Below are 57,094 nucleotides of genomic sequence, written 5' to 3'. Positions count from 1 at the left end.
CTGCTAATTGTTTATCCCTATTTTTCTTAACTTCTTCAATTTCATTTAACAAATATTGATTAATATTCGGTTCTTTTCGTTTGTCTATTTGTCGCTTTTTTGTCGGTTCATTTGTCTTGTTTTTGTTTGTCTGTTTGTCTACTTTACCCCTTATAAATTCTTGTTCTATCGCAGACAAAACCGTTACACCTTTGTCGTTTGTTTGTCGGTTTTTGTTTGTCAATGATTTTATATGATATTGAATAGCTTGTTTGGAAACACCTAACTCATCCGCCAACTCTTTAATCGTTTTTAATTCTTCACTCATAACAAGTCCTCAATATGAACTTTATAAGTGGTTTTTACCATGTAAACTCCGTATCCCATTTTAATTAAACCATCAATAATAAAAATGGTTTCTATTTGGTTTGAATACAAAAATATTCCTAGTAAAGTGTTAACTGTCAATAAAATTACGAAAATTACTTGTGCTTGCCAATTTTTATTTTCATTAGCGGGAATAAAAAATAAAAAGTGCAGACCTACAGAAAATAGTACCAATATCCATAAAATATTTAAGTTTCCAAGTAATTTTAAACCTATAAAAATGCTTAACCAACATGTTATTCCTAGAAACAAAAATGCTCTACTTACCCACTTCTTATTTTCAGTAGACCTGTTGCCTTTTCTTATTTTTTTCATTAAAAAAAATTGAACAATAATTGCTATAATATATATAGAGCCAAACAGCATCGGCTTTTTGTAGTTACCTCCTAACAAAGTAAACATTGCCATACCAATTACAAAAATAAATCCTCCTGAAATTGTTTGATTAGTCATTTTATCTTTCAATTTAAATTTCTCCTTATAAATTTTGACGTTTAACCGTTGGTAGGTAGTATTCAATGGCTTTCTTCAAATATTTCGCTACATTACGTTTAGAATAGGCTTCTTGTTTGCTGGCAACATAAGACAAGTGGTCTTTGACACCATTTAGCCCTCTTAATTCTTTCAGTTCGTCATAAAGCGGATAAACATTCTTCTGTAAGCCTACCATTGTGGCTGTATCCATAATATCATTCATGCCAATTAAGAAATTTTCAGATAAAAGTCTTGTATATTTACTTTCCATTGCCTGTTTTAGTAAGTCAGCTTCATTTCTTGATTTTTGCTTTTTATCGGCTTGATAGTCTTTATCTCCCAACTTGTAACTATTATCGTCAGCACAACGTTTCTTCTCGATATGAAAGACTATGCTATCAATCGAACGCCCTTTTTTTATTTTGTCATAGGACACGTTAAAAGTCGTATGGGTGTTAATCTCTTTCAAAGGTTTATCTAAAACAAACTTAGTGAAATTATTCATATCTTTATATTCATTTACAGTATCGGTAATTGTCCGCAACTCTTTTACTGTGATTGAGGGGTTGCGGTAGGCTTCCACTTGCTCCGCTCTCCGTCCACCTTTAACGCTATAATGCTCGTATTGGTTGTATTGCATAGATAACCAACGGTAAAGAATAATTGAATACTTGCTATTGAGTTCAGCTATATCTGATAAAGCGTGTTGCGTAAAATTCTTTTTAAGATTGATTAAGTAAGGCATAATTTCACGATGAAATTCAATTTTTACTTCATCATGATAATCTGTCCATTCCACGTAAGGGATAGGCACAATGCTTTTAAATTTAAAACCCTTGCCTTGTTCTTCTTTGATTTGAAAAAAGGCTTGTTTTTGCATTTTCTCAACCGCTTCTTTAAACCGACGATGCTTGTCATTATCGGATACTTTAAAGAAAGCGAAAAGGTCTCTCTTTGAGAGATAAACGGTGTTGTCCTTCGGTGGTTCTTCGGTATTGATACAAGAAACCGCTAACTCAAACATTTTGAGAGGTGTTTTATCCATTTTAGCAATAGACGTAATTAAGCTATTATGCTCCACTACTTTTCTTTTTGACAGTTCATTCAAGGTCAACACCTGCTTTTGATTTTTGTTCTTTTCTGGTATAATCATAATATAAATACGCTCCTTTGCGTGTTTGAGAGTGGCATAGAGAAAGTCATTTAGTCGTGAAATTTCTCTATGCTTTTTATTATATCACAATAGCGGTAATAAAAAAATAATTTTCTACCGCTATACACAGTTTTTTCTACCGCTATAAATCTGTAAATTCTTGAAAACATTGACTTTTAAACCACACAAAAGAACAAAAGATTAAAATATATGAGATAAATATAAATAGGCTTCGCCTTATTTTTCACTTCGCTTAAAAAATCTTAAAATCAAAGTAAAAAGAAAAGGTCAAAACCGCTCCGCAAGGACGGATTGTGGTAGTCTGTAAAACTTTACTAGACGTCAATCCTTTAGCTAGTGGATACAATCTGTCTTGTTTGTTAAGCGAACAGTCGGCACTGTTCGGTCAGGGTTGCACCCTAACAACCTAAAGGCGGATTGAAATAGTCCGAGAATCTCATATTTTAGCTTCTAAGCGATTTTAGAGTGAAATTGGTAGAAATAGTCGCAAACAAAAGAAAAAGCTCTCAAACAGCCTTATTTCGTCATCTGCTTGAAAGCTCGTTGTTGGGTACTAATACTGATTCCTGTTTTTCGTTCAATCATCTTGTAAGTTAAGCCTTGCTGTTTTAATTCGTACGCCAGTTGCAACTGCTCTTTTGTATATTTCTTTGGGCGTCCTTCTCGAAACTTGGGGTCGTGAGCTTTCGCAAAACGTTTTCCCTCTTGGGTGCGTTCCAGTATTAGTTCTCGTTCAAATTGCGCAAAGGCAGAAAAAATCGTAAAAATCAATTGTCCTGTGGCGGTATTATCAATTAATCCAATATTTAGGATATGTATACTGACGTTTTGTTGAAACAGCTCTTGAATGATTTCAAGGGCTTCTTTGGTATTTCGTGCGAAACGGTCAAGTTTAGTCACAATTAAGGTGTCGCCTGCTTCTAATTGTGACAGTAAGTCTTGAAATTCAGGACGTTGTTTGGTTGTCCCTGTCAGTTTCTCTTGAATAATTTTTTCTGCGCCTGCGTCCTTTAGTTGTTCGATTTGATTTTCTAATTTCTGGTCAAGGGTGCTTACTCTTGCGTAGCCATATTTCATTATGCGTCACCTGATTTTAAGATAGATTCTAATTTGTCGTATTCTATAGGTCTTTTAGACAAATCAATAAAATAGTCAAGTTGCCATTGTTGTGTTTTTTCAGCCGTTTTATTTAAATACTTTTCCCATAAAGGATAAACTCGTGTTGCCATTTTCCCTTTTGTTTGAAGCGTTCTTAAAATATTTTGTTTTAGTAATACATCCTTTGGGAACAGAAACAACCCCTTGTGTTCGTTATCAAGCACATGAACGATTAAAAAATCGGGACTTTCTTTAAAATCAAATGCTTGATTTTGGTTATGCTTATTTTTTTCCCAGAAAACAACAAAGTATCCCTTTTTTGTTGGTGTTTTTTTAGCAAGCCTATTCCGAAAAGTATATTGGCTAGTGCTAAAAACAAAACTCTCATATTCGCTATTTTGAGGTTCTTCGTGATAATTATCAAGTGTCCCCTCTAGGACAGGAATAATCGTGTTTTGCAATAGTTCTATTGATTTTTTCAAAATAAGTTCCTCACAATACAATTTTTTTCCATTTACGTATTTTGGTTCGGAAATTTGTAAATGGTGCTACGCTATTAATATGAATCCACTTATACAAAGGCCATTTTGCTTTTGTAGTTGCCCATTTTCGTTGTTCAGGTTCAAACAACTCTTTATCGCTCAATGTTTCTATCCAAGCGCATAAGTCAATCACTTTTTTATTCAACTGTTGAATTTGTTCATCTAGGGTTTCTTCTCCATAAGTATCATAAAACGATTGATAAAGCCCACCTAAGTTATTCCATTTATAGCCTTCTGCTGGCGTTTGAACTTCAATTCCTGCCTTCTCTTTCTCTTCCCAGCCTAACAATAAGGATAACCACCCTAACTGATAAGATAAGTTTTCAGAGGGCGTTTTATCGACTTCGTCAGTTCGCCTATTCCTCAAGTCTTCAGGAATGTTCTCAAATTCAGCGATATATTTTTGGTAGCGTTGTTTGATTTCTGTAATTAATTCTTCCTTGTTGGTGTAAACCCTCATTTTAACTCTCCTTTTTTAATTTAATATTTCTAACTAATTTAAACATTGGGACAAGCATGCTTAAAAGAATACTGTAAATAACTAAGTATTCAATAAAACGAAAGAGAGCAACGCCCCACATGTTTAATTGTTTTACAACATGACCAGATGGATTAACAATATTAAAATATTAGTTAACTCCAGTAGTACCATTGATTGATGTCATGATGTTCGTAACTTTAAGTGTACCTAGATGTTGATAGACAAGGCGAATCGGCTCGTTATATAGCGGGTTTCCTTGTATATCAATACAAGCTCCCATGAATGCAATGACTACTACAAGGAGTATTCCTCCATGCTTCCAATCAACGTATTTTTTTGAGAACCAAGTAATAATAATAAAAATTATTAGTAGGACACTTGCCCAAACCCATTGATTAGAAACCCCAGTAAAAAATAAAAAGTAGAGTCCAAAACCTAAAGCTCCAAAAATTGAAATTCCTAAAAGGCAGAGGAATAGTATTTGTAAGTTTTTGATTAATGTGTGCAATAGTAAGTAAACCCCCTAAAAATTCATCTTATTTATCACTACCAGTTATGACCTTTTACTATTCTTGATTTTATCATATCGCCTTTTGCTAGTCAAAACTGTTAAGTTATGACTAGTTTCTATTTTTGAATAAGCAAATAATAATTAAACTAAATATAAGTGTACTTTACTTTTTAATAAGTTTAGTGTATCCTTGTTTTAAGGAGGTCAGTTTATGAAAAAAGACTTTGGCGATTCCATTAACAATAAAGTATATGAATTTCGTGTATTAGCTCGATTATCTCAACAGGAATTAGCAGATAAAATAGGAGTGTCTAAACAAACAATATTTGTTATGGAAAAAGGGAAGTATATTCCTACTCTTTTGTTAGCATTTAGGATAGCAACTTTTTTCAAAGTAGATATAGCAGATATTTTTTCTTATGATTTAGGAGGAGCAGAAAATGAAAATTAAAAGTTTAAGTGATAGCTGAATTGTCAAATTAATTGCAACATTTCTTCTTGAAAGACTTCCCAACAATTTTTCCAGTTCAATGTTTTTTTAGGACGCATATTTATCTTGCGTAATGCTTCCTGTTTCTCCGTAGGGGGTACCTTTGAAAAATCAGTTCCCTTAGGGAAGAATTCTCTAAATAAACCATTCCCATTTTCGTTAGATCCGCGTTGCCATGGGGAGTATGGATCACAAAAATACATAGGTACGTCTAAATCTTTCTCAATTTCTTTCCAGCAAGAAAACTCTTTCCCACGGTCGACCGTAAAGCTTAAAAATGCCTTGTGACTCCCTAGGTCTTGCACAAAAGCTTTAATCGCTTGTGCCATTGACTTCGCGGTACGATCCCTCATTGAGATCGCCCAATAAAAGCGTGTTTTCCGTTCAATAAACGTTGCTTCGCAGGCTTTGCTTTCCCCTCTGCTAGAAACAACTGTGTCCAACTCCCAATGTCCAAATTCTTCTCGAGTTGACACAGAAGCTGGGCGTTCATCAATGGTATGCCCTACAGTCATTTTGCCTCGTGCCTCTTCTTGTTTTTCTTGTCTTCTGCCTTTATGTCTCAGACACTGTTTAGACACATTAAGAATACCGGCATAGAGCCAATTGTAAATGGTTTTGAATGAAACTATTTGACGATCATTCGCAATTTGTTCAGGGGACCAGCTGTCTTCAAGATCACATTCAATCTGATAAGCGAATTCAGAAGTCCATTTGGACTTCGCACCACAGGCACTGCGCTTCATTTCCGCATCTAATTGCGCATTGTCGGCATTATAGATCAAATCTTCGGGTACTCGTTTCAACTCACGATCAATCGTTGTTCGGCTAACACCAATTCTGTCCGCTATTTCTTGAATACTCTTGGCATCATAAATCATCGTCTCTATACATTTTCGATTATCTCGTGTAAGCTTTTTGTGTGAACCCATCAAAATCACTCCTAGTAGTTTGTTATCCTAAACTCATTTTACTAGAAATTTTTGATGGGTTCTTTGTTGCGATTAATATTACAATTCAGCAACTTATTAAAGTTTCTCTTACTCAGAGAAGGCTGCTCTTCTAAAACAAACTCGTCTAATGTTCGATGATAAGGGAATGTCGCTTGCTTCATTCGGCGAATCATTGCTTTCTCTTCTCGTCGCCGTATTTCATACGTTAACAGTGTCATTAAAAATTCTGTCGGTGTTTGGTCGTCTTCTGTTGCTTGTTCAATGAATTCTGGTAAAACTTTCGCTGTTTCTGAGCAATGAATACGCGAAAGTAACTTTGAAAGTTCAGCTACTTTTTTTGACATCACAGTTCTCCTTCTAATAGTTCTGTGTAATCGGATAGCTTGCGAACCTCGGGTTTAATGTGAAGTAGCTTTTCTTTTGTTTGCCTGGAAATAACCGGTAAATCATTTATAGATATTTCTTCAGATATGGGAACCTGGTGTGCCTGTTTCGTCAATCGGATAAGAATCTCTCTAAATTCTGTTGCTGGCCTCATTGTCGCAAAGAGGGCAAAAATCCCTTTAAGGACTAATTTGTTCTCTTTTCTTGTTATTTTATCCCTATAAGAATTTTTTGCTTTATTTTTAGGTACCATAAACGATCGTTTATGGTACCTTTGATGAATTAGTAAATTTGAACCATAAGTATTCTAAAACAAGAACCATAACTCATTTCCATAATCTAACGACCGATATTATTTGCACTCAACGTTTATGGTACTATTAAAGAAAAATATTGGAGGTATTATGAATGATTTTTGGCTATGCGCGTGTAAGTACAAATGATCAGAATTTAAATATGCAAATTGATGCTCTAAGGAACGTACAGACAGATAAAATTTTTAAAGAAAAAATTACTGGAACAAGGAAAGAACGTCCTGAATTAGCAGAACTTTTAAAAGTAATCCGGCCTGGAGATACTATCATTATTTATAAATTAGATAGGATTTCACGCTCAACAAAACATCTGATTGAGCTAACAGAACTTTTTGAAAAGAAAGAGGTCAATTTTATATCTATTCAAGACAATATAGATACCTCTACTAGTGTTGGAAAATTCTTTTTCAGAACAATGGCCAATTTAGCAGAGCTTGAGAGAGATATAATTGTTGAAAGGACTAAGGCTGGACTAGCAGCTGCTAGAGCCAGAGGAAGACATGGCGGCCGTCCTTACAAGGATCCATCGAAAGTTGAAACTGCTCTAAAAATGTATTCTTCAAAAGAATATACTATTAAACAGATAACTGAAGCAACAGGGCTAAGTAAAACAACCCTTTATCGCTATGTTGATAAAGGAGAACAATAATTTATGGTGACAAAAGCTCAAGGATTACTCACAAATGCTCAAAGAAATGACTTACTTTCAATAAAAAAATTAGGGAATGAAGAATTTAAATCCTATTTTAGTTTCTCTGCAGAAGATATCGAGTTGATCAATAAACATAGAGGGGAAGCTAATCGTATGGGATTTGGTGTTCAATTGTGTCTCGCTCGATACCCTGGAATAGCATTGTCTGATAGTCTGGATATCCCTGAGGATTTTCTTAAGTATGTGGGGGCACAACTTGGGATATCGATAATTGAGTTTGAGAATTATGGAAAAGGTAAAAATACTCTACTCAATCATTTGACTGAAATTTGTACATATTACAATTATCAGGAATGTACTTGGTCAAATTTATCCTATCTTAAAAAGATATTAGAAGACATTGTTAAAGAAAATTTTGACGAAATATACCTTATACAATCAGCCGTCCAAGAATTTCGAAAGCAAAGAATTTTGTTGCCTGATATTATTGAAATTGAGCGTATTGTTATTTCGGTTAGAACAGCTAATGAACTAGAATTATACCGACAAATCTCAGATATATTGTCTGATACACAAAAAGAGAAGCTAGAACAATTATTAGTTATAAGTTTAGAAAGTAAACGTTCTAAACTAGCTTGGTTGAAGACACTGAGCGGAAAATCCACCAAAGAGGCTGCTTTAGATGTTTGTTATCGTATACAAACGATAGCAGCTATAAACCTTAATCAAGAGGCATTATCCTTTGTTCATGAAAATAGACTAGGGCAACTCGCACGTGTTGCAGAACGTTATAAAACATATGATTATATCCGTTTTGACGAAAATAAGCGATATGCTCTGTTAACTACATTCCTTATAAAATATCAACAAGTGTTAATAGACCATTTGATTAATATACACACGCGTATTCTGATGACAGCTGAATTGTAATATTAATCGCAACAAAGAACCCATCAAAAATTTCTAGTAAAATGAGTTTAGGATAACAAACTACTAGGAGTGATTTTGATGGGTTCACACAAAAAGCTTACACGAGATAATCGAAAATGTATAGAGACGATGATTTATGATGCCAAGAGTATTCAAGAAATAGCGGACAGAATTGGTGTTAGCCGAACAACGATTGATCGTGAGTTGAAACGAGTACCCGAAGATTTGATCTATAATGCCGACAATGCGCAATTAGATGCGGAAATGAAGCGCAGTGCCTGTGGTGCGAAGTCCAAATGGACTTCTGAATTCGCTTATCAGATTGAATGTGATCTTGAAGACAGCTGGTCCCCTGAACAAATTGCGAATGATCGTCAAATAGTTTCATTCAAAACCATTTACAATTGGCTCTATGCCGGTATTCTTAATGTGTCTAAACAGTGTCTGAGACATAAAGGCAGAAGACAAGAAAAACAAGAAGAGGCACGAGGCAAAATGACTGTAGGGCATACCATTGATGAACGCCCAGCTTCTGTGTCAACTCGAGAAGAATTTGGACATTGGGAGTTGGACACAGTTGTTTCTAGCAGAGGGGAAAGCAAAGCCTGCGAAGCAACGTTTATTGAACGGAAAACACGCTTTTATTGGGCGATCTCAATGAGGGATCGTACCGCGAAGTCAATGGCACAAGCGATTAAAGCTTTTGTGCAAGACCTAGGGAGTCACAAGGCATTTTTAAGCTTTACGGTCGACCGTGGGAAAGAGTTTTCTTGCTGGAAAGAAATTGAGAAAGATTTAGACGTACCTATGTATTTTTGTGATCCATACTCCCCATGGCAACGCGGATCTAACGAAAATGGGAATGGTTTATTTAGAGAATTCTTCCCTAAGGGAACTGATTTTTCAAAGGTACCCCCTACGGAGAAACAGGAAGCATTACGCAAGATAAATATGCGTCCTAAAAAAACATTGAACTGGAAAAATTGTTGGGAAGTCTTTCAAGAAGAAATGTTGCAATTAATTTGACAATTCAGCAGTTAAAAGAACTGACTTTGGTGGAACAAATGTATAATGTCGTTCTCTTAGGTCCCACAGGGACAGGAAAGACCTCCTTGTCCGTAGGACTAGGAATTTCAGCCGTTCAAGCAGGCTATAAAGTTGTTTTCGTTCCTATGGGGGAAATGGTTCACTTACTAAAAACTGCAGAATTTACAACTCGTTCTGCGAATCGAATCAAACGGATGAAACAAGTCGATCTATTAAGTCTAGATGATCTCATGTTCATGGCAATGGATAAAAATGAAGCAAATCTATTCTTTCATTTCATTAATGAAGTCTATGAAAATACATCAATTATTTTGACATCAAACAAATCCCCAAATGACTGGGGACAGTTGATTGGGGATGAAATTATCACCGGAGCCATTCTGGATCGCATTATTCAACGATCTGAAATTATCCAACTGTCGGGAGACAGTTATCGATTAAAACATCGAGAAGGCATTTTCGAGTCAAAAAAGAAACCGGAGAATGTGGCTCAAAATTAATGAGCAAAAATGGCTCAATTTAACTTGACGGTGACATCATATCAATTTTATTGGCAAGTATACGTTTAAGTATGAAGACAAATTATCCAACGGTAAATTACGTCCATTAAATGTAGAAGAATTTTAGTAATGTTCGGATTTTGCATGCTACCGCACTATTTCGTTTCTATGTTCCATGTCCCCCAACGTGTACAGTTTTTGCTAACACTAAAATCACTTCCCCATAAACTATTTTTAAACCAATCCATCAGAATATCTTAACCCTACCCTAGCGATCACCAACAGTAAAGCTTAATCAAAAAGTCCATGCACGTTCATAATAACTAAAAAGACGAAGGCTAGTCCTTGGGCTAAGGCCCAGCTAAAAACTGGTAGACTCTGGGAGCTTAGGACAGCCCAAATAGTTGCTAAGGCAACAAGCGCTAAGGCGCAGAATCAAACGGTCAAAAAGCATAGGAGACGTATCATAGATATAATGTATAGGCACTTTGCGGGTTTAACTTTTAGCCTGATTCCAAACTGATTAATTCGATTTCTGTGTATGCTTTTTTAGCTGGTAATAACTGATAAAATACCTTTTGAACTAACGTACCTGGCACGAGGAACTCCTCTCTAATCGCCTCAAAATAAGCTTCACGCACTTCTTTCTTTGTTAAAATGATCGTTCTCATAAGAGCCTTGACCGAAGCGATCATAATTCCGCCGCCGCGGCCACGAGTCACTCGATAGAATACCTGGTTCTTTTCCTTCAGCGTTTTAAGCGCTGCGTCGAAAGATCGTTCTGGTACTCCGATTTCTTCGCGGATCTCTTTCTTTGTGGAGTAAACAAACGGTTTATACGTATGACTTTGGCTCGACAAATAGGCAAGGATATCTTGTTGCCACTCTTTTGAATGAGATCTCACGCGTTCTTTACGTTCCTTCTTGAACTTGTACCACCCTTTGGGTTGTGAAAATAATTGATCGTCAGTCAAATTTGAATCAATCCAGGTATGGCAAATCTCGCGAATATACTCTTTCGATGCTGCTTCATACTTCGACGAGTAAGCACTCTTGATAATCCGCTTGATTTCAGACTCTTTGAGTGGATTTTTTAAACGATCATTCAGCATGATCATGTTGTATTCGCACGTTTCAATTGGTGATTTAGAAGCATAGTACGCCAAAGAAAGGGTAAAAATAGCGTTGTTTCGACCTAGTACACCCTTTGAGCCGATTAATTTTTCAGAGTTCATCAATAGATCAACCCACTTTTCATCTAGCTGGCGGATTTCGTTCTTTTGATGGGGAAAAGGAATGACTTCCGCTTTGTTGTCTTCAGCTTGAGTCATTGACCAATTCAACCACTCCTGAAACGAATAAGAGTACGACTCTTCGAAAAAGAGAACATTGTCATTTCGCGGAATTCTAGCGATTCCAAAATGATTACACCCTACATCGATGCCTGGAAGGTCTTTCGCTAATTCTTTGCGGATATTTTCAGAGATACGTTTTGCAACATTGATCACTTTGAAATTACTCTTTTTAGTTACGTACGCAGCGTCACGTAAAACGAAATAAACCTGGTATCCTTTTGGAGTATCTAAAATCATCGTTGGCAGCAATCCCATGCGATCATACGCCGCAAGAACGATTTCACCGTGATTAAATTTTTCGCCTGCAATATCAATATCGACAACAAAAGTGTTGATTTGACACAGATTATTCTCATTGTGTCCTTTAACAAATTGACGGTCGCTGTTGGTGTATGTGCCATAACTGAAGACGTTTGGCGTCCAGTGAGTGAATTGATCTTCGTTCTCAGTCAAGGCCTCTTCAGAGGTAATCACGACACCTCGGCCCTGGATCATGAGATCCTTCGATCGATAACTGAAAATCGCGCCTTTATTACCTTCGACCGTTCCGGCCGGTTTGAGTTTGCTGTTTTTATATTTATATTTGCGTAAACCGTTCTTCAAAACCGCTGCATAAACACTAGTTAAATTCATTTGGCATACCTCCAGACATAAAAAATAGAGAACACTAAATAATAGTGTTCTCCAAAGTTAAGTAAAAAAGGCAATAAAGTGCATTAGAGCACACCTAAACAAGCCTTCAACTATTGATTTTTTTCGAAAAAAGAGCTACAATGACTTTACGATTTTAAATAGCAAAGTGACTACCAATCACTTTCTTTTTTTGAAAAAAATAGAAGAACACAATAAGACGATTTTTTAAAGTGAACGCCAATTCACTTTATGACTCGTCTTCTTTTATTTTTCAAAAGAAATTGTACCCCATAATTACCACTGAGAATACCCCTAAAAAAATTTCCGTATACTAATATACTAATATACAAATATACAGATATACAAATATAAGTTAAATCATGTAGTAGGATATACATGTATACAAATAGTAATGTAGTACAATATACAAAATGCAATTCATCCAACCTATACATGCTTCATACCCTAATAAATCAATCTTCTATATTCTTTTATTACCGTATACAGATATACGAATAGTATAGTATACAAATAGTAGTTTAGTTTAATATACAAGAATACAAATATGCAAATAGTAGAGTATGCAAATATACAAATAGTAATCCAGTACAAATATTTGTTGTAGCAAAATATCATTTATGGTATAGTATTTTTGTAGTAAGAAATGATAGACATTAAAATTAGAAAGGTTGGATCAGTTTGGTTAAGAAAATAGTTTTTGGAAATTTTAAAGGCGGCGTTGGTAAGACGACAAACTCAGTAATGTTTTCATATGAATTAGCAAAAGAAGGTTACAAAGTCCTACTTTGTGACTTAGATCCTCAAGCAAACTCTACTCAATTATTAAATAGGACTTACAGACGACAACATGGAGAACCCTTGAACATCGATAAAACAATGATGGTCGCTATTCAAGAAAACGACTTAGAACCCTCAGTAGTAAAAATTATGGACAACTTGTTTTTATTACCCTCAAACAAAGACTTTGTCGATTACCCAGATTTTCTTGAATTAACTTTTCCACCTGATGAATCAGACTATAAGGAAAGTAGAATCGCTCATTTTTCAAATCTACTAAGCGAAATTGAAGAACAATATGACCTCATAATTATTGATTGTCCACCAACTATATCTATTTATACAAACTCAGCTATATATAGTTCTGACTTAATTGTTGTTGTCTTGCAAACTCAGCAACGTTCTCTAGATGGGGCATTAGCCTTTTGGGAATATGCTCAGACATTTTATAACAAATATGAAAATGTAGATTTTGGAATCGCTGGTATTCTTCCAGTATTAATGAAAAATGATTCTGGCGTAGATAATCAAATTATTAAGGATTCGATCGAAATTTTCGGAACAAAGAACGTCTTTACAAATATTGTTAAGCATAGAGATCGCCTAAAACGATATGATAGAGAAGGAATTGCTGATCCGGATATTACGGACACTTGGGATTATCATGATAAACGTATACATGAACTTTACAGTGCAATAGCCAATGAGTTTATTGAGAGAATCGAGGTCGAAGACTAATATGGAATTTGAAAGAGATCCTAATAGAAAGAAAAAAACTAAAGAAATCAAAGAAACACCACTTTCTGAACCCAAGTCAACTTTTAACTTAGATGAGTTTTCTAAACAAAAGAAGACCACTGTCCAGAACGAAATCAAAGACGAGTCTTCTCAATCAAAAACAGTTGGCCGGCCAAGAAAAAATAAAGTGTATAGTACAATACGACTTCAAAAGTATAATGTTAATAGAATTAACGCTTTACAAAACACACTAGAATTTGAAACACAAGACGATTTAGTTGCCTCTCTTTTAGATCGACTTGAAAATCAAATCGAACCAGAACAAAGAACCATGTTCGAAATGTATATGAAGACCTATGAATCACGTGATAGGAAGAAAAAGCAAAAATAGCTAAATTTGTATATCTTACTACTTGTATTCAAATAGTAAGATATACAAATAGTACGGTATACAAAAATTTATAATGACGATCATACTATTGTTGCATACTTCTCCAAAATATTTTATACTCTTGCTACACTTCGTACTGAAGTACATCAGAAAAATGCCAGCTCCTAATGAAAGTAGGTGGCTGGCATTTTTCTATATTTATCCTTTTAGCAAAGTAAGTTTAACTGTTTGGTAAATCAATCAGTTCTGTAATCTCCACACCTAATACAGCTGGTTCTGTTGCAAAGATTTATTAGAGGACAGACTTCCCCAATTTTCAGCGGATCGTCTAAACAGTTTGGAACAATTCATCAAATTTATCCCACAAAAAATGGTCGGAGCGATTTTCGCCGCTTCGACTTTGTTTGTCTAATGCATGCAGTACTTCAATCCCTTGAAGAGTGGCTTTCCCAGTTCGCATGGTTTGAAAACCGCAAGATTTCGGCACTCTTTTTTTGATTAACCGATGATCTTGTTCCAAAATATTATTGAGAACCTTAACGGTTCGGTGCTCTAAATCCTTTGGCAGAATCCCTTCTTCTTGCAACGCTCGAAGCGCCTTAAAGGTAGCCGCATACTTATCCGTAACGAGTGCCCGAGGCTGTCCGTGATCTCGAACTAACCGTTTGAAAAAGGCTTTGGCTGCTTGTGTATCCCGATGTTTTCGTAACCATAGACCCAAGGATTGACCTGTCGAATCAATGGCACGATACAAATAATGGTTCTTACCGCTGAATTGTCAAATTAATTGCAACATTTCTTCTTGAAAGACTTCCCAACAATTTTTCCAGTTCAATGTTTTTTTAGGACGCATATTTATCTTGCGTAATGCTTCCTGTTTCTCCGTAGGGGGTACCTTTGAAAAATCAGTTCCCTTAGGGAAGAATTCTCTAAATAAACCATTCCCATTTTCGTTAGATCCGCGTTGCCATGGGGAGTATGGATCACAAAAATACATAGGTACGTCTAAATCTTTCTCAATTTCTTTCCAGCAAGAAAACTCTTTCCCACGGTCGACCGTAAAGCTTAAAAATGCCTTGTGACTCCCTAGGTCTTGCACAAAAGCTTTAATCGCTTGTGCCAGTGACTTCGCGGTACGATCCCTCATTGAGATCGCCCAATAAAAGCGTGTTTTCCGTTCAATAAACGTTGCTTCGCAGGCTTTACTTTCCCCTCTGCTAGAAACAACTGTGTCCAACTCCCAATGTCCAAATTCTTCTCGAGTTGACACAGAAGCTGGGCGTTCATCAATGGTATGCCCTACAGTCATTTTGCCTCGTGCCTCTTCTTGTTTTTCTTGTCTTCTGCCTTTATGTCTCAGACACTGTTTAGACACATTAAGAATACCGGCATAGAGCCAATTGTAAATGGTTTTGAATGAAACTATTTGACGATCATTCGCAATTTGTTCAGGGGACCAGCTGTCTTCAAGATCACATTCAATCTGATAAGCGAATTCAGAAGTCCATTTGGACTTCGCACCACAGGCATTGCGCTTCATTTCCGCATCTAATTGCGCATTGTCGGCATTATAGATCAAATCTTCGGGTACTCGTTTCAACTCACGATCAATCGTTGTTCGGCTAACACCAATTCTGTCCGCTATTTCTTGAATACTCTTGGCATCATAAATCATCGTCTCTATACATTTTCGATTATCTCGTGTAAGCTTTTTGTGTGAACCCATCAAAATCACTCCTAGTAGTTTGTTATCCTAAACTCATTTTACTAGAAATTTTTGATGGGTTCTTTGTTGCGATTAATATTACAATTCAGCAAAATAAAGAAAGCGAATGATTTGTAGAATTATACTACATTCATTCGCTTTTCTACCGCACTATTTCGTTTCTATGTTCCATGTACCCCTAATTATGCCTGTTTTTAACAATGTATTCGTCAAGGATTTTTCTTTTTTAGAAGCTACCCCCATGTCTATTTTAGTTTCTTTTTATCTATTAAACATAGTATATTCATTAAATATAATATAAGGTTAACTATTGCATGCGTTGTTATTTAATCGGTTTGTTTACATAACCGCTATTAAAAAAAGTGCTCCGTTTCCCAACCCCTCCAACGTCCGACTTTGTGATTCTCAATTGGTCTACCTCGTTTCCAACTCAAAAAGGGCGGCAGACAGCGATTCTAAGCCCTCGTTTCTTTGTGAAGTTGGGCTGTTGGTTGAATAGAGGTTTTGTTATTTTTCTGGGAAATTTATTATCTTGCCATTTAATCCATGACACTTTTTGTATTTTTTGCCACTCCCACAAGGGCAGGGATCATTTCGGCCAATTTTAGTGACTGTTATCGGTGAGCGGTTCATTTTTTTCTTTTCCTCTTCAAATTTCTGCGTAGCTCCTGATTGTTGATTCAGCATTGCGACAAAGGCATCTAATTCGTCTTGATTGCTTAGATCCACGCCAAACTCTTCGGCGGACATGGCTAGTTGTTTGGCAGGGCCCCACATAGCAGGATCGGACATATTTTCAAACAAAGATTGTTCGGCTTTCTGGAGTCCTCTTATCAGAGTATATTCGTTCTTGATGAGTCTCTCTGATGCTAGATAGTAAAAAAATTGCGTCAAAACCGGAACAACGCTTTTAAAAAAGGCTTCGTCTGAGCTTATTTTCTTTGGAAAATAGTAAGAAACTACGTCTATCGTATCTGCTTGTGTCCATTTTCCTGGAAGTCTATCATAATAACCAAACATAAAATCCGTATATCGCTCAATAATCCATTCAGCTTCTGTTCTGTATTTTTTTGGTAGTTCTTTGTAGAAACTACTTTTTTTGAATCCTGTTCCCCATTCTTCGGCTTTCTTCATAACCGCTTCAAATTGTTCGTCAAAATCCATGTTTCTTTCCTCCTACATTTATTTTTTCGATTACTTCCAAAATTTATACCATTTCCTAGAAGATTCTTTTTTCTCCTCTACCGTACGTAGCACGTCTTGCGATTGATGATTTCTCGATTCTTCTTTTTCAAACGCTTGTGAGGGAATGTTAAGGGCTTTTAAGTCGTTGATTTCCGCCCTGTACTCTTCTAGCAATTTTTTATCCTGCAAAGCTAGTCGTTGTTGCTGGTCTAACAGATTTTGGATCTGCTTTTGTGATTCTACTAAGCTTTTTATCTGTTCGTCTTTGGCCGTTAATTGCTGATCTCTATTATTTTTTAAATCATTAATTTGTTTTTATTTTTCTTTCAAAATCTTCTCATATAATATTTCTTTTTCGTCAGAAACTGTTGCTTTATTAACAATAGACTTTTGTTTTTCTTTACTAGGATGTGTCTGAAAACTTAATAGAGTTATGATATGCTCTATTAAAAATGAATGGAGCAGGGTAACTAATGGTGCCACCCCGACGGTACGAATTGAGTGATGGGCAATGGATGCAAATCAGCGGATTATTTCCCAAATATCGAACAGGTCGTCCCGCTAAATTAGATAATCGTACCGCGTTTAATGCTATTCTTTGGATCGCTCGTAGCGGTGCAGCTTGGCGTGATCTACCAGAGGAACGATATGGTTCTTGGAAGACTGTTTACACCCGCTTTTGCAACTGGAGAGATAGTGAATTGTTGATAGTCATCTTCCAAGTTCTCCAAGTAGAACCGGATTTTGAAACAATCAGTATCGACTCCACCTCAGTAAAAGCTCATCAACATAGTGCAGGAGCTAAAAAAACGCTGAACTCAACGAAGTGAATCAACACATAGGACTCAGTCGAGGTGGAAGAACGACGAAAATTCATACCTTGGTGGATGGGTTAGGAAATCCTCTCGGATTTCTTTTAACTGGCGGACAAACTCATGACGCTGTTCCAACAATCCCATTGTTAGAACAATTTGAAATTACAGGAAGCAACATTCTTGGCGATAAAGCCTATGGATCAGAAGAAATACGTGAATGGATTTCTTCAAGAGGTGGCACTTATACGATTCCTCCGAGAGAAAATGCAAAAAATCCATGGAAAGTGGATTGGTTCTTATATAAAGAACGCCATTTAATTGAATGTTTTTTCAATAAGATCAAACATTTTCGACGTGTCGCTACACGCTATGACAAATTAGCAAAGTCATTTTTATCGTTTGTTTATGTGGCAGCCATCTTCAAATTGACTCAGTAAAGACTTTTCAGACACGTCCTAGTATATAGAATCTAAGTGCATAAAAAATAAATATGCCTAGACTAAGAATATATCCAGCTTGTATTGGTAAAAAAGGAATATCATTGGAAAATATTGACCCTTTCAAATTGCTAACCACCTAACTAAAATTATAAGCTTTAGGAATCAAAATAGCACTTCTTTTTTTATGATATCGTAGTGTATCCTAGATTTGCAATCTGAGCCAGTATAGTTAGCGTAAAATAATTGTTGGAAAATAAAAAAGAGATTTCTCCAGGTGTGTTAAAATCAAGGTGTTCAAAACCTTAAAACATCAACATGGAGGAATCTCTTATGAATATTGTACAACAAGCTGCGGAGAAAATCAGTCAATTTGTTGGAATCCAAAATCATGATGTGAACTTCACAGAACTTGTAGAAAATATTCAATCATGTGTCCATGAAATCGGTGTTTCTATGATTGAAACACTGATTATTGAAGCAGATTCTGCTTTACGGCAGTCTTCTGTCAGAAAGCAAGAATGGTTTATTCAACGAAATGAAGACACGAAAATCTGCGCGACGATGCTTGGCCCAGTTGAACTTAATCGTACGTATTTCAAACATAAGAAAGACCAACACTTCTCTTACTTGTTGGATGAATATTTAGGGATTTTACCTTACGATCGGATGGATACTGGCTTAAAATCACAGATATTAGAAACAGCCACAGAACGTTCTTACCAGCAAACTGTCGATCAATTCCAACATTCTGGAATAACAAGTAGAGCGACGGTTAAAAATGTGGTTCATCGACTAGATGGGGAGAACTTGATTGTTTCTGGACAGCGACGGGACAAAACACCAAAGGTGCTTTTCATTGAAGCTGATGAAGACCATGTTGCTTATCAAGACGGAACGAATCGCTTTATGAAGCTTGTTTATGTTCATGAAGGCTATCAATCTAATTTAGTACAGACAAAGCGCCTCTGGTTAAAAAATTGTCATTATTTCAGCGGTCTTTATCCAGATGGACAACGTCTTTGGGAAGAAGTTTATGCGTATCTTGACGATTCATATGATTTTGAAAAAGTTGATCGTATTTACTTCTCCGGTGACGGAGCTTCATGGATTAAAGAAGGGGCGAAGTACATTCCGAATACAATGTTTGTTTTAGATCAATTTCATACAGTTAAATATGTGAAAAAAGCATGTACAGGTCTATCATCAGGTGCACCAATACTGCTTGATTGGATTAATAAGAACCACAAGAATTTTGTTCAAGCGTTCTTTACTAGTCGTTTAGAGGATCATACGCTGTCTGGAAATCAAAGGAAGCAAATCGCTCAAGCCCAAAGATATCTCTTAGGCAACTGGGAAGCAATTCAAAATCAACATAATGTCGATTATATAGGCTGCAGCGCCGAAGGTCATGTGAGCCATATTCTGTCTTCACGATTAAGTTCTCGTCCGTTAGGATGGAGTAAAATCGGAGCGAACAATATCGCTAAAATGCGTGTATTTCTAAGGAATAAAGGGAACCTAATGGTTCACTTAGAATTGAAAAACAAGGAGATTCAAAAAGAGTCTCGAGTTCAGCGATTAGACAAACGTGTCAATCGTCCAAAACCAACCATAGATCAAAGTTTTTTTGCCAAATTACCATTATTGGAAAATGGGTTAATTACCGGTACACGCAACAGAGTAGCTAGCGTGATTAAATAGATTCTATTGATTTATCAAGGTTTCATTCATTACCCTATTTTGGAGAAATACGAATTCCAACAAATTTTTGACGCAATCCGGGCAAAGCCCGAAATTGGTTTTCGTATGCAAATATGGTATAATACAAGAGAAAAGAGAGGTTGTAATCGCAACCTCTCTTAGACAGCACCGTTTAAAGAACGGTGGCAAATATTAACTATTCAAAAGATAGCCTGTCTCTCGCTAAAGCTGACGGCTATTTTTTGTCTTTATAGTTCAGAATTGCAACAATGGTTGTGATTAAGGTTAGCGTAAAGCCACCAAAAGCAATCATCAATTGCAAACTATCTGAAACAGACAACAGGCGTCTCCTTTCTACAGATTTTGGAAGTACACACATATGCACCACCTCACTTTCGATTGGATAGCCACCGTCATTAAACTTTACTGTCAACTTATATTATACCATACAAACCAGTTAAAAACCTTATTGTTAAGGCGTTTAGCTGGTTTTTTGTATGAAATTTATGCGAGTTTCTTCCTTCGCTCCAACCACCGCCGCTACGGAAGATTTGATGATTTGCCTACAAATTCAAGAGAATGGGTCAAAGTCAAAAGCAGTTCCTAATTGTCCGATAGCTGATTATTGTCATACCTACTATTGGGTAGAGACCATTTTCTTCGTGAGTGGTTTTGTGTCCTTGCGATCATACAACAGCCAGTCGAAAACACAAGGGTAAACTGCACGAGCAAGCTCGCCCTTGTGTTTTCTTGGTGTCTGCTGTCTGCCTGCTTCACACCCAAAACCTCAAACTCACGAAGAAAATGAACCATACTCTAAACCAATAAAAGGAGAGACTGACAATGAATCAGCGACAATTAGAAAATCAAAACACCACCCCTTCCTAAATCTTCAAAAAAAATGGTTTTCAAAAAAATAAACCAAAAAGGAGCGAATCATCATGACAACGTATATTTCAGAAATTGAGACCTTGGAAGAATTGAAAAAAGTGTATAAAAAACTTGCGCTAAAGTTTCATCCTGATTGTGGCGGCGACGAAGAACTCATGATAGCATTGAACAATGAATATGATGAACTCTTTGAGAAGTTGAAGAACACGCATAAGAACAAAGATGTCAAGGGCCACAATAAAATGTTGGTTTTGGGCCATTGAAAATGTAGGTATTCGGTCTTCTGTATTACTTTTTTTCTTTCGCTTTGTCTTCGCTATAGCTTTTCATTCTATAGGAAGGTCCTGTAATTTGAATAATTTTAGAATGATGGACCAATCGGTCCAATAAAGCATTTGTTAATTTCTTGTTTCCGAATATTTCCGACCATTGAGAAAGCGGAATGTTTGTAGTAATAATTGTCGATTTCCTCTCATAACGCATATTGATTAATTGAAATAGTAAATTGGATCCTTCTTTGGAAAATGGTAAATAGCCCACTTCATCAATAATTAATACGGCATATCCTGCATATTTCTTAAGCATGGTGTCACTTGTCCCACGCTTATGTGCTCGAATGAGCCGATTAACAAGCTCGGTACTGGTGATAAATAAACAACTTAACCCTCTATCTATACACTCTAAACCAATAGAAACAGCGGTTCTGTTGCAAAGTTTTTGTTGAAACGTTCTTTCCGGTATAATTGTAGAAAATTGACAGTACTCGGAGGACGTTCATGAAGAATTTATTTAAAGGGAGACACTATCCTGTCAAGGGCCACAAAAAAATGTTGGTTTTGGGCCATTGAAAATGTAGGTATTTGGTCTTCTGCATTATTTGTTTTCTTTCGCTTTGCCTTCGCTATAGCTCTTCATTCTATAAGAAGGGCCTGTAATTTGAATAATTTTAGAGTGATGGACCAATCGGTCCAATAAAGCATTTGTCAATTTCTTATTTCCAAATATTTCCGACCATTGAGAAAGTGGAATATTTGTAGTAATAATTGTCGATTTCCTCTCATAGCGCATGTTGATTAATTGAAATAGTAAATTAGATCCTTCTTTGGAAAATGGTAAATAGCCCACTTCATCAATAATTAATACGGCATATCCTGCGTACTTTTTAAGCATTGTGTCACTTGTTCCACGCTTATGCGCTCGAATGAGCCGATTGACAAGCTCTGTACTGGTGATAAACAAACAACTTAATCCCCTATGTGACTGCTAAACTAAAGTGAGCCAAAAATGCTCAGTAATTTTGAGCCACCTATAAAATCAGCTATTTCCGATAAACTAGTAAAGACTAATTTATCGGAGGCAAAACAGGTGGAGAGAAAATTTATGATTTATTCAAAAATAAAAGAATTGGAAGCCTTAGGCTTTTCTCAACGAAATATCGCAAAACAACTGGGCATTTCAAGAAACACAGTCGCTAAGTACTGTGATAAGGATGTGGAAACATTTACTACATGGCTCGCTTCTACTAAACATCGAAAACAGAAGTTAGATGAACACAAAGAACGAATCTTAGAATGGTTGAGAACCTATCCTGATTTAACAACTGCTCAAATTCAAGATTGGTTAGAAGAACGCGGCTTTGAGAATATAGTAGAAAGTACACTCAGACGATATGTGAAGAATCTTCGGGAAGAGTACCAATTGCCTAAGCAAGTACACCAACGACAATATGAAGCGATTCCTGACCCTCCAATGGGAGAACAAGCTCAAATTGATTTTGGACAAATCTGGGTAACCACTGAAAATAAGCACCGAATCAAACTGTATGTTGTCGCCTTTGTTCTATCACATTCAAGATACAAATATATGGAGTGGTGGGATCATCCTTATCGAACAGAAGAAGTAATACAGGCACATGAACATGCGTTTCAGCACTTTTCAGGAAAACCAAAAACAATCGTTTATGATCAAGATCGTACCTTATTTATCAACGAGAACTATGGCGATATTATTTTTACCCCACAGCTTGAAACTTATCGCCAAACACAGCGATTTAAGATACATGCTTGTCGCGGGTCGGATCCAGAATCCAAAGGTCGCATAGAAAATGTCATTGGCTTTATCAAAAACAACTTCGCCAAAAATCGTATCTATAGTGACTTAGAATCTTGGAATCACCAAGCCTTAGCTTGGCTAAAGAGGACTGGTAATGGAAAAATTCACAATACAACGAAACGGATCCCTGAACAGGTGTTTAAGGAAGAACAAAGCTATCTAATTCCTGCTTTTTCTATGAATCAGAAAGGTACACATTCTGAGGGAGTATCGAACCTTGAGGTTCGGAGAATTAATAAGGACAACACCATTAAATACTTAACTAATCGCTATTCTGTCCCCAGAAACACTTACAATCGTCTGTCCTATGTTAGTGTGAAAATTGAAAATGAGCAGCTCCTTATTTTTGATCCTAAAACAGGCGAGCTAATAGCGACACATTTTATTTGTTCAGAAACTGGCCGACTTATCAAAAATAGAAGCCATGAACGAGATCGAACGCATTCGATAACCCATCTTATTGAGCGCGTATCCAAAAGATTTACAGAAAAAGATGAAGCAAAAAGATATCTGGGAATTATTCATCAACGATATCCGCGTTATACACGAGATCAACTTGAGTTAATAGATACATTGTGCCAAACAAATTTACAAACATTCATAGATGCTGCACTCGCTCAATGTTTACAAAAGCACATTTTCTCAGCAACAGAATTTAGAGAGATTCTTATCCGATTGACGAAACAGGCACACCAGGTTCCCATATCTGAAGAAATATCTATAAATGATTTACCGGTTATTTCCAGGCAAACAAAAGAAAAGCTACTTCACATTAAACCCGAGGTTCGCAAGCTATCCGATTACACAGAACTATTAGAAGGAGAACTGTGATGTCAAAAAAAGTAGCTGAACTTTCAAAGTTACTTTCGCGTATTCATTGCTCAGAAACAGCGAAAGTTTTACCAGAATTCATTGAACAAGCAACAGAAGACGACCAAACACCGACAGAATTTTTAATGACACTGTTAACGTATGAAATACGGCGACGAGAAGAGAAAGCAATGATTCGCCGAATGAAGCAAGCGACATTCCCTTATCATCGAACATTAGACGAGTTTGTTTTAGAAGAGCAGCCTTCTCTGAGTAAGAGAAACTTTAATAAGTTAAAAGAACTGACTTTGGTGGAACAAATGTATAATGTCGTTCTCTTAGGTCCCACAGGGACAGGAAAGACCTCCTTGTCCGTAGGACTAGGAATTTCAGCCGTTCAAGCAGGCTATAAAGTTGTTTTCGTTCCTATGGGGGAAATGGTTCACTTACTAAAAACTGCAGAATTTACAACTCGTTCTGCGAATCGAATCAAACGGATGAAACAAGTCGATCTATTAAGTCTAGATGATCTCATGTTCATGGCAATGGATAAAAATGAAGCAAATCTATTCTTTCATTTCATTAATGAAGTCTATGAAAATACATCAATTATTTTGACATCAAACAAATCCCCAAATGACTGGGGACAGTTGATTGGGGATGAAATTATCACCGGAGCCATTCTGGATCGCATTATTCAACGATCTGAAATTATCCAACTGTCGGGAGACAGTTATCGATTAAAACATCGAGAAGGCATTTTCGAGTCAAAAAAGAAACCGGAGAATGTGGCTCAAAATTAATGAGCAAAAATGGCTCAATTTAACTTGACGGTGACACCCTATCTATACACTCTAAGCCAATAGAAACAGCTAAGTGTGTTTTCCCCACGCCGCTATTTCCGATGAAAAGAATATTGTCATAGGTATCTAAAAAGCGCAAAGTTACTAAATCTTGAATTTCACTTTTTTTTATTTTTGGTTGGAAATCAAAATTGAAATCATGGAGACGTTTATGATAAGGGAACATAGCGCGTTTTAATATTTTTCTTTGTGTTTCGGCTTTTCGATAACGAATTTCTTGGGACGTCAATTGCTGAATTGTCAAATTAATTGCAACATTTCTTCTTGAAAGACTTCCCAACAATTTTTCCAGTTCAATGTTTTTTTAGGACGCATATTTATCTTGCGTAATGCTTCCTGTTTCTCCGTAGGGGGTACCTTTGAAAAATCAGTTCCCTTAGGGAAGAATTCTCTAAATAAACCATTCCCATTTTCGTTAGATCCGCGTTGCCATGGGGAGTATGGATCACAAAAATACATAGGTACGTCTAAATCTTTCTCAATTTCTTTCCAGCAAGAAAACTCTTTCCCACGGTCGACCGTAAAGCTTAAAAATGCCTTGTGACTCCCTAGGTCTTGCACAAAAGCTTTAATCGCTTGTGCCATTGACTTCGCGGTACGATCCCTCATTGAGATCGCCCAATAAAAGCGTGTTTTCCGTTCAATAAACGTTGCTTCGCAGGCTTTACTTTCCCCTCTGCTAGAAACAACTGTGTCCAACTCCCAATGTCCAAATTCTTCTCGAGTTGACACAGAAGCTGGGCGTTCATCAATGGTATGCCCTACAGTCATTTTGCCTCGTGCCTCTTCTTGTTTTTCTTGTCTTCTGCCTTTATGTCTCAGACACTGTTTAGACACATTAAGAATACCGGCATAGAGCCAATTGTAAATGGTTTTGAATGAAACTATTTGACGATCATTCGCAATTTGTTCAGGGGACCAGCTGTCTTCAAGATCACATTCAATCTGATAAGCGAATTCAGAAGTCCATTTGGACTTCGCACCACAGGCACTGCGCTTCATTTCCGCATCTAATTGCGCATTGTCGGCATTATAGATCAAATCTTCGGGTACTCGTTTCAACTCACGATCAATCGTTGTTCGGCTAACACCAATTCTGTCCGCTATTTCTTGAATACTCTTGGCATCATAAATCATCGTCTCTATACATTTTCGATTATCTCGTGTAAGCTTTTTGTGTGAACCCATCAAAATCACTCCTAGTAGTTTGTTATCCTAAACTCATTTTACTAGAAATTTTTGATGGGTTCTTTGTTGCGATTAATATTACAATTCAGCACCCACTTGGCAAGACAGTTCGAATGTGATCCGCGTACAGTAAAACGCTATTACGTGAATGATCTATCTAAAAGGAAATCTGCACCAAAAAAAGACCAAGTAAATTAGATCCTTTTCGAACAATCATTCAAGAAAAAGTAGAACTAGGTTGTTCTGCTTCAGCGATTTATCGATTTATCAAGAAAAAAGGATACGAAGGAAAAGATTCTATTTTAAGAGACTATTGTAGTCAATTGCGAAAAACACATGTTCAAAAAGCGACGATCCGAATTGAAACACAGCCTGGTTTGTCTGCACAGGTTGACTGGAAAGAGGATCTTGTTCTTTACAATCGCTCGGGCCAACGGTTTCAAATCAATTTATTTTTATATGTTCTAGGATTCTCGCGTTGGAAATATATCGAATTAACACTAGACAGAAAACAAGATACCCTACTTCGTTGTTTGAACAATGCCTTTCTCACTTCTGAAGGGATCCCACATGAAATCTGGTTTGATAATATGCGTACAGTCGTTGACCAGAGTCGAACACAGTTTAGAAAAGTTTCTTGGAACCAAAGGTTCTATGAATACAGTAAAGATGCCGGATTCAAACCAATTGCCTGTCGCCCCTATAGACCTCAAACAAAAGGAAAGGTGGAAGCTTTGGCCCGAACCGTTGAGCAGCTAAAAGTATACAACGGTGAATTTGATACACTCGATGATTTGATCGATCTTGTTTTTGAATTCAATGAAGAACTGAATAAAGAGCACTCTTAAGCAATTGATGGTCCGCCTATACTGAAATTCGCTGCACACGAAAAAGAGCACTTATTACCTTTTGATTCAAAGTTACTAACGACCTATACACAAGATATCCTCTCTCGTAAGGTATCCAAAGAATCGCTCGTTATTTATCAAAAGAGTAAGTACTCCGTACCTGTTCGCTATATCGGCAAGACAGTTTCTCTACAAGCTGTTGCCGGCGAACTTACTATTCATTATAACGGTGAAAGCATTCAAAGGCACCTCTTAAGCCAGAAAAAGTTTAACTATCATTCGGATGATATGCAAGAAATTTTAAAGTCCGATGTCTACCGTACAAAATCTGATGAAGAAATTACGCGATATGTTCAAGAAAATTTGAAACTATATGACAATTTATATTAGGAGGCACCATGTCACAATACCAAGATTTACTAGATAATCTAACCGCTTTAAAGCTAGATCAAATCAAAGAGTATCTCCCTCATTTTTTAGAATCTGAAAAAACGAAAGAGCTGTCCACGATCGATATTCTTTACTCATTAACTGAACGGGAACTAGAATTTAGAAAACAGCGAGCAGAAAAAATCAATATTAAAACTTCGCACTTTCCATACGAAAAACGAATGGCAGATTTTGACTTTGATTATCAGCCTAGTGTAAACAAACGGCAGATGCTGGACTTATCCAGCCTGCATTTTATGGAGCGACAAGAGAATATTTTGCTTATCGGTAGCAGCGGCGTTGGAAAAACACATCTAGCAACAGCAATCGGTATGGAAGCTTGTCGCCAACGAATCAGCACCTATTTTATTACGTGCAATGATCTAATTCAGCGATTAACAAAAGCTTATCAAGAAAATCGGCATGAAGCGTTAATAAAAAATTACTGCCGATATAAACTGCTCATTATTGATGAAATTGGCTATTTACCGATCTCTGAGGTCGGAGCAAATCTCTTTTTTCAGCTAATCGCCAGGAGATACGAAACGAAATCGACTATTATTACGACCAATATACCTTTATCGAAATGGGGAGAAGTATTTTCAGATCCAACGTTGGCAAATGCCATATTGGACCGATTGGTCCATCATTCCCAGCTAATCAAGATTACTGGAAGATCCTATCGTATGAAAGACTACTTGCTTGATAAGGAAGTTCTTCAGACATCCACAGATGAGAAAAGCAAAAGAATCGGTAAAAACTAGCATATTTTCACCGGCAAAAAATTACATTTGAAAGTCGGGATTGACAATCCGTATAAAATCATTAAAGAAGCAGTCGTTATGTATTGCCATTACCCTTTGAGTTATCGTGAATGCGCAGAGCTACTAGCTTATTATCGGATTCGTGTCGACCACACAACCATCTATCGCTGGGTGCAACACTATGGAAAGATTCTTTATGGTTTGTGGAAAAAACAACTTCGGAAGCAACAGTTTACGGATTCTTGGCGCATGGACGAAACGTACGTCAAGATTAAAGGTAAGAACCATTATTTGTATCGTGCCATTGATTCGACAGGTCAATCCTTGGGTCTATGGTTACGAAAACATCGGGATACACAAGCAGCCAAAGCCTTTTTCAAACGGTTAGTTCGAGATCACGGACAGCCTCGGGCACTCGTTACGGATAAGTATGCGGCTACCTTAAAGGCGCTTCGAGCGTTGCAAGAAGAAAGGATTCTGCCAAAGGATTTAGAGCACCGAACCGTTAAGGTTCTCAATAATATTTTGGAACAAGATCATCGGTTAATCAAAAAAAGAGTGCCAAAATCTTGCGGTTTTCAAACCATGCGAACTGGGAAAGCCACTCTTCAAGGGATTGAAGTACTGCATGCATTAGACAAACAAAGTCGAAGCGACGAAAATCGCTCCGACCATTTTTTGTGGGATAAATTTGATGAATTGTTCCAAGCTGTTTAGACGATCCGCTGAAAATTGGGGAAGTCTGTCCTCTAATAAATCTTTGCAACAGAACCCTTTTTTCGAGCAGATGATTTTTCTAAATAGGTCGTTCTCCTTTATACTCAAATAAAGGAGGCGGTTACATGACAGAAAAGTATAAAAATATCTTAGTTGCATTGGATGGGTCTGATCAAGCGTTCGAAGCATTGGAAAAGGCAATATCAATTGCAGAGAGAAATTCCGCTAAATTGTTTTTAGTTACAGCAATTAACTTTAGTCCATGGGCAACGAATACCCAAACATTAGAGCTTCTCTTAGATGACAACAGAAGCAGTGCGAAACGCACCATGGCAAAAGCAAAAAAACAAGTTCCTGCAGATATTGAATTTCACTTTGAGCTAATGAATGGTAATCCAAAAGCTTGCATCATTCAGTATTCTGAGGAGAATAACATAGACCTCATCGTCATGGGCGCAACAGGAGCCGGAGCATTTTCTCGTTTATTACTAGGCTCTACGACCGCCTATGTTGTCAACCATGCGCCGTGTAATGTGTTGGTTGTGAGATAGCATATAAACCTCTCAATTAGTCTGAGAGGTCTTTTTTTGCTTCTCGAGAAGTTGTATAATAGGTACAAATTTAGGAAAAGAGGAACCACAAATGATCGATGGACGTGAATGTTTCGATCCAAATATGGCACCACTTACTGAGTTCAGTAAGAAACTGTCTTGGCCACCTACATATATCAAATGTGATTGTGGCGAGATACTAAGCAGAGCTCAGCGGACTAACGCTTCTTTTTGTTGGAGATGTACAAAATGCGGAAAAGTATTTTCTATGGTTAGAGGAAGTATCCAATTGGGAATTGTGACAAGCAAATGATTACGACCTCCCGACAGGGATTGTGGTATACTACTTACGAGGCCATTCATACCTCACTTTCTTTCAATTTCCCCACTCCGTAGCTTGCTGCAGGAGTGGGGTTTTTGTGTGCCGTTTATGGTATATTCGGATGAGGTGAAAGTAGTCCAATTTAGGAAGAAGGGATAATGGAATGGCAACACTTTTTTGGACAACTTTTATAAGGTGTTTCAATTTCCTGGTCGTTATTTAACTTCTCCCAATTGCTTTTCGTTTATTTGCCGGTACCCAATCGGTGTTTGATAGTTTAATGAGCCGTGTAGGCGATAATGGTTCCACCAATAGACATATTGAAAAAGCTCAATAGCTAGTTGGCTTTGTGACTCAAATTGGTGTTGATACACGAACTCAATTTTGACTGATTTATACGTGCTTTCTGCTACGGCATTGTCGTGTGGACAGCCTTTTTTACTTAATGAGCGCTTGATATCAAAGGATTCTAAAATTTCATCAATCAATTTGTTGTCATATTCACTACCTCTGTCTGTGTGAAATAACTTAACCTGTTCTAACGGCCGATCAATCGTAAAAAATGCCCGTTCAACTAATTGTGCGTCTTTTTTGGTGCCTGAGCTGTAACCGATAATCTCACGATTATATAAATCAACAAGTAAACAGATGTAATGCCATGACTGTTTTACTCGTACATAAGTCAAATCAGTAATAATCACTTCTAAGGGAATTTCTCTTGTAAATTCACGGTTTAGCACATTTTTGTCTGGTGCTTCATTCACTTTTGGTTTTGTCTTTTTAAACTGTCGTTTCGTATAGTTTGAGACGAGGTTGTACTTTTTCATGATGCGACCGATACGTCTTCTAGAGACAGAGAAACCTAGGGTTTCCAACGACTTTTTTAACTTCCTTGTACCATAATTCCTTCTACTTTTATAGAATTCATCAATCGTTGCACAATCCAATTCTGCTTCATTCGATTTTTGAATGCCTTGTGCCTCATAGTAATAACTACTGCGAGCTACTTTTAATAATTTACACATAGCAGAAATGGAATACTTGTGCTTGTTCGCGCTGATTACTTGGACTTTTGTGCGAAAATCAGCGCTGCTTGCTTTAAAACATCATTTTCCATAGCTAATTGTTTGTTCAGTTCTGTTGCAAAGATTTATTAGAGGACAGACTTCCCCAATTTTCAGCGGATCGTCTAAACAGCTTGGAACAATTCATCAAATTTATCCCACAAAAAATGGTCGGAGCGATTTTCGTCGCTTCGACTTTGTTTGTCTAATGCATGCAGTACTTCAATCCCTTGAAGAGTGGCTTTCCCAGTTCGCATGGTTTGAAAACCGCAAGATTTTGGCACTCTTTTTTTGATTAACCGATGATCTTGTTCCAAAATATTATTGAGAACCTTAACGGTTCGGTGCTCTAAATCCTTTGGCAGAATCCTTTCTTCTTGCAACGCTCGAAGCGCCTTTAAGGTAGCCGCATACTTATCCGTAACGAGTGCCCGAGGCTGTCCGTGATCTCGAACTAACCGTTTGAAAAAGGCTTTGGCTGCTTGTGTATCCCGATGTTTTCGTAACCATAGACCCAAGGATTGACCTGTCGAATCAATGGCACGATACAAATAATGGTTCTTACCTTTAATCTTGACGTACGTTTCGTCCATGCGCCAAGAATCCGTAAACTGTTGCTTCCGAAGTTGTTTTTTCCACAAACCATAAAGAATCTTTCCATAGTGTTGCACCCAGCGATAGATGGTTGTGTGGTCGACACGAATCCGATAATAAGCTAGTAGCTCTGCGCATTCACGATAACTCAAAGGGTAATGGCAATACATAACGACTGCTTCTTTAATGATTTTATACGGATAGTGTCTCCCTTTAAATAAATTCTTCATGAACGTCCTCCGAGTACTGTCAATTTTCTACAATTATACCGGAAAAAACGTTTCAACAAAAACTTTGCAACAGAACCTAAAAGATCACTTCGGATTACAAAAACTTTAAAATGTTGTATAATAAACTTACAAAAACTTAAAATACGAGTTTTTTAAAATTAAATATACGTTTTTAGGAGAATGCTTTATGAATCAAAAAGAAAGAATTGCTGAAATTTTAAAGATGCTAGAAGAGCGCCAAAAAGTTTCTCAAGAAGAGTTGATGGAAATATTCTCTATCTCGAAAGATACAGCCCGACGGGATATTCTGAAGTTAGTAGAGAATGATCTAGCAGAAAGGTATCCAGGGGGTGTATCACGTCCAATTCTAAAAGTACAAATTGAAAACTACTCTAATCGATTGATTAAGCAAGCCAAAGAAAAGCAAGAAATTGCAGAAGTAGCATATCAATTGGTAGGTACGCAAATGACTGTCTACCTAGATGTTTCAACTACGGTAAATTTTTTGGCATCTAATTTGGATCAGAAAAATTTATTCATAGTAACTAATTCTATGGATAATGCATTGGCAGTTTCACCAAAAAATAGTAATCAAGTGTATTTACTTGGTGGATTGTTTAATCCAAATTCACGAGTTTTATCTGGTGAACCGGTTTCACACCAACTTAGACAGTTTAATTTTGATTTTGCATTTATAGGTGGCGCAGGTATAACTGAACAAGGGATCTTTTACTCGGAATTAACAGATGTTTATTTGAAGGAAGAAATTATTAATAATACGCAAAAAGTATGTTTATTAATTGATAGTACAAAAGTGAATAGAAGAACTGCTTACAAAATTGATTTTACTGGGATTGATTTAATTATCACAGATCAATCATTTCCGAAAGATTTGATAGAAAAACTTGAGTTGCAAAAAATTGAAGTAATTAATGTGGAAGGAGATTGGGGAAAATGACAGTTATTAGAAATGTAAAAACTCTTGTAAATAATGAATTAGAAGAAACAACAGTAGTTATTGATGGAGATGTAATCACACAGGTGTTCACCGACAATGACTTCACAGCCAATTCAAAAGATTCAATAATTGACGGAGGTGGTCAATTATTAATTCCTGGTATGGTCGATGTCCATATACATGGAGCAAATAACTATAACATGATGGATGGGACAACAAGAAGCATACAGGAGGTATCTAAGGCTTGTGCAAAAACTGGATGTACCAGTTTTTTAGTGACTTCAGTAAGTTCTACTTTGGAAGATTTACTACAAATGATTAGACAAACAAAAAAGGTTGTTGGGAAGGAAGAGGGAGCAAAAATTGCAGGAATTCACTTAGAGGGCCCATATCTTAATATAGAAAAAATGGGGATGCAGAATCCAAAATTTTTGAAGTATCCTGATCTAAATGAAATGACTGAAATATTCAGGGAAGCAGAAGGATTGATTAAAATGATGACAATTGCTCCGGAATTACCGGGCGGACTTGACTTAATTGAATTTTTAAAAAAGCAAGGTGTAATTATAGCTATAGCTCACTCAAATGCAACGTATGAGGAAGCTCAGATTGCTTTTGAAAAAGGAGCAACTCATATTACCCACTGTTTTAATGCTATGCCTACAATACATCATCGATCACCTGGACTGGTGACAGCCGCTTTAGAGGATAACTCAGTAAGTGTTCAAGCAATTGTTGATGGGGTACATCTTCATCCTGGAATTGTTCGTTTACTTTATAAAGTAAAAGGAGCGGATAAGATGATTTTGACAACCGATGCTCTTCAAGCAATGGGGGTAGGAGATGGTGAGTATGTATTTGGTGGACACCAGGTGACAGTTAAAGATGGCATTGCTCGTCTACATGATGGAACCCTTGCTTCAAGTACTGTTACAATGAACAAATCTTTGAGATTAAGTACAAAATTTGGGATTCCTTTAAAAGATGCGGTGCAAATGGCAACAAATACTCCAGCGAATATTTTGGGTTTAAAAAATGTTGGAAAGATTAAGGAAGATTATATAGCCGACTTAGTGTTGCTGGATAACGACTTTAATGTCTTAAAGACTTGGATTTCTGGAGTTTTGTATTAGGCGAACAAAGTGTCGCTTTTGTAGAGTATAGATGATGAAAGGAGAATAGCTTGTATGCCAACGTTTAAGCACGATGGAATAGAATTCAATTATAAAGTAGATGGAGAGGGAATTCCTTTTCTGTATCTTCATGGATTGGGTGATACTTTAGAAATTGCTTTTAATTCGTATAAAAGAACGGAAGGAATAAAGTTAATTGCATTAGATCAGCGCGGACATGGGAATAGCGGTCATGATTTTACGTCAATGAATTTTTGTAAACTAGCTGGAGATGCAGTAGCATTAATGAACTATTTAGGAATCACAAAATTCTATGTTGGTGGTTTATCAATGGGAGCTGGAGTGGCACTAAATATAGCCATTCATGAGCCGAAGCGTGTTCTAGGATTAATTTTACTTAGAAGCTCATCAACTGATGAGCCAATGAAAGAGGAAGTAAGACACTGGTTTAGCACAGTAAGTAAATACCTTCCCAAGAAAAATGGAAAGCAATTATTTAAAGAAGACCCTTTGTTTCATTCCATAAAAGAGGCTTGTCCAAGAGCCATTGAGACATTTACTCGCTACTTTGAAGACACTGCTTCAGTCAGGTATTTTCAAAAATTTTTGGATATGCCTAATGATTCTCCTATTAAAAACAAAGAAGAATTAGCATATCTGTCAATTCCTGTTCTGATACTTTCCAACAAATACGATGTAATCCACCCAATAGAATACAGTTTATTCTATAAAGAAAATATAAAAAATGCAACCTATTTTGAACTAACGCCTAAGACCATTAATGCCGAGAGACATAAACAAGAATTAGACACATATATCAATAATTTCATTATTGAAAATGAAAAAAGGTTCTATTGCAAAGTTTAAAAATAAAACTAATATACACAGTTGAGGTCTATGTGGGGTATGAAACATAGAAACGAAAATGCTCGGTAGGAATCAAAATGAAGAGGGTGTACAATATTTTGTGTAAGTTCCAAAATAGTAGAATAAACAAAATTAGCTTGGAGGAACGAACCAATGAGTATGCTCTCAAAAGATCAAATCAAAGAAATGATTCAACAATACGATATTAAGACCACAGATGACATTAAAAACGCCTTTAAAGATATTTTTGGCGAAACGGTTCAGGAAATTATGGAAGCAGAGTTAGACACGCATTTAGGTTATGAAAAGCATTCCAAAGAAAATAAAGACACAATGAATAGACGCAATGGGACTAGTTCTAAGACCCTACGGTCTTCAGAGTATGGAGAAGTCCCACTCGCTGTCCCTCGTGATCGAAATGGTGAATTTGAGCCAATCATCATAAAGAAAAATCAAACCTCTTTGCTGAATTGTAATATTAATCGCAACAAAGAACCCATCAAAAATTTCTAGTAAAATGAGTTTAGGATAACAAACTACTAGGAGTGATTTTGATGGGTTCACACAAAAAGCTTACACGAGATAATCGAAAATGTATAGAGACGATGATTTATGATGCCAAGAGTATTCAAGAAATAGCGGACAGAATTGGTGTTAGCCGAACAACGATTGATCGTGAGTTGAAACGAGTACCCGAAGATTTGATCTATAATGCCGACAATGCGCAATTAGATGCGGAAATGAAGCGCAGTGCCTGTGGTGCGAAGTCCAAATGGACTTCTGAATTCGCTTATCAGATTGAATGTGATCTTGAAGACAGCTGGTCCCCTGAACAAATTGCGAATGATCGTCAAATAGTTTCATTCAAAACCATTTACAATTGGCTCTATGCCGGTATTCTTAATGTGTCTAAACAGTGTCTGAGACATAAAGGCAGAAGACAAGAAAAACAAGAAGAGGCACGAGGCAAAATGACTGTAGGGCATACCATTGATGAACGCCCAGCTTCTGTGTCAACTCGAGAAGAATTTGGACATTGGGAGTTGGACACAGTTGTTTCTAGCAGAGGGGAAAGTAAAGCCTGCGAAGCAACGTTTATTGAACGGAAAACACGCTTTTATTGGGCGATCTCAATGAGGGATCGTACCGCGAAGTCACTGGCACAAGCGATTAAAGCTTTTGTGCAAGACCTAGGGAGTCACAAGGCATTTTTAAGCTTTACGGTCGACCGTGGGAAAGAGTTTTCTTGCTGGAAAGAAATTGAGAAAGATTTAGACGTACCTATGTATTTTTGTGATCCATACTCCCCATGGCAACGCGGATCTAACGAAAATGGGAATGGTTTATTTAGAGAATTCTTCCCTAAGGGAACTGATTTTTCAAAGGTAACCCCTACGGAGAAACAGGAAGCATTACGCAAGATAAATATGCGTCCTAAAAAAACATTGAACTGGAAAAATTGTTGGGAAGTCTTTCAAGAAGAAATGTTGCAATTAATTTGACAATTCAGCTAATAAAAAACTCCTTTAATAGATTATAGCGAATAACTTGTCCGTAATCATAGTATAGGAGCCGTTCGCCAGTACATCGAAAATCTAGACTTTGCAACACAACCAAAAATCTGATGTGAAGGAGTTAAGGAATGAAATTTTTTGAGATAGGGCAACCAGTTGTTGCATTGGTCTGTGCAAAAGATAAATATGCGTGCTGGGACGCATACATGCTAGAAATTGCTGAGACAGACAACAAAATCATATTTTTAGCCGATTGTCATGAGATCAAGTTTGGACAAATGCTTAGAGAAGTGAGCGAAGTCCTCAACATCGAGACGTACCAACCGTTTGGCTTGGATGAAGCGGCAACTCAAATTTTCGCTTCTGTATTTCAGCAAGAGCCTGTTGTATTTTTGATGTCAGGACACACCTATGAATGAGTAAAAATAAATGGCAGACTTCTCCCATTTCCAGTCAATCGTTTAAGCAGCTTGGAACAATGTAAGTGAGTTAGTCAAGAAAAGTTGACACGGAAAAGTCTATTTTTTTCTGTGTCTTCGTTGACAAGTTCTTCGTAAAAATGTATTGAATGGGTGGCACACCTCCTAAAGATTCATGAGGTCGCACAGACATATAATACCCATCAATGTAGTCACGAACCACTCTTTCTGCTTGAACAAAGGAATGAAAGTAATGCCATTTCAATTCTTCTCGCTTGAGAATACTGAAAAAAGATTCAATCACGGCGTTATCCCAGCAGTTTCCTTTACGGGACATGCCTTGAACCCATTTCAGCGAGTCAATTTTATTTACTACTTCCTTGCTGGTAAATTGGCTTCCTTGATCACTATGGAAAAGAATCACTTTTGTAGGAAAATTATTGCGCACTTGATCGATGACGTCTGTAACCAAAGTTGCTGCACAATGCAAAGCGACCTTGTAGCCAATCACTGCGCGTGTGGCTAATTCTAGGGCGGCGCACAAATAAATCTTTGTTCCGTTGTGTGGTCTCCATTCCGTAATATCGCAAACAACTCGGGGCTGTTTCTCTATGTCCTCAGAGACTTCAAACTGTCTGTCTAGCTTGTTTTCAAAGGACTTATGAGGCTTATTTTTCTTCTTATACGTTTTGATTGTTCTAGAAACAAGGTGATGAGCCTTCAGAACAGATTTAACAAAACTTAGCGAAAGAGTAGTGACGCCTTGATTAATTAAATAATCATAGAGCTTTTGAGGGTTGTGTTGCAAAGTTTTTCTGCCCTTCATTTTACGCTATACTATAATTCATCATTAGCAGACTGGGGATGGAATCGGCAAATGTTGAGTCAAATTATAGCATAAAATGAAATAGGGGAAAACTTTGCAACACAACCGTTTTTTTACAGATCTATTCTTTTGGATCGATTCGCAAAATGAAATCAATATTTTTTTGAATAGTTTCTTTTGAACATTGCGCTACTTTAGGCAAAGAATTTTCGTAAAGGGATTCAAAGAAACTAAATAGTAAAATGGCAATATCGGCACTAGAATAACCTTGTATCTGCTTATTAGTTGTTTGTAAGGAGTGGATATTAGTATCAAAAAATTGAAATAAGTGTGTTTTCGATTCTTCAAAAAAATTCTTAAATGTAATTAATTTTTTCTCAGGATCTACGATATTATCGGCTTGTTGAACAAGATTAAAATGATTGGGATGTTGATAAGGTAGTTCAAGTAATTGAGTTAATTTTTCCTGAAAACTTAAGGAAGTATCCTCTGTAATAGTAAAGACATTTCGGTTGATTTCTTCCAATACCTCACTCGCCAAGACATTTAATAGCTCGATTTTTTGATTAAAATAGCCACGAACTGCGCCTCTTGATACGCCTGTTTGTTTGTAGATATCCGTAATTGTGACGGTATCATAACCTTTTTCAACAAATAAAAGAAAGGCAGTGTCTAAGATTTTATAAAGTGTGTTGGAAAATTTTGGGTGAACACTTAAATGATCATTCATAAAAAATTACCTCCATTAAAGTTAGTACCTTCTTAGTTTAATCAGAAGAGAGAAAAAAAGCTATAAGAGATATTTTTTTTTGAGCACTAATAGCTATTTTGGTTATTAAAAGCATTATAGGATAAATGATAAAAGGGTGTAAGTGGTTGTGTTGCAAAGTTTTCTAGAGAAGTAGTTTGAGTTATAATTTAACTTCAAATTAGCAAAACGTAAAAAAGCCAATGTGTTTTTTTTCAGGCTGAATTGTAATATTAATCGCAACAAAGAACCCATCAAAAATTTCTAGTAAAATGAGTTTAGGATAACAAACTACTAGGAGTGATTTTGATGGGTTCACACAAAAAGCTTACACGAGATAATCGAAAATGTATAGAGACGATGATTTATGATGCCAAGAGTATTCAAGAAATAGCGGACAGAATTGGTGTTAGCCGAACAACGATTGATCGTGAGCTGAAACGAGTACCCGAAGATTTGATCTATAATGCCGACAATGCGCAATTAGATGCGGAAATGAAGCGCAGTGCCTGTGGTGCGAAGTCCAAATGGACTTCTGAATTCGCTTATCAGATTGAATGTGATCTTGAAGACAGCTGGTCCCCTGAACAAATTGCGAATGATCGTCAAATAGTTTCATTCAAAACCATTTACAATTGGCTCTATGCCGGTATTCTTAATGTGTCTAAACAGTGTCTGAGACATAAAGGCAGAAGACAAGAAAAACAAGAAGAGGCACGAGGCAAAATGACTGTAGGGCATACCATTGATGAACGCCCAGCTTCTGTGTCAACTCGAGAAGAATTTGGACATTGGGAGTTGGACACAGTTGTTTCTAGCAGAGGGGAAAGCAAAGCCTGCGAAGCAACGTTTATTGAACGGAAAACACGCTTTTATTGGGCGATCTCAATGAGGGATCGTACCGCGAAGTCAATGGCACAAGCGATTAAAGCTTTTGTGCAAGACCTAGGGAGTCACAAGGCATTTTTAAGCTTTACGGTCGACCGTGGGAAAGAGTTTTCTTGCTGGAAAGAAATTGAGAAAGATTTAGACGTACCTATGTAGTGTCTACTGAATAATAAAATGGACTAAAATATCAACACTCCTGAAGCTTTTTAGATATAATAAATGTGAACTTTCTGCTGATTATCTGTAAAACGCTACTTCACTTCTTGAGGGGAATGTTATTGAATGTATAGAAAGCAAAAATACACGCAACTTTCTTTTGAAGATTTCAACCAGCCCATTGGCTTGCACATGGATTCCGAGAATCGCTGGATCAAAAAAGCCGACATCATTCCTTGGACTCTCTTGGAAAAGGATTACGCTAAACTGTTTAAAAATAAAAAGGGCAATGTCGCAAAGCCTTTTCGAATGGCCTTTGGTTCTCTACTCATTCAAACAAAATATGCTTGTTCAGACGAGGAAACAGTCGCTCAAATTCAGGAAAATCCCTACCTGCAATATTTCATAGGTCTACCTGGGTTCCAATTGGAAAAACCTTTTGATGCGTCCACTATGGTTTATTTCCGTAAACGACTTACCTCAGAGAAGTTGGCCGAAATCAATGAAGTGATTTTACAGTACAATGAGCAGGAATCACATCATGATAAAAGGGATCCTCCTACTGGAGGATCTAATGAAAATAAAGGGACACTGATGATGGACGCCACTTGTGCACCATCTAATATCAAGCACCCTCAAGATGTAGCGCTTCTAAATGATGCACGCACAAAAGCTGAAGAACTGATTGACGAATTATGTGAAAATTTCAGATTTAAGAAACCACGTACGGATCGCAAAGAGGCTAGAAGAAACTATCTGGCTTTTTCAAAATTGAAGATACGGACAGCTAAGAAACGTAGAAAAGCTATCAAGCAACAGTTGAAGTACGTGGAGCGTAATATCCGCCATCTTGATAAAATGCAGGTGCTGGGTGCTGAACTTGATGAAAAACAAAGGGCGAACCTTCAAGTGGTCACAGACATTGCCAACCAACAGCGTGACATGTATGATCATCAGACCCATCGGGTCAAAGATCGGATTGTTAGTTTCAGTCAGCCCTACCTTCGTCCAATCGTTCGAGGGAAAGTCAAAACGCCGACAGAATTTGGAGTAAAGCTTGATATCAGTCAATCCGATGGGTTCGTCCGGATCGAACGGATGTCTTTCGATGCGTTCAATGAATCTACGGATTTCCAGACAATCGTTGAGCGCTATAGTGAACGAACAGGTCACTATCCTGAAAGAGTTTTAGCGGATCAAATCTACCGTACTCGAGAGAATCGTGCGTATTGCAAGGAACACCATATCCGTCTATCTGGTCCTAAACTGGGTCGTCCATCTAAGGAAGAAGAAGGTCAGGAAATCCGTTGGAAGGATGAACGAGATCGAATTCAGGTGGAAAGAGAATTTAGCTTAGCCAAAAGATGCCATGGGTTGGGATTAATACGCACAAGATTGGCACAGACAACCTTCACTGCCGTCAGTTTGGCGATTGTTTCTTTAAATTTGTCCAAAATTCAAAGAAACATTTTTGTCTGGATTTTAGATTGGGCTTCACTACCATTTCTGATCACGAATTATTGAACTCATTGAGTTATTCAGGAGTCACTATGTATTTTTGTGATCCATACTCCCCATGGCAACGCGGATCTAACGAAAATGGGAATGGTTTATTTAGAGAATTCTTCCCTAAGGGAACTGATTTTTCAAAGGTAACCCCTACGGAGAAACAGGAAGCATTACGCAAGATAAATATGCGTCCTAAAAAAACATTGAACTGGAAAAATTGTTGGGAAGTCTTTCAAGAAGAAATGTTGCAATTAATTTGACAATTCAGCGAGTACTTCCTTTTAGATATTATCTTATTAGGTGCTTCTTTTTTAATACTATTTAAAAAATACTATTTTATTTCAAATCTTATTTCAAATTCCTCTACGACGTTATCGGAATTTGAAGTAAAACTCGGATAAATAACTGGATTAATCACTTTGGTTATATCCTTTGTGTTTTTTTGGTTAGCTTTTAAAAATAAATAGCACAACATTAAGTGGGGAAAACATGACTATCCAAATAAAATGCCTTTTACTCAAACACAAGCTTATTTTGACCATTTTAACGGTATTTATCGTGCTTCAAATACTCATCAGTGCCATATTCCCTTATCTAACCAAATGGATTATTGATGATGTGTTGCTAAAACAGCAATTTACCGAATTAAAGCCCATTTTATTAGGAACGGTGGGATTAATCCTTTTACAAGTCCCGATCAATATTGGTGTAAGTTATTTTTGTGCAAAATGGACGCAACTGGTGATTCTAGATATTCGACTGAAACTGAGTCAACTCTTTCTAAACCACAAAGAGAATCCTCAAAAAAATGGCTTATTCATCAATACCTTGACGAACGATTGTGAATTAGTGGGTAGTCAATTATTAAATATCACGTTGAACAGCGTTCCGAATGTCTTGCTGATTGTCGTATACCTTGTGATTCTCGTTCACTTAAACCGCCTGTTAACAGGGATTACCTTACTTGTCGTTCCGTTGTTTTTAGTGATTACCTATATCACCTCAAAAAAAATTTTCCGTTTAACCAAAGAGCTGCAACAATATCGCGACAAACTGATCGAGTTTTTAACTAGCCATGTCCGAAACAAACTATTGATTGACCTTTATGGGTTAAAAAAGACGAACAACAGCACTTTAAAACAGTGGATACACAAGTAAAAGACGTCAATGTGCGCACCAATACGATTCTTTCGTTCCTGAATAATTTGTCCAGTTTAATTGCTGTGGTCACCCCTTTAATCACCTTGTTTATTGGCAGTCTGATGGTGATTCGCCAGCAGTTAAGTTTAGGGGCATTAATGGCTTTCAACAGTTACACCGCCTTACTCTTTGCACCAATGGGGAAGCTATTAACCGTCCCCCCGATGATTTCCCAAATGAATGCCTCAATCGAGCGGATTGAACAAGCCAATTTCAAAGAAAACCGGTTTCAGAACGGTGTGTATGAATCGGGAGCCTTACCTGATAACCAACAACTGATTGTCACCGATTTACGCCCGTACATCGACCAACAAGCCTTGTTCGACCAGGGGCTCTCCTTTAGTCTTATGAACGGAGACCTCGTCCGTCTCACTGGGCCAAATGGCGTCGGGAAATCCATTTTATTGAAATGTTTGATTCGTTATCACGAAAATTTTACCGGTAAAATTCAAGTAAACAACCAGCAACGGATCGTGTATGTTCCCCAAGAAAACTTTCTCTTTGAAGGAACGATTCATGAAAACATGACCAAGGGGCTGGCGGACTATGATCCAGCATTGCTACACGAATTATTGATGTTACTAGAATTTGAGTTGCCTTTACAACAAACCGTGACCCCCTTTACCATGGATTTAAGTAGCGGTCAGTTACAAAAAATCAAGCTGATTCGCGCACTATTAAGCCAGCCCAATCTGTTACTCCTCGATGAAACATTGGCTAATTTAGATCATCAAGTAGGAGCAGCCTTTTTCCACTTTATTACCAAACAAAACCTCACGACCATGTTTATTTACCATGGCGAAGTAGCTGCTTGCTTCGCTAAGATTCCTTATCGGACAATCGAATTAACACGTGGGGATACGGATTAATTCTTTGATCCAGTTTATGTCTAACGTTCGAAGAGAAAAGGGTTCTGTTGCAAAATTTTATTAAAGAACAGCCTTCCCCAATTTTCAGTTGCTCGTTTAAGAAACCTGGAACAATTCATCAAATTTATTCCACAAAAAATGGTCGGAGCGATTTTCGTCGCTTCGACTTTGTTTGTCTAATGCATGCAGTACTTCAATTCCTTGAAGAGTGGTTTTCCCAGTTCGCATGGTTTGAAAACCACAAGATTTCGGCACTCTTTTTTTGATTAACCGATGATCTTGTTCCAAAATATTATTGAGAACCTTAACGGTTCGATGGTCTAATTCCTTAGGCAGTATGTTTTCATCTTGTAACTCTCGGATAGCTTTTAACGTGGTGGCATATTTATCGGTAACGAGTGCTCGAGGAATCCCATATTCTCTTACCAGCCGCTTGAAAAAGGCTTTCGCCGCTTTCGTATCCCGATGTTTCCGTAGCCACATATCTAATGTACGTCCATTGGAATCAATCGCGCGATACAGATAATGATTCTTTCCATTAATCTTGACATACGTCTCGTCCATCCGCCATGAGGGAGTGCAAATATTCTTTCTACGATTTTGTTTTTTCCATAACGCATAGAGAACCTTGCTGTATTCTTGAACCCATCGATAGATGGTTGTGTGATCCACATTAATCAAATATCTAGCCATGAACTTCTCACATTCTCGATAACTCAAAGGTGAGGAGCAATACATAATGACCGCTTCTCGAATAATTTCGTAAGAATACTGTTTACCTTTAAATAATTCCTTCATGTGAGTCCTCCCAAATGACTAATCTCTTTCCCAATTATACGAAAAAAATATTCGAAAAGAAACTTTGCAACAGAACCGAAATGAATGTATCATGGCAAAAATATTGGAAATAATTAAAAGCGGAAAGAAGTTTCTTTCAGATACCGTAGGAGATGATAGTTGTTTGTTAAACTTATTTGTAAGCGGATCTATTTAACTAAAGAATGGGAATGCTTTTTCTCTTTTTGCTATAAATCCACTATTGCGGCCGCAGGATTTATAGAATTAGCTAACGGTAATAGTAAGGCTTTTAAAACAAACTGAAGATGATACGGAGGAAATGAGCATGACAAAATCTAAGAAAAAGAAACTAACCTTAATGACACTGATTTTAATGATTTTTACTTCGGTATTTGGTTTTACAAACATCACACGAGCATTCTACCTAATGGGGTATGCATCAATTTTCTGGTATATTTTAGCCGCATTAACTTTTTTCTTGCCCTTTGCTTTTATGCTTTCAGAATATGGGGCAGCATTTAAAGATTACAAAGGAGGGATTTATTCTTGGATGGCAGAATCGCTTAATCCTAAATTTGCTTTTGTGGGTACATTTATGTGGTACGCCTCATACATTATCTGGATGGTAAACGTTGGATCAGGAATATGGATTCCATTATCTAATGCGATTTTTGGTGTTGATAAGACACAGCAATGGACTCCATTTGGTTTGTCAGGTGTTCAAACACTCGGTGTATTAGCTATATTTTGGATTATTTTAATTACATTTGTGTCCTCTAGGGGGTTGAACAGTATCAAAAAAGTAACCTCTATTGGAGGGTCTGCTGTAGCTTTAATTAATGTTGTTTTGTTTATCGGAGGTTTAGCCATCTTATTGTTGAACGGACATATGGCTCAACCGCTAAATGTGGAGGCATTTCTTAATTCGCCAAATGCAGATTATTCAAGTATGATTCAAGTTTTTGGTTTTTTGGTATTTGCTATCTTTGCTTATGGGGGATTGGAAGTTGTTGGTGGATTAGTTGATGAAACAGAAAACGCCGAAAAGACTTTTCCACGCGGAGTCGCCATTTCGGCTGTTGTCATTGCCATTGGATATGCCGTGGGTATATTTATGATGGGGGCATTTACTAATTGGAACTTTGCTTTTACACAGTTTTCAGATGCAGAAGTAACTTTAGGAAATGTTGCATATATTGCAATGAACAACATGGGATATCAATTGGGGCACGCTTTAAGTTTGTCTGAATCAACTGCAGTTACACTGGGTGTTTGGGTTTCACGTTATATGGGTTTATCCATGTTTTTAGCTTTAACAGGTGCGTTCTTCACTTTAATTTTCTCACCGTTGAAACAATTGATCGAGGGCACACCGAAAGAAGTCTGGCCAAATTTTATAACAGATACAAAAAACGACTTGCCAGTTAATGCTATGAAAGTGCAAGCTACTATTGTTATTGCTATCGTAGCCTTAGTTTCTTTTGGTGGTAGTGGTGCTAAATATTTCTTTGAAGTGCTGGTTTCAATGACGAACGTTTCGATGACAATCCCGTATATGTTTTTAGCGATTGCATTTATCGGATTTAAAAAGAAAACAGAAATTAATAAACCATTTGAAATTTATAAAACGCAAACAACAGCAACTATTGCTGTAGCTATTGTAACTTTTGTCGTCGGCTTTGCAAATGTTTTTACAATCGTTCAACCAGCAATGCAAGGGGATATTTCTGGAACGATTTATTCAATATTGGGCCCAGTAATCTTTGGAATAATAGCGCTTGTGATGTATCGTCGTTATGAGAAAAAAGTATAACGTATCTTCAAATAAAATTTAGGGGGCGAAAGAAATGAAGAATTTAAAGACGTTTTTAGATACCTATGCAATGTTGATCGTTAAAAAAGGAGTGAATGTTCAACAAGGAGATTTAATTCAGTTGGATATATCTGTTAATCAAGCACCTTTGGCACGTTTGATTGTACAAAAAGCCTATAAATTGGGTGCCAGTCAGGTAATTTTACGATGGACAGATGATGTTATTTTGCGTGAACATGTGTCACATATGGCTCTATCTGCCTTACAGCATGTACCTGTTTACAAACAGGATGAAATGTCAGATTTAGTCCATCGTCGCATTAGCCGCATTAGTGTCGTGTCTCAAGACCCAGGAGTATTCTCAGATATTGCTACGGAACGAATAAAGGTTTATCAACAATATGACCGAAATTTATTATTTGGGATACGCCAAGTAGCAGCTGCAAATAAAATCAGTTGGACTGTGGTAGCCGCAGCCGAAGCATCATGGGCAGCAAAGGTTTTCCCTGATTTGAACCCAAAAGATCAAGTGGATGCATTATGGGATGCAATTTTCAAAGCAACAAAAGTGTACGAAGATGATCCGATTGCTGCTTGGTCATTGCATGAACAAAAGCTGAAAGAAAAAGCGGATAAAATGAATAGAGCGCAATTTATAGCCTTACACTATCAAGCGCCAGGAACAGATTTAACCATTGGATTGCCTAGAAATCACGTTTGGGTCAGTGCTGGTAACGTCAATGAAAAAGGATTTGCCTTTATGGCGAATATGCCCACAGAGGAAATATTCACCGCCCCTGATTGCCGTGCCGCGGATGGGGTTGTTTCCACCACTAAACCTTTAGCCTATGCTGGTCACGTAATTACTGGGATTCAGCTAACTTTTAAAGATGGTGAGATTGTCAAAGTTAAAGCGGATCAAGGTGAGGATGTTTTAAAATCGTTGATTGCAATGGACAAAGGATCTAAACATCTAGGAGAAGTTGCGCTAGTTCCGGATCCCTCCCCAATTTCACAATCTGGAATTACTTTCTTTAACACATTGTACGATGAAAATGCTTCGAATCATTTGGCTATCGGCAATGCTTATGCGTTTAACATAAACCGCGGTGTTGATATGACCGAAGAAGACTTGATCGCTAATGGCTTGAATCGGAGTAAGAATCATGTGGATTTCATGATTGGCTCAAACAGCATGAACATAGATGGTATTCTTCAAGAGGTTGTGTTGCAAAGTTTTGAAAAAGAGCAATTGATCCGATGGAATCTGTTACTTGACTATGCTGCTACAAATAGATTTTCAATTTCTTCCCACGGCGAAAAGTCAAAGAGCGTTATTTCTCTTCGACTTTCTTTGTATAATGCAGAAACAACTTCAATCCCTTTAATTGTCGTCGCTGCGGTGTACGTAGATTGGAAGTTATTCCCATATGGCAGCTTTCCTTTCACCTGTCGGTGATCCTGCTCGAGAATATTGTTGAGGTATTTTGACTTCCAATGGTTTACAGTTTTCCCAAGAATACCGGCTTCCTTCAACTCTTTGATTGCTTTTAGGGAAGGGGCATATTTATCGGTCACAATGGAGCGCGGCTGCCCGTAATCACGGATTAATCGTTTCATAAAAGCTTTTGTAGAGACCGTATCTCTGCGATTCCGTAACCACATATCTAGTGTATTTCCGTTAGAATCGACGGCTCGATACAAATAACGGTCTTCCCCTTTGACTTTTACATATGTTTCGTCAATCCGCCAGGATTTCGTCAAAGACCGGCGCTTATTGCGCTTCTTCCACAGATGATAAAGCACTTTTCCATACTGCTTATTCCAACGATAAATGGTGGTGTAGTGTACGCCAATACTGAATTTCCGCATAATTTTGGCACAATCACGGTAACTTAAAGAAAAATGATAATACAAGCCTAAGGCTTCAATAATAATGCGATAATCGTATTGTTTTCCTTTGAAATGATTGTTCACGATTCCATCCCCAGTCTGCTAATGATGAATTATAGTATAGCGTAAAATGAAGGGCAGAAAAACTTTGCAACACAACCAAAAATGATATAATATCGAGTATAATTGTCCAGGTTATTCCTAAAAATGGATTGTTTTTATGATGATAATATTAAGTAAGACAATTAACTAACAGAGAGGAGAGAGGATTAAAATTATGGAAAAGAAACCAAACTACAAAAAGTGGTATTTTTGGGTAATTGTAATTATTATGATAGGTGGATTCTGGTATTTCACTAGGTAAGTACAAAAACGAAGAATAAAGGAGATTTTTTCATGTTCAGAAAAAAAACTATCCAATGGATAGAAGTAAACGCTAGGATAGTGGAAAGTATTTTTTCCACTAATAGTTGGGGGACAGAAATAACGCATGCAAGAAATGAGTCGCAAAGAAGAGTGAAATTAACAATTGAAATTCCTTTGAAAGGGACCCCGTCTATACAGGTTACTAGAAAGTTTTGGACATTCACAAAAAATCGGAATTTTTTTCAGAAGGGGGAATTTATTACTGTTTTGTACAATCAAGAAAATCCCAAACAATTCAAATTAAAATATGCCATTTAAAAAAGTGAAGACAAGTAAGTGTTTATTGAGTAGACATTGTTACTGGATATGCCAAGTTAGTCTAACTAAGAAGCTGTATACTGACAAAGCTACGTAATACAATAACTTTAATATGAATAATGGAAAGAGCCATTACGCGCTTTCCAATCAGGAGGAAAAATATGAAAAAAGAAAAACTATTCGCTACATTAGCTATATGTACACTTTTAAGTACACAACTAGCAAATCCTATAACTGCTTTTGCAGAATCTGGTATCCCTTCAAGCGTGTCAGATTCTGAGCTTGCAGAAAACTCATCTTCTGAATCTCAAACAAGTTCTGAAGAAGACTCTCTTTCTAATGAACCCAGCGAATCAAAAGTTGAAAAAACTATTCCATCAAGTACTCGAGAAGTAGAAGATAGTTCTCTTAACGATAAACTAACCGAACCATCATTCCGAAGCCTTGATAATGCAGGGATTGTTTTATCACCCAATAATCTAAATAAAGAAATGTCTGCAACAAATATCATCACATTCACTTATTCCATTAAAACAACATCCGATAAAGGAATAAATAATGGAGATAAAATAATCTTAGAGATACCTTCAACAGGATTGAATTATGACTCAATAGATGTCATCGGGTTACCTCCCTATTTCACACAGTCTATTGATGCACAAAACAATAGAATTATTTTTACTGCAACACAAGATGTTAATTATGAGTCTGAGACTGCTACAACTTTTTCAGTGTTAGGGAACCCCACAAAAACTGCTGAAAATACTGATGTACCTAAAGCAATTTCGTACCCAGTATCATCAAGTTATGTTTCTACAAGCGGAGAATCAGTCAATTTATTGCCGTCAGATACTGCACTATTAGTCAAAAATGTGTCATCAAATTTTAGCGGAGCCACTGCTGCGGTCTATCCAGGACTAGAAAATAGTAAAGCTTTTGATAATAGTAAATATACTAATAATTTTAAGGGCATGTTAAATGATACAACAGGATATTTTGTGTCAAGTCAAAATGCTCAATTATTTTCAATAGGTTCATTTAACACGTCTAAAAGCCCTATAAAAGAAAGTACAGGGCATGTGTCTTCTAACTTCGAGATTGACGAGTCAACAATACGAAAAAGTTATCTCTCTGGAGAAACTTCAGAGTCTATTACTATCGTTATGGATTCTGATAACAAAGGTTTTACGTATACTATGAAAGATTTACCTCTTTGGCCTAATAATGGTTGGTCTCAATATATAAGCTTCTTTGTTATAACTAACTCTCCAACGGATGTAGTAACAGTCAAAAATGATTATAAAATTATTAATGAACTAGGGTCTATTAACCAAGGAACAGATGAAAAACTAGGAATTTACGGCGTAAATCCATCTGGAAAATTTATTCCAAGAATCATTGGAGAAGATACCACCGTTTATATATCAGATCCTAAATTAGACTTACTCACCTTAGTAAAAGCTACAGATATAAAAGATGGCGATATTACTAAAAATATAAAAATTGAGAATAACGGTGGTTTTAACCAGTCGAAACCAGGTGAGTATTCAGTAGAATATTCCGTTATAAATAGTGACCAGATTACAGCAACAAAAACCATTGTTGTTACTGTTCTATACAAAGACGCCAAACCTGTTACTGTCAATTATGTAGACGAGGAAGACAATACTTTAGCCGAAAGCGACACACTGAATGGAAAAGTTGGCTTGCCTTATGAAACGAAAGCAAAAAGCATTAATGGCTGGACTGTGAAAACAACTCCTGACAATGCCACAGGGACATTTAGTGAAGAAGCCCAAACCGTGACCTATGTCTATGAACGGACTGACGCCAAACCTGTTACTGTCAATTATGTAGACGAGGAAGGCAATACTTTAGCCGAAAGCGACACACTGAATGGAAAAGTTGGCTTGCCTTATGAAACGAAAGCAAAAAGCATTAATGGCTGGACTGTGAAAACAACTCCTGACAATGCCACAGGGACATTTAGTGAAGAAGTCCAAACCGTGACCTATGTCTATGAACGGACTGACGCCAAACCTGTTACTGTCAATTATGTAGACGAGGAAGGCAATATTTTAGCCGAAAGCGACATACTGAATGGAAAAGTTGGCTTGCCTTATAAAACGAAAGCAAAAAGCATTAATGGCTGGACTGTGAAAACAACTCCTGACAATGCCACAGGGACATTTAGTGAAGAAGCCCAAACCGTGACCTATGTCTATGAACGGACTGACGCCAAACCATCTAAAGAAAGTACAAATAATAAGAATACAGAAAAAAATAGTGGGCAAAAAAGCAGTAATTCAACAGGAACTAAAAAACAGCTCCCACAAACTGGGGAACAACACACAACCTGGCTGACTGTGGTTGGAGGCGTCCTTCTTTTAGTTGTTGGTGGCTTCTTCTATTTTCGAAAGAAAAAATCTATTTAAAAGAAAAAAATCTTTATATCCATAAATAACTATTTATGGATATAAAGATAAGAGGTCTCTTGGTGAAAGAGACCTCTTATTTACTATAATCAAAAAATTCAAAAATTAACCGTTGTAACCTCTTTTTAGAGTGTCCACTAAAGTATACTTAATTGTCCTAGTAAGATTTTAGTAGTATAATTGTCTTGTAGAGTAGGTCATTTAAGTTGAGCATAATAGGGGGAGAAAAAATGAAAAAATTTATTTATCGAGTAGTAGAAAATGACGAAGTGGTGGCTATTTTTAATGAACAACAATATGCGCAAGATTTTATCGCTTATGAAAAGACAATTTCTGATAAGCAATTTGAAATTGAACAAGTAGCACTTGCAGATTGGTTATTGCAACCGAGAGAATTTTAGAGGTTGTTTGAAAATGACTAAAATTGGTTATGCACGTGTCAGTAGCAAAGAACAGAACTTAGATAGGCAATTACAAGCGTTACAGGGCGTTTCTAAGGTCTTTTCAGACAAATTAAGCGGTCAATCGGTCGAACGTCCACAATTACAAGCTATGCTTAACTATATTCGTGAAGGGGATATTGTTGTTGTTACTGAATTAGATCGATTAGGACGGAATAATAAAGAATTAACAGAATTAATGAATCAAATTCAATTTAAGGGGGCAACCCTGGAGGTTTTGAATCTACCGTCAATGAATGGGATTGAAGATGAAAATTTAAGGCGGTTGATTAATAGTTTAGTGATTGAATTATATAAGTATCAAGCTGAATCTGAACGTAAACGTATTAAAGAACGACAAGCCCAAGGTATTGAAATAGCTAAGTCAAAAGGAAAATTCAAAGGTCGTCAGCATAAATTTAAAGAAAATGATCCACGTTTAAAACATGCTTTTGATTTATTTTTGAACGGTTGTTCCGATAAACAAGTTGAGGAACAAACTGGAATTAATCGCCGAACGTTTAGAAGGTATCGTACAAGATATAACGTGACAGTCGATCAAAGAAAAAACAAGGAAAAGAGGGATAGTTAATGAGTACAGTTATTTTAGCTGAAAAACCAAGCCAGGCATTAGCCTATGCAAGTGCTTTAAAACAAAGTAACAAAAAAGACGGTTATTTTGAGATCAAAGACCCAATCTTTGCAGATGAAACGTTTATCACGTTTGGTTTTGGGCATTTAGTCGAGTTAGCAGAACCAGGACACTATGAGGAAAAATGGCAAAATTGGAAATTAGAATCATTGCCTATCTTTCCTGAACGTTATGATTTTGAAGTCGCAAAAGACAAGGGCAAACAGTTTAAGATCGTTGCTAAACTTTTAAAACAAGCAAGTACAATCATTGTCGCAACAGATAGCGACAGAGAAGGCGAAAACATTGCCTGGTCGATCATTCATAAAGCAAACGCCTTTTCTAAAGATAAAACGTATAAAAGATTATGGATCAATAGTTTAGAAAAAGATGTGATCCGTAGCGGTTTTCAAAACTTACAACCAGGAATGAATTACTACCCCTTTTATCAAGAAGCACAAACACGGCAAATTGCCGATTGGTTGATCGGAATGAACGCAAGTCCTTTATATACCTTGAATTTACAACAAAAAGGCGTACAAGGTACATTTTCATTAGGACGTGTACAAACACCGACTTTATATCTCATTTATCAACGCCAGGAAGCAATAGAAAACTTTAAGAAAGAACCTTTCTTTGAGATAGAAGCAGATATAATCGTAAAACAAGGCTCTTTTAAAGGGAATCTTAGCCCTTCACAGCGATTTAAGAGCCAAGAGGAACTTTTATCCTTTGTTTCTTCAAAGCACGCTAAAATAGGCAATCAAGAGGGCAGAATCGCTGACGTGCAAACCAAAGAGAAAAAAACGAATAGTCCTAGTCTGTTTTCTTTAAGTAGTTTGCAGTCAAAAGTCAATCAACTTTATAAAGCGACAGCGAGCCAAACATTAAAAGCTATGCAAGGCTTATATGAAGCTAAATTATTGAGTTATCCAAGAACAGACACGCCATTTATTACGGACAGCGAATTTGCGTATTTAAAAGCAAATTTTGATAAGTATTGTCACTATTTGAATAATGATCTTGAAATGGTTCAAACAGAGCCTAGAAAGCGTTATGTGGACGGTAGCAAAGTACAGGAACACCACGCCATTATCCCAACAAAACAAGTACCAAATGAATCAGCGTTAGCAAAAATGGACGAATTGCAACGAAAAATTTATGCTTTAGTCGTTAAAACGACCGTTGCCATGTTTCTACCTGATTATTTGTATGAAGAAACTAAGATACAAACCAAAGTAGCCGACTTACTTTTTCAATCAATAGGCAAGACACCAAAACAAGAAGGGTGGAAAATTCTTTTTAAACGCTGAATTGTCAAATTAATTGCAACATTTCTTCTTGAAAGACTTCCCAACAATTTTTCCAGTTCAATGTTTTTTTAGGACGCATATTTATCTTGCGTAATGCTTCCTGTTTCTCCGTAGGGGTTACCTTTGAAAAATCAGTTCCCTTAGGGAAGAATTCTCTAAATAAACCATTCCCATTTTCGTTAGATCCGCGTTGCCATGGGGAGTATGGATCACAAAAATACATAGGTACGTCTAAATCTTTCTCAATTTCTTTCCAGCAAGAAAACTCTTTCCCACGGTCGACCGTAAAGCTTAAAAATGCCTTGTGACTCCCTAGGTCTTGCACAAAAGCTTTAATCGCTTGTGCCATTGACTTCGCGGTACGATCCCTCATTGAGATCGCCCAATAAAAGCGTGTTTTCCGTTCAATAAACGTTGCTTCGCAGGCTTTACTTTCCCCTCTGCTAGAAACAACTGTGTCCAACTCCCAATGTCCAAATTCTTCTCGAGTTGACACAGAAGCTGGGCGTTCATCAATGGTATGCCCTACAGTCATTTTGCCTCGTGCCTCTTCTTGTTTTTCTTGTCTTCTGCCTTTATGTCTCAGACACTGTTTAGACACATTAAGAATACCGGCATAGAGCCAATTGTAAATGGTTTTGAATGAAACTATTTGACGATCATTCGCAATTTGTTCAGGGGACCAGCTGTCTTCAAGATCACATTCAATCTGATAAGCGAATTCAGAAGTCCATTTGGACTTCGCACCACAGGCACTGCGCTTCATTTCCGCATCTAATTGCGCATTGTCGGCATTATAGATCAAATCTTCGGGTACTCGTTTCAACTCACGATCAATCGTTGTTCGGCTAACACCAATTCTGTCCGCTATTTCTTGAATACTCTTGGCATCATAAATCATCGTCTCTATACATTTTCGATTATCTCGTGTAAGCTTTTTGTGTGAACCCATCAAAATCACTCCTAGTAGTTTGTTATCCTAAACTCATTTTACTAGAAATTTTTGATGGGTTCTTTGTTGCGATTAATATTACAATTCAGCATTATGCAAACAAAAAATTCAGCTACAAGATACTCACAATATTTTAGAGAATCTATGATATCTCTGAGCCCGACCTGGATTAGAGTTAATAAATGAGACACTTTTTGCGAGAGATTTTTTATGTTAAGCAGCCAGAATGGCTTGTTCAAATTGACTTGGAGACAAATAAGCCAGCGCACTATGGATTCTACGGTTATTGTAAAAACCTTGCACATAGCTAAAAATTTCAACTTTAGCTTCCTCAAAATTTCGATAAATAGGTCTTTGATAAACATGTTTTTTTTAAGTAACGCATGGAAAGACTCAATTCCTGCATTATCATAGGGACAGCCTTTACGGATGTAGGAATGGCTGATGTTCAATGCGTTCAACTTTTCTTCATACTCATTACTGGTATACTGTGAGCCTAAATCGGTATGCAAAATTAATCCATTGTCGCTATTTCGGTTTAAAACGGCTTCATCAAGAGCTTTTTCTACAATGTCTGTTGTCATCTGTTGATCAAAATGGTAGCCGATGATTTTTCTTGAATGAAGATCCATGATTGTTGATAGATAGCACCAATCATCTTCTAGGGTGTTGATATAAGTAATATCTGCCACCCATTTTTGATTTAAAGCGGTTGTTGAAAAATCTTGCTTAAGCAGGTTCGGGTAATTCTTTAAGATTCGTTTAGCTGCTTTGAATTTCTTGATGGATACAGATCGAATCCCTTGACGCTTCATTGATTTTTGAACCCGTTTGATACTGATTTTACGGTACTCTGAAAAGTTTTGTGTTAATAGATAACGGATTTTACCAGCCCCATAGATACGATCACTTTCGTGATAGAGACGAAAAACACGTTGATTCCGTAATTCCTGTTTCTGAATTCTTTGTGTTGGGATTGGGTTGATTTTCCGATAATACGTTGCTCGAGGCACGTCAAGAAGCTGGCACATTTTTACAACACTATGATGGCCTGCTTCGCTTTCTTGACGAATTAATTCAATAGTTTCTATTTCTTTGCCAGCAGGCCAAGTGCTTTTTTTAGGATGGTGATTTCCTCATCTTTTTCTTTTAACAGTTTTCTAATTTCTTTCGCTACATCAGGTGTTAGTCCGTCAGGACTAGTTTTAGTGGAACCTTGAACCCATTTCAAAACCGTTGAATAACCGATTTCGTATTCTAAAGATAATTGTTGGGCACTCTTACCCTGCTTGTATAAATCTAAAATTGTTTGCTTAAATTCTTTCGTATAACGTTTGGACATAGATGGACACCTTCCCTTGAGATTAGTTTACCCTCTCTCAAAAACTGTCTCAACTTCTATCCTACATCCAATTGTGCCTTTATTCTCTATGGAATGCGTATTTAACTCTGCTTCCATAATTTCCTGAACCGCTTCGCCAAACATATCTTTAAATGCGTTTTTAATGTCCTCTGTGGTTTTGATGTCGTATCGTTGAATCATTTCTTTGATTTGATCTTTAGAGAGTATACTCATTGGTTCGTTCCTCCAAGCTGATTTTGTTTATTCTACTATTTTGGAACTTACACAAAGTATTGTAAACCCTCAAATTTTGAAGAGGTAAAACTTGAAATTTTTAAATACGTCCAATTTTTTTACAATAATCGTAGAATTCACAGTGCGTTAGCTTATTTGTCACCTATGGAATTTGATCAAAAGATAATGGCTGCTTAACATAAAAAATCTCTCGCAAAAAGTGTCTCATTTATTGACTCTGATCCACTAAGCACTTGTAGCACAGCTCTCATAATAATTTAGTGCTATAACTGTTAACTGATAACCTTCTCCCCAAGATGTTTCAATCGTTTCTCCTGTTACTCCACTTTTTTTGAAAGCAATCCTTAATTTCTTAATAAGGAGAGAGAGTTGTGCTAATCTTGATTTCGTTGCACCATCCTTCCACAAATATGCACATAGATCTTCTCTCGAAATGATCTGCCCATTAGCTTGATAAAGATACTCTAATGTTCGCCGTTCGAGTGAGGACAAGAATAGTAATTTATCCATCTGTTTATTTTCCTCATACTGAGATATTGGACTTTTTCCCCATTGACTAAGATTTTCTCGTAGTTCCTCAATCGTTAATTGTTCACTTATCCAACCATCAACCCCTTCTAATTGTATTTCTGATTCTTTTTCAAGTTTACGCAAAATAACTTTTGACTCAGGTAAATAAGCCAATATTTGCTGCATCTCATTTTCAGTGATGGTTTCGTTGAAAATAACAATATCAAAATAATTGATTATTGAAAAAATTTTTTCCTGTAGCTTTGTTAGATAAAATAAGTTGGAACAACAAAAAACTTCATAGTTTAATCGCTGCAACTTTGCCTGAAGCTCCTTTTCAATTAAAATATTCTTGGTTAGTATTATTACAGATATCATTATTATTACCTCCACGATAGGGTGTTCAAAATTTTGAAGTTATTAGATTTCTTTTACCTATCTTTTCAAATCTTTCTTTATTTTTCTTCAATTTATTAATTGAGCCATTATACTAAAAGTTGACACAGGAATAGAAAACTTACTAAAATTTAGTTGAGGTGGCTATTCAAATGAAATATGAAGAATCATTTAAACAGCATTGTGTCAATTTAGTGGTTAAAGAAGGCCGTACAAAAGCAAGTGTGACGAAAGAATTCAAATTAAGTCAAGGAATCATCAAAACATGGATCGATGCCTATGATGCGACTCGTTCAAATGAACAAGCTGATTAGAGCAGAAACAACAGGAACTGGAGAAAGATGTAGATGGTCACGGTAGAATGGATCTTTCCCTGATTTGTTGAAAATACTGATATACTAGGACGTGTCTGAAAAGTCTTTACTGAGTCAATTTGAAGATGGCTGCCACATAAACAAACGATAAAAATGACTTTGCTAATTTGTCATAGCGTGTAGCGACACGTCGAAAATGTTTAATCTTATTGAAAAAACATTCAATTAAATGGCCTTCTTTATATAAGAACCAATCCACTTTCCATGGATTTTTTGCATTTTCTCTCGGAGGAATCGTATAAGTGCCACCTCTTGAAGAAATCCATTCACGTATTTCTTCTGATCCATAGGCTTTATCGCAAAGAATGTTGCTTCCTGTAATTTCAAATTGTTCTAACAATGGGATTGTTGGAACAGCGTCATGAGTTTGTCCGCCAGTTAAAAGAAATCCGAGAGGATTTCCTAGCCCATCCACCAAGGTATGAATTTTCGTCGTTCTTCCACCTCGACTGAGTCCTATGTGTTGATTCACTTCGTTGAGTTCAGCGTTTTTTTAGCTCCTGCACTATGTTGATGAGCTTTTACTGAGGTGGAGTCGATACTGATTGTTTCAAAATCCGGTTCTACTTGGAGAACTTGGAAGATGACTATCAACAATTCACTATCTCTCCAGTTGCAAAAGCGGGTGTAAACAGTCTTCCAAGAACCATATCGTTCCTCTGGTAGATCATGCCAAGCTGCACCGCTACGAGCGATCCAAAGAATAGCATTAAACGCGGTACGATTATCTAATTTAGCGGGACGACCTGTTCGATATTTGGGAAATAATCCGCTGATTTGCATCCATTGCCCATCACTCAATTCGTACCGTCGGGGTGGCACCATTAGTTACCCTGCTCCATTCGTTTTTAATAGAGCATATCATAACTCTATTAAGTTTTCAGACACATCCTAGTAAAAGGAAAAAGATGATTGTCATCTTTTTGGTGGAAAATTGAGTGGTGCTAGTTGCTTCGGGTCTGTAAATAATTTTGCGTAAGTTGTGATTTTAGATTTTGATAAATTAGCAAAATACCGTTATTTCAAGTTTATAATGAGTAGCTTTATGGTAGCCTCATTTGGCACGACAACTGTTTATACGTCGGTCTTT

At 36.9% G+C, this 57,094-nt stretch carries 59 protein-coding genes and 10 pseudogenes (1 of these 69 cut by a window edge); 38 read left to right on the top strand and 31 right to left on the bottom strand.

Translation table 11 applies throughout. The features are described 5' to 3' along the window. The 7 genes from IGI38_RS23835 to IGI38_RS23805 all read right to left on the bottom strand — a co-directional run. Positions 1-307, bottom strand: partial view of a DNA-binding protein gene (locus tag IGI38_RS23835; RefSeq protein ID WP_438734452.1) — the 5' portion only. It extends 257 nt beyond the left edge of the window; only the first 307 of its 564 coding nucleotides appear in the window; its start codon is at positions 305-307; its stop codon lies beyond the left edge, outside the window. Continuing rightward, entirely contained in the window at positions 304-831 is a 528-nt protein-coding gene (locus tag IGI38_RS23830; protein WP_438734451.1) for a DUF6609 family protein, read from the bottom strand. The genes IGI38_RS23835 and IGI38_RS23830 overlap by 4 nt, the downstream gene beginning before the upstream one ends. 13 nt (positions 832-844) lie before the next feature. Then, positions 845-1,996, bottom strand: coding sequence for a RepB family plasmid replication initiator protein (locus IGI38_RS23825; protein WP_438734464.1), 1,152 nt, complete (start codon positions 1,994-1,996; stop codon positions 845-847). 534 nt (positions 1,997-2,530) lie between these two features. Then, the gene (locus IGI38_RS23820; protein ID WP_438734450.1) at positions 2,531-3,091 is read right to left on the bottom strand and encodes a recombinase family protein; all 561 of its coding nucleotides are present in this window, start codon (positions 3,089-3,091) and stop codon (positions 2,531-2,533) included. Then, positions 3,091-3,594, bottom strand: a complete 504-nt coding sequence (locus IGI38_RS23815) for a MepB family protein (protein ID WP_438734449.1) — start codon at positions 3,592-3,594, stop codon at positions 3,091-3,093. Before IGI38_RS23815 ends, IGI38_RS23820 begins: the two co-directional genes overlap by 1 nt. A 10-nt stretch (positions 3,595-3,604) precedes the next feature. Beyond that, complete coding sequence (locus IGI38_RS23810; protein WP_438734448.1) at positions 3,605-4,114, bottom strand: ClbS/DfsB family four-helix bundle protein; 510 nt, start codon at positions 4,112-4,114, stop codon at positions 3,605-3,607. 169 nt (positions 4,115-4,283) lie between these two features. Further along, positions 4,284-4,643, bottom strand: a complete 360-nt coding sequence (locus IGI38_RS23805; protein WP_438734447.1) for a hypothetical protein — start codon at positions 4,641-4,643, stop codon at positions 4,284-4,286. A 214-nt stretch (positions 4,644-4,857) separates the two neighbouring features. Between IGI38_RS23805 and IGI38_RS23800 the strand changes: the two genes are divergently transcribed. After that, on the top strand, positions 4,858-5,097 hold the full coding sequence (locus IGI38_RS23800) for a helix-turn-helix transcriptional regulator (RefSeq protein ID WP_438734446.1): 240 nt from the start codon (positions 4,858-4,860) through the stop codon (positions 5,095-5,097). A 23-nt stretch (positions 5,098-5,120) separates the two neighbouring features. On the opposite strand, the gene IGI38_RS23795 is transcribed toward IGI38_RS23800, so the two are convergent. The 3 genes from IGI38_RS23795 to IGI38_RS23785 are packed head-to-tail and all read right to left on the bottom strand — an operon-like array spanning position 5,121 to position 6,726. Further along, the gene (locus tag IGI38_RS23795; protein ID WP_438725454.1) at positions 5,121-6,068 is read right to left on the bottom strand and encodes an IS30 family transposase; all 948 of its coding nucleotides are present in this window, start codon (positions 6,066-6,068) and stop codon (positions 5,121-5,123) included. 41 nt (positions 6,069-6,109) lie between these two features. Beyond that, positions 6,110-6,433, bottom strand: a complete 324-nt coding sequence (locus IGI38_RS23790) for an ATP-binding protein (protein ID WP_438734445.1) — start codon at positions 6,431-6,433, stop codon at positions 6,110-6,112. Continuing rightward, entirely contained in the window at positions 6,433-6,726 is a 294-nt protein-coding gene (locus IGI38_RS23785; RefSeq protein WP_438734444.1) for a hypothetical protein, read from the bottom strand. The genes IGI38_RS23790 and IGI38_RS23785 overlap by 1 nt, the downstream gene beginning before the upstream one ends. Before the next feature lie 155 nt (positions 6,727-6,881). Between IGI38_RS23785 and IGI38_RS23780 the strand changes: the two genes are divergently transcribed. The 4 genes from IGI38_RS23780 to IGI38_RS23765 all read left to right on the top strand — a co-directional run bounded on the left by IGI38_RS23780 (position 6,882) and on the right by IGI38_RS23765 (position 9,916). Then, a complete protein-coding gene (locus IGI38_RS23780) occupies positions 6,882-7,436 on the top strand; it encodes a recombinase family protein (RefSeq protein ID WP_438734443.1) in 555 nt (184 codons plus the stop codon). Between the two features lie 3 nt (positions 7,437-7,439). Beyond that, complete coding sequence (locus IGI38_RS23775) at positions 7,440-8,369, top strand: DUF4158 domain-containing protein (RefSeq protein ID WP_438734442.1); 930 nt, start codon at positions 7,440-7,442, stop codon at positions 8,367-8,369. A 78-nt stretch (positions 8,370-8,447) separates the two neighbouring features. Next, positions 8,448-9,395 (top strand): IS30 family transposase, encoded by a 948-nt coding sequence (locus IGI38_RS23770; protein ID WP_438725454.1) that lies wholly within the window; start codon positions 8,448-8,450, stop codon positions 9,393-9,395. After that, positions 9,353-9,916 (top strand): ATP-binding protein, encoded by a 564-nt coding sequence (locus IGI38_RS23765; protein ID WP_438734441.1) that lies wholly within the window; start codon positions 9,353-9,355, stop codon positions 9,914-9,916. Before IGI38_RS23770 ends, IGI38_RS23765 begins: the two co-directional genes overlap by 43 nt. Positions 9,917-10,419: 503 nt before the next feature. On the opposite strand, the gene IGI38_RS23760 is transcribed toward IGI38_RS23765, so the two are convergent. Next, positions 10,420-11,904: a primase C-terminal domain-containing protein gene (locus IGI38_RS23760; RefSeq protein ID WP_438734440.1), complete on the bottom strand. Its 1,485-nt coding sequence runs from the start codon at positions 11,902-11,904 to the stop codon at positions 10,420-10,422. A 699-nt stretch (positions 11,905-12,603) separates the two neighbouring features. Between IGI38_RS23760 and IGI38_RS23755 the strand changes: the two genes are divergently transcribed. Both IGI38_RS23755 and IGI38_RS23750 read left to right on the top strand, forming a co-directional pair. Next, positions 12,604-13,440, top strand: a complete 837-nt coding sequence (locus IGI38_RS23755) for a ParA family protein (protein ID WP_438734439.1) — start codon at positions 12,604-12,606, stop codon at positions 13,438-13,440. A 1-nt stretch (position 13,441) separates the two neighbouring features. Continuing rightward, a complete protein-coding gene (locus IGI38_RS23750) occupies positions 13,442-13,831 on the top strand; it encodes a DUF5388 domain-containing protein (RefSeq protein ID WP_438734438.1) in 390 nt (129 codons plus the stop codon). 328 nt (positions 13,832-14,159) lie between these two features. Here IGI38_RS23750 and IGI38_RS23745 read toward each other — a convergent pair. The 3 genes and pseudogenes from IGI38_RS23745 to IGI38_RS23735 all read right to left on the bottom strand — a co-directional run. After that, a pseudogene (locus tag IGI38_RS23745) lies at positions 14,160-14,594 on the bottom strand (DDE-type integrase/transposase/recombinase); the annotation flags it as partial. A 15-nt stretch (positions 14,595-14,609) separates the two neighbouring features. Then, on the bottom strand, positions 14,610-15,557 hold the full coding sequence (locus IGI38_RS23740) for an IS30 family transposase (protein WP_438734437.1): 948 nt from the start codon (positions 15,555-15,557) through the stop codon (positions 14,610-14,612). Positions 15,558-16,064: 507 nt separating this feature from the next. Continuing rightward, a pseudogene (locus IGI38_RS23735) lies at positions 16,065-16,178 on the bottom strand (SEC-C metal-binding domain-containing protein); the annotation flags it as partial. Between the two features lie 1,037 nt (positions 16,179-17,215). Here IGI38_RS23735 and IGI38_RS23730 point away from each other — a divergent pair. Together IGI38_RS23730 and IGI38_RS23725 are read left to right on the top strand one after the other, a co-directional pair. Beyond that, a protein-coding gene (locus IGI38_RS23730) for an IS5 family transposase (RefSeq protein ID WP_438734436.1) occupies positions 17,216-17,994 on the top strand; the annotation gives its coding sequence in 2 pieces (ribosomal slippage) (positions 17,216-17,546 and positions 17,546-17,994; 780 coding nt in all). 333 nt (positions 17,995-18,327) lie between these two features. Next, positions 18,328-19,698 carry an ISLre2 family transposase gene (locus IGI38_RS23725; RefSeq protein WP_438734435.1) on the top strand — a complete coding sequence of 457 codons (1,371 nt, stop codon included), beginning with the start codon at positions 18,328-18,330 and terminating at the stop codon, positions 19,696-19,698. A gap of 235 nt (positions 19,699-19,933) precedes the next feature. On the opposite strand, the gene IGI38_RS23720 is transcribed toward IGI38_RS23725, so the two are convergent. Next, positions 19,934-20,077, bottom strand: a complete 144-nt coding sequence (locus IGI38_RS23720; RefSeq protein ID WP_438734434.1) for a putative holin-like toxin — start codon at positions 20,075-20,077, stop codon at positions 19,934-19,936. A 118-nt stretch (positions 20,078-20,195) separates the two neighbouring features. Here IGI38_RS23720 and IGI38_RS23715 point away from each other — a divergent pair, with 118 nt between their 5' ends. Together IGI38_RS23715 and IGI38_RS23710 are read left to right on the top strand one after the other, a co-directional pair. Further along, positions 20,196-20,417: a hypothetical protein gene (locus IGI38_RS23715; RefSeq protein ID WP_438734433.1), complete on the top strand. Its 222-nt coding sequence runs from the start codon at positions 20,196-20,198 to the stop codon at positions 20,415-20,417. 222 nt (positions 20,418-20,639) lie between these two features. Beyond that, positions 20,640-20,831, top strand: a pseudogene (locus IGI38_RS23710) (molecular chaperone DnaJ); the annotation flags it as partial. A gap of 46 nt (positions 20,832-20,877) precedes the next feature. Here IGI38_RS23710 and IGI38_RS23705 read toward each other — a convergent pair. After that, positions 20,878-21,288, bottom strand: a pseudogene (locus tag IGI38_RS23705) (ATP-binding protein); the annotation flags it as partial. Positions 21,289-21,462: 174 nt separating this feature from the next. Further along, a pseudogene (locus tag IGI38_RS23700) lies at positions 21,463-21,834 on the bottom strand (ATP-binding protein); the annotation flags it as partial. A 135-nt stretch (positions 21,835-21,969) separates the two neighbouring features. On the opposite strand from IGI38_RS23700, the gene istA (IGI38_RS23695) reads away from it, so the two are divergent. Both istA (IGI38_RS23695) and istB (IGI38_RS23690) read left to right on the top strand, forming a co-directional pair. Then, a complete protein-coding gene (gene istA / locus IGI38_RS23695) occupies positions 21,970-23,532 on the top strand; it encodes an IS21 family transposase (RefSeq protein WP_438734432.1) in 1,563 nt (520 codons plus the stop codon). After that, positions 23,532-24,314, top strand: a complete 783-nt coding sequence (istB, locus tag IGI38_RS23690) for an IS21-like element helper ATPase IstB (protein WP_438734431.1) — start codon at positions 23,532-23,534, stop codon at positions 24,312-24,314. The genes istA (IGI38_RS23695) and istB (IGI38_RS23690) overlap by 1 nt, the downstream gene beginning before the upstream one ends. 19 nt (positions 24,315-24,333) lie before the next feature. Here the strand turns inward: istB (IGI38_RS23690) and IGI38_RS23685 are convergent, their stop codons facing one another. Together IGI38_RS23685 and IGI38_RS23680 are read right to left on the bottom strand one after the other, a co-directional pair. After that, positions 24,334-24,618: an ATP-binding protein gene (locus tag IGI38_RS23685; RefSeq protein ID WP_438734429.1), complete on the bottom strand. Its 285-nt coding sequence runs from the start codon at positions 24,616-24,618 to the stop codon at positions 24,334-24,336. Beyond that, on the bottom strand, positions 24,615-25,562 hold the full coding sequence (locus IGI38_RS23680; RefSeq protein WP_438725454.1) for an IS30 family transposase: 948 nt from the start codon (positions 25,560-25,562) through the stop codon (positions 24,615-24,617). The genes IGI38_RS23685 and IGI38_RS23680 overlap by 4 nt, the downstream gene beginning before the upstream one ends. 167 nt (positions 25,563-25,729) lie before the next feature. On the opposite strand from IGI38_RS23680, the gene istA (IGI38_RS23675) reads away from it, so the two are divergent. From istA (IGI38_RS23675) to IGI38_RS23655, 5 genes are all read left to right on the top strand, one after another. Beyond that, positions 25,730-26,410, top strand: a complete 681-nt coding sequence (gene istA / locus IGI38_RS23675) for an IS21 family transposase (RefSeq protein ID WP_438734463.1) — start codon at positions 25,730-25,732, stop codon at positions 26,408-26,410. A gap of 3 nt (positions 26,411-26,413) precedes the next feature. Next, positions 26,414-26,800 (top strand): Mu transposase domain-containing protein, encoded by a 387-nt coding sequence (locus IGI38_RS23670; RefSeq protein ID WP_438734462.1) that lies wholly within the window; start codon positions 26,414-26,416, stop codon positions 26,798-26,800. An 8-nt stretch (positions 26,801-26,808) separates the two neighbouring features. Beyond that, on the top strand, positions 26,809-27,603 hold the full coding sequence (gene istB, locus IGI38_RS23665) for an IS21-like element helper ATPase IstB (RefSeq protein WP_438734428.1): 795 nt from the start codon (positions 26,809-26,811) through the stop codon (positions 27,601-27,603). Between the two features lie 27 nt (positions 27,604-27,630). Continuing rightward, the gene (locus IGI38_RS23660) at positions 27,631-28,320 is read left to right on the top strand and encodes an IS6 family transposase (protein ID WP_438734426.1); all 690 of its coding nucleotides are present in this window, start codon (positions 27,631-27,633) and stop codon (positions 28,318-28,320) included. A gap of 125 nt (positions 28,321-28,445) precedes the next feature. Further along, entirely contained in the window at positions 28,446-28,871 is a 426-nt protein-coding gene (locus IGI38_RS23655) for a universal stress protein (RefSeq protein ID WP_438734425.1), read from the top strand. 570 nt (positions 28,872-29,441) lie between these two features. Here the strand turns inward: IGI38_RS23655 and IGI38_RS23650 are convergent. Both IGI38_RS23650 and IGI38_RS23645 read right to left on the bottom strand, forming a co-directional pair. Beyond that, positions 29,442-30,325, bottom strand: a pseudogene (locus IGI38_RS23650) (IS3 family transposase); the annotation flags it as partial. A 57-nt stretch (positions 30,326-30,382) separates the two neighbouring features. Further along, entirely contained in the window at positions 30,383-31,081 is a 699-nt protein-coding gene (locus IGI38_RS23645) for an IS6 family transposase (RefSeq protein ID WP_438734424.1), read from the bottom strand. Between the two features lie 187 nt (positions 31,082-31,268). Here IGI38_RS23645 and IGI38_RS23640 point away from each other — a divergent pair, with 187 nt between their 5' ends. The 6 genes from IGI38_RS23640 to IGI38_RS23615 all read left to right on the top strand — a co-directional run bounded on the left by IGI38_RS23640 (position 31,269) and on the right by IGI38_RS23615 (position 35,972). Continuing rightward, complete coding sequence (locus IGI38_RS23640) at positions 31,269-32,039, top strand: DeoR/GlpR family DNA-binding transcription regulator (protein ID WP_438734422.1); 771 nt, start codon at positions 31,269-31,271, stop codon at positions 32,037-32,039. After that, complete coding sequence (gene nagA, locus IGI38_RS23635) at positions 32,036-33,172, top strand: N-acetylglucosamine-6-phosphate deacetylase (protein WP_438734421.1); 1,137 nt, start codon at positions 32,036-32,038, stop codon at positions 33,170-33,172. The genes IGI38_RS23640 and nagA overlap by 4 nt, the downstream gene beginning before the upstream one ends. A gap of 54 nt (positions 33,173-33,226) precedes the next feature. Continuing rightward, a complete protein-coding gene (locus IGI38_RS23630) occupies positions 33,227-34,039 on the top strand; it encodes an alpha/beta fold hydrolase (protein ID WP_438734419.1) in 813 nt (270 codons plus the stop codon). Positions 34,040-34,192: 153 nt separating this feature from the next. Next, positions 34,193-34,552, top strand: a complete 360-nt coding sequence (locus IGI38_RS23625) for a transposase (protein ID WP_438734418.1) — start codon at positions 34,193-34,195, stop codon at positions 34,550-34,552. Positions 34,553-34,593: 41 nt separating this feature from the next. Further along, positions 34,594-35,541, top strand: a complete 948-nt coding sequence (locus IGI38_RS23620) for an IS30 family transposase (RefSeq protein ID WP_438734417.1) — start codon at positions 34,594-34,596, stop codon at positions 35,539-35,541. A 140-nt stretch (positions 35,542-35,681) separates the two neighbouring features. Beyond that, the gene (locus IGI38_RS23615; protein ID WP_438734416.1) at positions 35,682-35,972 is read left to right on the top strand and encodes a hypothetical protein; all 291 of its coding nucleotides are present in this window, start codon (positions 35,682-35,684) and stop codon (positions 35,970-35,972) included. A 70-nt stretch (positions 35,973-36,042) separates the two neighbouring features. Here the strand turns inward: IGI38_RS23615 and IGI38_RS23610 are convergent, their stop codons facing one another. Continuing rightward, positions 36,043-36,798 (bottom strand): IS3 family transposase, encoded by a 756-nt coding sequence (locus IGI38_RS23610; RefSeq protein WP_438734415.1) that lies wholly within the window; start codon positions 36,796-36,798, stop codon positions 36,043-36,045. 121 nt (positions 36,799-36,919) lie between these two features. Beyond that, entirely contained in the window at positions 36,920-37,528 is a 609-nt protein-coding gene (locus tag IGI38_RS23605; protein WP_438734414.1) for a TetR/AcrR family transcriptional regulator, read from the bottom strand. 327 nt (positions 37,529-37,855) lie between these two features. On the opposite strand from IGI38_RS23605, the gene IGI38_RS23600 reads away from it, so the two are divergent. The 5 genes and pseudogenes from IGI38_RS23600 (at position 37,856) to IGI38_RS23580 (ending at position 42,168) form a co-directional block, all read left to right on the top strand. Continuing rightward, complete coding sequence (locus IGI38_RS23600) at positions 37,856-38,590, top strand: IS30 family transposase (protein WP_438734413.1); 735 nt, start codon at positions 37,856-37,858, stop codon at positions 38,588-38,590. A 126-nt stretch (positions 38,591-38,716) separates the two neighbouring features. After that, entirely contained in the window at positions 38,717-40,114 is a 1,398-nt protein-coding gene (locus tag IGI38_RS23595) for an IS5 family transposase (RefSeq protein WP_438733013.1), read from the top strand. Positions 40,115-40,140: 26 nt separating this feature from the next. Beyond that, a complete protein-coding gene (locus IGI38_RS23590; RefSeq protein ID WP_438734411.1) occupies positions 40,141-40,359 on the top strand; it encodes a transposase in 219 nt (72 codons plus the stop codon). A 229-nt stretch (positions 40,360-40,588) separates the two neighbouring features. Further along, a pseudogene (locus IGI38_RS23585) lies at positions 40,589-41,379 on the top strand (ABC transporter transmembrane domain-containing protein); the annotation flags it as partial. Beyond that, positions 41,362-42,168: an ATP-binding cassette domain-containing protein gene (locus tag IGI38_RS23580; RefSeq protein ID WP_438734461.1), complete on the top strand. Its 807-nt coding sequence runs from the start codon at positions 41,362-41,364 to the stop codon at positions 42,166-42,168. The pseudogene IGI38_RS23585 and the gene IGI38_RS23580, both read left to right, overlap by 18 nt. A 96-nt stretch (positions 42,169-42,264) precedes the next feature. Here the strand turns inward: IGI38_RS23580 and IGI38_RS23575 are convergent, their stop codons facing one another. Next, positions 42,265-42,966 (bottom strand): IS6 family transposase, encoded by a 702-nt coding sequence (locus IGI38_RS23575; protein ID WP_438734410.1) that lies wholly within the window; start codon positions 42,964-42,966, stop codon positions 42,265-42,267. 325 nt (positions 42,967-43,291) lie between these two features. Here IGI38_RS23575 and yjeM point away from each other — a divergent pair, with 325 nt between their 5' ends. Continuing rightward, positions 43,292-44,779 carry a glutamate/gamma-aminobutyrate family transporter YjeM gene (yjeM, locus tag IGI38_RS23570; RefSeq protein WP_438734408.1) on the top strand — a complete coding sequence of 496 codons (1,488 nt, stop codon included), beginning with the start codon at positions 43,292-43,294 and terminating at the stop codon, positions 44,777-44,779. 34 nt (positions 44,780-44,813) lie between these two features. After that, positions 44,814-46,001, top strand: a pseudogene (locus IGI38_RS23565) (aminopeptidase); the annotation flags it as partial. A gap of 56 nt (positions 46,002-46,057) precedes the next feature. Here the strand turns inward: IGI38_RS23565 and IGI38_RS23560 are convergent. Continuing rightward, positions 46,058-46,756: an IS6 family transposase gene (locus tag IGI38_RS23560; protein WP_438734406.1), complete on the bottom strand. Its 699-nt coding sequence runs from the start codon at positions 46,754-46,756 to the stop codon at positions 46,058-46,060. A gap of 312 nt (positions 46,757-47,068) precedes the next feature. Here IGI38_RS23560 and IGI38_RS23555 point away from each other — a divergent pair, with 312 nt between their 5' ends. The 5 genes and pseudogenes from IGI38_RS23555 to IGI38_RS23535 all read left to right on the top strand — a co-directional run. Next, the gene (locus IGI38_RS23555; RefSeq protein WP_438734404.1) at positions 47,069-47,356 is read left to right on the top strand and encodes a hypothetical protein; all 288 of its coding nucleotides are present in this window, start codon (positions 47,069-47,071) and stop codon (positions 47,354-47,356) included. Positions 47,357-47,517: 161 nt separating this feature from the next. Continuing rightward, positions 47,518-49,791 carry a MucBP domain-containing protein gene (locus IGI38_RS23550; RefSeq protein ID WP_438734403.1) on the top strand — a complete coding sequence of 758 codons (2,274 nt, stop codon included), beginning with the start codon at positions 47,518-47,520 and terminating at the stop codon, positions 49,789-49,791. 230 nt (positions 49,792-50,021) lie between these two features. Next, a complete protein-coding gene (locus tag IGI38_RS23545; RefSeq protein ID WP_162838404.1) occupies positions 50,022-50,192 on the top strand; it encodes a hypothetical protein in 171 nt (56 codons plus the stop codon). A gap of 13 nt (positions 50,193-50,205) precedes the next feature. Then, positions 50,206-50,823, top strand: a complete 618-nt coding sequence (locus IGI38_RS23540; protein WP_438734401.1) for a recombinase family protein — start codon at positions 50,206-50,208, stop codon at positions 50,821-50,823. Further along, positions 50,823-52,172, top strand: a pseudogene (locus tag IGI38_RS23535) (DNA topoisomerase); the annotation flags it as partial. The gene IGI38_RS23540 and the pseudogene IGI38_RS23535, both read left to right, overlap by 1 nt. A 7-nt stretch (positions 52,173-52,179) precedes the next feature. Here the strand turns inward: IGI38_RS23535 and IGI38_RS23530 are convergent. The 4 genes from IGI38_RS23530 to IGI38_RS23515 are packed head-to-tail and all read right to left on the bottom strand — an operon-like array spanning position 52,180 to position 54,703. Beyond that, positions 52,180-53,127 (bottom strand): IS30 family transposase, encoded by a 948-nt coding sequence (locus IGI38_RS23530; protein WP_438728510.1) that lies wholly within the window; start codon positions 53,125-53,127, stop codon positions 52,180-52,182. Positions 53,128-53,168: 41 nt separating this feature from the next. Then, positions 53,169-54,200, bottom strand: a complete 1,032-nt coding sequence (locus IGI38_RS23525) for an IS3 family transposase (protein ID WP_438734460.1) — start codon at positions 54,198-54,200, stop codon at positions 53,169-53,171. Between the two features lie 14 nt (positions 54,201-54,214). Further along, complete coding sequence (locus IGI38_RS23520) at positions 54,215-54,469, bottom strand: transposase (RefSeq protein WP_438734400.1); 255 nt, start codon at positions 54,467-54,469, stop codon at positions 54,215-54,217. 27 nt (positions 54,470-54,496) lie between these two features. Then, positions 54,497-54,703: a hypothetical protein gene (locus tag IGI38_RS23515; RefSeq protein WP_438734399.1), complete on the bottom strand. Its 207-nt coding sequence runs from the start codon at positions 54,701-54,703 to the stop codon at positions 54,497-54,499. Between the two features lie 75 nt (positions 54,704-54,778). Between IGI38_RS23515 and IGI38_RS23510 the strand changes: the two are divergent. Further along, positions 54,779-54,901 (top strand): annotated as a pseudogene (locus tag IGI38_RS23510) (IS3 family transposase); the annotation flags it as partial. 48 nt (positions 54,902-54,949) lie between these two features. Here IGI38_RS23510 and IGI38_RS23505 read toward each other — a convergent pair. Then, positions 54,950-55,612 carry a winged helix-turn-helix domain-containing protein gene (locus IGI38_RS23505; RefSeq protein ID WP_438734397.1) on the bottom strand — a complete coding sequence of 221 codons (663 nt, stop codon included), beginning with the start codon at positions 55,610-55,612 and terminating at the stop codon, positions 54,950-54,952. Between the two features lie 170 nt (positions 55,613-55,782). Between IGI38_RS23505 and IGI38_RS23500 the strand changes: the two genes are divergently transcribed. Further along, positions 55,783-55,944: a hypothetical protein gene (locus IGI38_RS23500; protein WP_438734396.1), complete on the top strand. Its 162-nt coding sequence runs from the start codon at positions 55,783-55,785 to the stop codon at positions 55,942-55,944. Between the two features lie 106 nt (positions 55,945-56,050). On the opposite strand, the gene IGI38_RS23495 is transcribed toward IGI38_RS23500, so the two are convergent. Beyond that, a protein-coding gene (locus IGI38_RS23495; protein WP_438734395.1) for an IS5 family transposase occupies positions 56,051-56,829 on the bottom strand; the annotation gives its coding sequence in 2 pieces (ribosomal slippage) (positions 56,051-56,499 and positions 56,499-56,829; 780 coding nt in all). Positions 56,830-57,094: the final 265 nt, after the last annotated feature.

Source organism: Enterococcus sp. AZ128 (assembly GCF_051714485.1).
GTDB lineage: Bacteria > Bacillota > Bacilli > Lactobacillales > Enterococcaceae > Enterococcus_A.
This window is presented reverse-complemented; position numbering and strand designations above follow the sequence as displayed.

Bases quoted from the DNA above. Each gene is read 5' to 3' on its own strand.
- IGI38_RS23820 (WP_438734450.1), bottom strand. From the start codon at position 3,091: ATGAAATATGGCTACGCAAGAGTAAGCACCCTTGACCAGAAATTAGAA.
- IGI38_RS23810 (WP_438734448.1), bottom strand. From the start codon at position 4,114: ATGAGGGTTTACACCAACAAGGAAGAATTAATTACAGAAATCAAACAA.
- IGI38_RS23800 (WP_438734446.1), top strand. From the start codon at position 4,858: ATGAAAAAAGACTTTGGCGATTCCATTAACAATAAAGTATATGAATTT.
- IGI38_RS23795 (WP_438725454.1), bottom strand. From the start codon at position 6,068: ATGGGTTCACACAAAAAGCTTACACGAGATAATCGAAAATGTATAGAG.
- IGI38_RS23790 (WP_438734445.1), bottom strand. From the start codon at position 6,433: ATGTCAAAAAAAGTAGCTGAACTTTCAAAGTTACTTTCGCGTATTCAT.
- IGI38_RS23785 (WP_438734444.1), bottom strand. From the start codon at position 6,726: ATGGTACCTAAAAATAAAGCAAAAAATTCTTATAGGGATAAAATAACA.
- IGI38_RS23780 (WP_438734443.1), top strand. From the start codon at position 6,882: ATGATTTTTGGCTATGCGCGTGTAAGTACAAATGATCAGAATTTAAAT.
- IGI38_RS23775 (WP_438734442.1), top strand. From the start codon at position 7,440: ATGGTGACAAAAGCTCAAGGATTACTCACAAATGCTCAAAGAAATGAC.
- IGI38_RS23770 (WP_438725454.1), top strand. From the start codon at position 8,448: ATGGGTTCACACAAAAAGCTTACACGAGATAATCGAAAATGTATAGAG.
- IGI38_RS23760 (WP_438734440.1), bottom strand. From the start codon at position 11,904: ATGAATTTAACTAGTGTTTATGCAGCGGTTTTGAAGAACGGTTTACGC.
- IGI38_RS23750 (WP_438734438.1), top strand. From the start codon at position 13,442: ATGGAATTTGAAAGAGATCCTAATAGAAAGAAAAAAACTAAAGAAATC.
- IGI38_RS23740 (WP_438734437.1), bottom strand. From the start codon at position 15,557: ATGGGTTCACACAAAAAGCTTACACGAGATAATCGAAAATGTATAGAG.
- IGI38_RS23725 (WP_438734435.1), top strand. From the start codon at position 18,328: ATGAATATTGTACAACAAGCTGCGGAGAAAATCAGTCAATTTGTTGGA.
- IGI38_RS23720 (WP_438734434.1), bottom strand. From the start codon at position 20,077: ATGTGTGTACTTCCAAAATCTGTAGAAAGGAGACGCCTGTTGTCTGTT.
- IGI38_RS23715 (WP_438734433.1), top strand. From the start codon at position 20,196: ATGAAATTTATGCGAGTTTCTTCCTTCGCTCCAACCACCGCCGCTACG.
- istA (WP_438734432.1), top strand. From the start codon at position 21,970: ATGATTTATTCAAAAATAAAAGAATTGGAAGCCTTAGGCTTTTCTCAA.
- istB (WP_438734431.1), top strand. From the start codon at position 23,532: ATGTCAAAAAAAGTAGCTGAACTTTCAAAGTTACTTTCGCGTATTCAT.
- IGI38_RS23680 (WP_438725454.1), bottom strand. From the start codon at position 25,562: ATGGGTTCACACAAAAAGCTTACACGAGATAATCGAAAATGTATAGAG.
- istB (WP_438734428.1), top strand. From the start codon at position 26,809: ATGTCACAATACCAAGATTTACTAGATAATCTAACCGCTTTAAAGCTA.
- IGI38_RS23655 (WP_438734425.1), top strand. From the start codon at position 28,446: ATGACAGAAAAGTATAAAAATATCTTAGTTGCATTGGATGGGTCTGAT.
- IGI38_RS23645 (WP_438734424.1), bottom strand. From the start codon at position 31,081: ATGAAGAATTTATTTAAAGGGAGACACTATCCGTATAAAATCATTAAA.
- IGI38_RS23640 (WP_438734422.1), top strand. From the start codon at position 31,269: ATGAATCAAAAAGAAAGAATTGCTGAAATTTTAAAGATGCTAGAAGAG.
- nagA (WP_438734421.1), top strand. From the start codon at position 32,036: ATGACAGTTATTAGAAATGTAAAAACTCTTGTAAATAATGAATTAGAA.
- IGI38_RS23630 (WP_438734419.1), top strand. From the start codon at position 33,227: ATGCCAACGTTTAAGCACGATGGAATAGAATTCAATTATAAAGTAGAT.
- IGI38_RS23625 (WP_438734418.1), top strand. From the start codon at position 34,193: ATGAGTATGCTCTCAAAAGATCAAATCAAAGAAATGATTCAACAATAC.
- IGI38_RS23620 (WP_438734417.1), top strand. From the start codon at position 34,594: ATGGGTTCACACAAAAAGCTTACACGAGATAATCGAAAATGTATAGAG.
- IGI38_RS23615 (WP_438734416.1), top strand. From the start codon at position 35,682: ATGAAATTTTTTGAGATAGGGCAACCAGTTGTTGCATTGGTCTGTGCA.
- IGI38_RS23610 (WP_438734415.1), bottom strand. From the start codon at position 36,798: ATGAAGGGCAGAAAAACTTTGCAACACAACCCTCAAAAGCTCTATGAT.
- IGI38_RS23605 (WP_438734414.1), bottom strand. From the start codon at position 37,528: ATGAATGATCATTTAAGTGTTCACCCAAAATTTTCCAACACACTTTAT.
- IGI38_RS23600 (WP_438734413.1), top strand. From the start codon at position 37,856: ATGGGTTCACACAAAAAGCTTACACGAGATAATCGAAAATGTATAGAG.
- IGI38_RS23595 (WP_438733013.1), top strand. From the start codon at position 38,717: ATGTATAGAAAGCAAAAATACACGCAACTTTCTTTTGAAGATTTCAAC.
- IGI38_RS23590 (WP_438734411.1), top strand. From the start codon at position 40,141: ATGTATTTTTGTGATCCATACTCCCCATGGCAACGCGGATCTAACGAA.
- IGI38_RS23580 (WP_438734461.1), top strand. From the start codon at position 41,362: ATGGTGATTCGCCAGCAGTTAAGTTTAGGGGCATTAATGGCTTTCAAC.
- IGI38_RS23575 (WP_438734410.1), bottom strand. From the start codon at position 42,966: ATGAAGGAATTATTTAAAGGTAAACAGTATTCTTACGAAATTATTCGA.
- yjeM (WP_438734408.1), top strand. From the start codon at position 43,292: ATGACAAAATCTAAGAAAAAGAAACTAACCTTAATGACACTGATTTTA.
- IGI38_RS23555 (WP_438734404.1), top strand. From the start codon at position 47,069: ATGTTCAGAAAAAAAACTATCCAATGGATAGAAGTAAACGCTAGGATA.
- IGI38_RS23550 (WP_438734403.1), top strand. From the start codon at position 47,518: ATGAAAAAAGAAAAACTATTCGCTACATTAGCTATATGTACACTTTTA.
- IGI38_RS23545 (WP_162838404.1), top strand. From the start codon at position 50,022: ATGAAAAAATTTATTTATCGAGTAGTAGAAAATGACGAAGTGGTGGCT.
- IGI38_RS23540 (WP_438734401.1), top strand. From the start codon at position 50,206: ATGACTAAAATTGGTTATGCACGTGTCAGTAGCAAAGAACAGAACTTA.
- IGI38_RS23530 (WP_438728510.1), bottom strand. From the start codon at position 53,127: ATGGGTTCACACAAAAAGCTTACACGAGATAATCGAAAATGTATAGAG.
- IGI38_RS23520 (WP_438734400.1), bottom strand. From the start codon at position 54,469: ATGTCCAAACGTTATACGAAAGAATTTAAGCAAACAATTTTAGATTTA.
- IGI38_RS23515 (WP_438734399.1), bottom strand. From the start codon at position 54,703: ATGAGTATACTCTCTAAAGATCAAATCAAAGAAATGATTCAACGATAC.
- IGI38_RS23505 (WP_438734397.1), bottom strand. From the start codon at position 55,612: ATGATATCTGTAATAATACTAACCAAGAATATTTTAATTGAAAAGGAG.
- IGI38_RS23500 (WP_438734396.1), top strand. From the start codon at position 55,783: ATGAAATATGAAGAATCATTTAAACAGCATTGTGTCAATTTAGTGGTT.